The following is a 57,671-nucleotide window of genomic DNA, read 5'->3' on the forward strand; positions in this document are numbered from 1 at the left end:
TTGCGTTTCTCCTCGCCCAGTGAACAGGCGCTGACCTGGATCACCGGCATCTCCACCTACCGGGTGCACAAGGACTCCGTGCTGGGCACGCTGGTCGGTGCACCGACGCGTGGACTGGAGAGCTACGTGCTGGCCCCGCTGCAGGGTTCCGATGGCCAGGACTACAGCGCCTTCGGCACGCTCAGCTATACGCCGCCGGCGCTGCCCAAACTCACCGCCAGCCTCGGCCTGCGCTACGAGCAGGCGCGGCGCTCGACCCGCCAGAGCGCCGGTGAGCTCGACCTGGGTCCGGGCGGCAAGGTGTTCTATCGCGATGCCGCGCTGTCGCATACCTTCAACGCCACCCTGCCGCGCGTGTCCCTGCGTTACGACGCCTCGGACACGCTGTCGTTCTACGCCGCCTCGGCCAAGGGCTACATCCCCGGGGGCTTCAACCTGGCCGCCGCGCAGAGCGACGTGGTCAACGACAAGGTGCTGCGCTACGAATCGGAAATGATGTGGAGCCATGAGCTGGGCTTCAAGCAGAGCGTGCTCGGTGGCCGCGGGCATATCGGCGGTGCGGTGTTCCAGATCAACTCCAACAACTGGCAGGAGATCCAGGTGGCCACCGACGCCAACGGGCGGCCGATCTCCTCGGACTATGTCGGCTCGGATGCATCGATCCGCTCACGCGGCGTGGAGATCGAAGGGGCGCTGCAGGTGCTGCCCGGGCTGACCCTGACCGCCAATGCCGGTTACGTGGATGCCGAGTACCGCAAGCTGCTGGTCGGCAACAACCAGAGCCTGGCCGGCAACAAGGTCAAGCTGACCCCGCAGTACACCGGCTACCTGGCCGCACGCTATCAGCATCGCTCCGGGGTATTCGCGCGGGTGGAATCGGCGTTCAATGGCCGCATGGCACTGGATGAGCGCAACCGCGCATTCCAGCCAGCGGTGGCGATCATCGGTGTGCAGCTCGGCTACGAGCGCGGCCCGTGGACCACGCGCGTGTTCGTCGACAACCTCACCGACAAGCGCCGCATCAACGGGCTGATCTTCGACAACCTGGCCTTCGGCCGCGACGGCAACTACTACGGCCCGGTCGACCGGCCGCGGATCGTGGGCGCCGAGCTGGGCTATCGGTTCTGAGGGATCGAGCCTTCTTCTCTCCCGGCAGCAACGCCAAACGCCCGTGCGCGAGCAGTCAGCTCCCGCACGGGCGTTGAACGGGCCGGCGACTCAGTCCCTCAGCGCTGGTAGTCCTTCAGGAACAACCAGGTGATCAGGGTCGCATCGGGTCCCTTGGGATCGGTGAACGGCAACCCGGACTGGCTGCCGCTCCAGGCATGCCCCATGCCCTGCACCACGTAATGCTGGGCCAGTGTCCTGCCACCGTAGGTGTAGGTGTCGACCGTATAGGCGCGCCCGCCCGGTACCTGGCCGTTGAAGGTGCTGGTCGGCACGTACTTCACCGAGTCGTTGTCCAGGCCATCGTCGGCCAGGTCATTGGTCTGCAGGAACTGGCGCACCGCCTGCTGTCCGTTCACCGGGTTGACCGTGGCGTCGGCGCTGCCATGGAACACCAGCACCGGCATCGGCCGCGGCGACGGTGAGCCCGAGCACTGCCAGGCCAGGCGGCCGTTGCTGTCCGGCGAGTAGATGCTGCCGGCCAACAATGCGTAGGCGCTGCCGGAGATCGTGGTCGCGCCCTTGTACATGCCCCCGGAATGGATCGCGCCGGCGGCGAACACATCCGAATAGCAGGCCAGCATGATCGAGGTCATCGCACCGCCAGCGGAAATACCGGTGACGTAGACCCGGTGCGGATCGACGCTGTAACCCGCCTTCACCTTGTCCACGATCCCGGCCAGGATCGAAGCCTCGCCGCTGCCGCGCGCCTGGTTGATCGGCAACTGCCAGTTCCAGCAGCGCGCAGGGTTGGAGGTGACGTTCTGGCGCGGGTACACCACGATGAACCCTTCACTGTCGGCCACCTCATTGAAGCCCGAGGCCTCGCCCATCAGGTTGGGCCCGTTGACGCAGCCGTGCAGCACCAGCAGCAGGGGCAGCGGCTGCGTTTCCTCATAGCCGGCCGGCACCCATACCTGGTACTCGCGGGCGCCGAAGAGATTGCCGAATACCCCCACATCCCAATGTCCGGTGGGGCTTGCTGCAAAGGCACTGCCTGCCGTCGCCAGCCAGGTGCACAGCACCAGCATGGCCGTCTTGATCGAATCGATTCCAGATTTCATGACCAGATCCTCATGTGTGAGTCGTGGATGAAGGGATACCGGGAATCCTCGTGGACCAGCCTTCCAGAGGGTGCTGCGACGCCGCTGTCAAACCCAGCCGGTGGCGTAATAGATACCGATCACCACGAACACCGCGAGGGTCTTGATGATGGTCACTGCGAAAATGTCCTTGTAAGCCTGGCGATGGGTCAGGCCGGTCACCATCAGCAAGGTGATGACGGCACCGTTGTGCGGCAGGCTGTCCATGCCGCCGGAGGCCATCGCGGCAACGCGATGCAACACCTCCATCGGAATGCCGGCGACCTGCGCGTTGGCGATGAAGGTTTCCGACATCGCGGCCAGCGCGATGCTCATGCCGCCCGAGGCGGAGCCGGTGACGCCGGCCAGGCCGGTCACCGTGACCGCTTCATGCAGCAAAGGATTCTTGATCGAGCCCAGTGCATTGGCCACCACCATGAAACCCGGCAATGCGGCGATCACCGCACCAAAGCCGTATTCCGACGCGGTGTTCATGGCCGCCAGCACCGCACCGCTGATCGCCGTCCTGGTGCCCTCGGCGAACTGGGTGACCACCGGGCGCCAGGCCAGCACCAGGACCGACAGAATGCCGACCAGCAGCGCCCCCACCACGGCCCAGATCGCCCCAATCTTCGCCACGTCCTGTACCACGGGCGCGGCATTGCCCATGATCGACGGCACGAAACTGTGCGCGCTGCCATACCAGTGCGGCATGCCCAGCGTGAGCAGCTTGTTGGAGACGAACACCAGCAGCAGCGGCAGCACGGCAATGCCCGCGTGCGCCAGATGCGTGCCGGTGAACGGTACCGGCTCGTTGACCAGGGTGGCCGGGTCGCCGTAGCCCTCGCCGTTGCGCAGCGCAACGCGACGGCGCCACTCCAGGTACGACATGCCCACCGCCAGCACGAAGAGGCTGCCCAGCGTGCCCAGCACCGGCGCCGCCCAGGTATCGGTGCCGAAGAACGTGGTCGGGATGATGTTCTGGATCTGCGGCGTACCGGGCAACGCGTCCATGGTGAAGCTGAAGCCGCCCACCCCCAACGTGGCCGGAATCAAGCGCTTGGGGATGTCACTCTGGCGGAACATCTCGGCCGCGAACGGGTAGACCGCGAACACCACCACGAACAACGACACGCCGCCATAGGTGAGCAGGCCCGATACCAGCACGATCGACAGCATCGCCCGCTGCGGGCCGAACAGCCGGATCGCCGCACCGACGATGGAGCGGGAGAAGCCGGACAGTTCGATCAGCTTGCCGAACACCGCGCCCAGCAGGAACACCGGGAAGTAGAGCTTCAGGAAGCCGACCATCTTGTCCATGAACAAGCCGGTGAACATCGGTGCCACCAGCGAGGGATCGGTCAGCAGCACCGCGCCGAGGGCGGCGATGGGCGCGAACAGGATCACGCTGTAACCGCGGTAGGCCACCAGGATGAGAAAGCCCAGCGCTGCAAGTACGATCAGTAACGACATACGGCGCTTCCGGGTGAGGAGGCGCCCAGTATCCGGATCTGGCGGCCGCTGCCGACTGGACCTAGGTCCACTCGCCGGTGCTGCACGGCACCGCTAGCCTAGGCTCCATGGGTGGCATTGGGCCACCTGCAACGTCAATGCCTTGGGGGAGGACCGAATGAAGCGGAACTGTTTGAGCCTGATGATCGGCGCGCTGTTGGCCTCCGGGCCGGTACTGGCACAGCAGGCGCCACACACTGCACCGGCGGCAGGCAAGACCGCTTCGGCCACCAACCTGGACAGCATCACGGTCACCGCACGCAAGCGCGAGGAAACCCTGCAGGAGGTGCCAGTCGCCGTCACCGCCTTTACCTCTGAAGCCCTGGACAAAATGAACATCCAGGACATCAGTGACCTGGATGGACAGGTGCCCAACCTGACCATCTACGCCGCGCGCGGCGCCAGCAGCACGGTCACCGCCTATATCCGCGGCATTGGCCAGTCCGATCCCACCTGGGGGGCGGATCCGGGCGTGGGCATCTACCTGGACGATGTCTACATCGCACGCCCGCAGGGGGCGCTGCTGGACGTGTTCGACGTGTCGCGCATCGAGGTGCTGCGCGGTCCGCAGGGGACGCTGTATGGCAAGAACACCATCGGCGGTGCGATCAAGTACATATCGCGGGGCCTGCCCACCCAGACCGAGGGTTTCGCCCAGATCACCGTGGGCAACTACAGCCAGCTGGATGCCAAGGCGGCCATCGGTGGCCCGTTGGGCGGGCCCGACAGCGGCCTGCGCGCACGCGTCGCGGTGGCCAGCATGAACCGCGACGGTTTCGGCGAGAACACGCTCACCGGCCAGCCGGTCAGTGACAAGCAGATCAATGCGGCGCGGTTGAACCTGGGCGCGTACGCGGGCGACGATTTCGACGTGCAGTTCGCGCTGGACTGGATCGACGACCAATCCGGCATGCGCGGCTCGAAGATGCTGGCGCCCAATCCGTTCACCCCGGCCTATCCGCCGATGGATGACCGCTACGATATCCGCTCGGGCATGCGCAACCTCAACAGCGTGGAGACCAAGGGTGCTTCGGCAACGGTGAACTGGCGGCCCAACGAAGACGTTGCACTGAAATACGTGGTGGCCAAGCGCGAATCGGACAGCGACGCCAACATCGACTTCGACAGCACGCCGGTCAAGCTGGCCGACGTCGGCGGTTCCTACACCGACAACCAGGTCAGCAACGAGGTGCAGCTCAACTACGATGCCGGCGGCCGTGTGCGCGGCGTGGTCGGGCTGTACCAGTTCAGCGGTGAGGCCGGCGGACAGATCCGCAACAACTTCTTCAACCTGCAGTTCGGCGACACCCGCGGCAAGGTACTGACCGACAGTATCGCGCTGTATGCCGATTGGACCTTCGACCTGACCAACAAACTCAAGCTCGACGTCGGCGCCCGCTACACCGACGAGGACAAGCGCGCGATCGTATTGAACCGTTTCTACGCCGATGCGACGTTCAGCCGGCCGGTCGCGGTGGCTGCGGATTTCGACAAGACCACCAACTTCAAGAACGTTTCGCCGAAGGTGTCGCTGGACTACCAGCTCACCCCGGACATCATGGTGTACGGGTTGGCCACGCGGGGCTTCAAGTCGGGCGGCTACAACATCCGCGCCAACGCCGTGGCGGTGCCGCGCTCGGCCGAGCCGTTCGATGATGAAACCGTGGACAGCTTCGAAGTCGGTAGCAAGATGGCCTTCCTCGATCAACGCCTGTTCCTGAACCTGTCGGCCTTCCACAACAAGTACAAGGACATCCAGCTGTCGGTGTTCACCGGCATCGATACCAATGGCGATGGCGTCGATGACGCCTTCTTCGGCGACTTCACCAATGCCGGTTCCGGCACCGTCAACGGCCTGGAAATCGAGTACCAGTACCTGCCCAGCGCACACTGGCTGATCTCCGGCAACCTGGCCTGGCTGGACACCAAGTACGACGAGTACATGGACCGCGGCATCAACGTTGCCGACAAGATGAAGTTCACCAACGCACCGGACTTCTCGGGTGCGGTGAATGTCGAGTACCGCACCGAGCTGGCCAACGGCGGCAACCTCTCCGCCCGGGTGAGCTACAGCTACCAAAGCGAAGTGTGGCCGACCACCGACCTGAGCCCGGTGATCCGTCAGGATGGCTACGGACTGGTCAATGCCGGGGTGATCTGGAAACTCGACGATGCCTGGACCTTCTCGCTGCAGGGCACCAACCTGGCCGACAAGGAATACCGGACCACCGGCTACAACATTCCGGCGGTCGGCACGCTGATCGGTTTCTACGGCCCGCCGCGCCAATATAGTCTCAGCGTCCGTTACGATTTCTAGGAAGCACCGGCATGACGCAGTCTTACGATGATCTGTACTGGACCAGCAGCGATGGCCTGCGCCTGCACGCGCGCGACCATGCGCCCGACGCGGGGCAATCGCCCCGCGGCACGGTGGTCTGCATCCCGGGATTGACCCGCAATGGTGCCGACTTCGATGCCCTTGCCGGAACGCTGACCGCCGCCGGTTGGCGCGTGCTTGCCGTTGACCTGCGCGGGCGTGCAGGTTCCGCGCGGGCACCGGACCCGTCCGGTTACAACCCGCGCGCGTATGCCGATGACATGGTGGCGCTGCTGCGCTCGCAGGACATCGACAAAGCGGTGTTCATCGGCACCTCGCTGGGCGTGCTGGTCACCATCACCCTGGCCTCCCGCGCGCCCGGGCTGATCGCCGCGGCGGTGCTCAACGATGCCGGCCCCAAGGTGCCGCGCGAAGCCTTGGCGCGGATCGGCAAGTATGCCGGCAAGCCCGTGCCACCGATGGATCTGACCCAGGCCACGGCCTATGTGGAATCCATCGGCAAGGCTGCGTTTCCGCGCTTCACCACCGAGGACTGGCGGGCAATGGCCTCGCGCACGTTCCGCCAGCGCGACGATGGGCTGCTGGAGCTGGACTACGACCCCGCCGTCATCCGCACCACGCGGCCGTGGGTGTTGTGGCTGCTGCGTCCGGTGCTGTGGCGTGCAGTGCGTGCGTTGACGGCTCGCGTGCCGGTGCTGGTGGTTCGCGGGGCGTTGTCGGACATCCTGCCTGCCGATGTCGCACGGCAGATGGCCGCGACGTCGACCAATGCCCGTCTGGTCGAAGTGCCGGACGTAGGCCACGCGCCGAGCTTGTCCGAACACGAGGCGCGTGACGCCATCCTGGCCTTGCTGGAGGGCGTGCGATGAGCACTGCCGCCACGATCACCGAGCTGCCGGCCGCCCTGCAGGCCCTGCGGCAATGGGCGGAACGCGAGCGGCTGGGCGGCGGCACGCACCTCGCGCAGTCGCGCATCGATGCCTTCGCGGACGCCACCGGTGACCACAACTGGATCCATGTCGATCCGGCCCGGGCGCAGGCCGGGTTGCCCGGTGGGCACACCATCGCGCACGGTTTCCTGCTGCTCTCGCTCACCGTTGAAGATGATGTGGCCGCCCTGACCGGTTTCCCCGGCATCGCCCACGTATTGAACTACGGCTTGAACAAGGTCCGATTCCTGGCGCCGGTGCCCAGCGGTTCCGAGGTGCGGGTGCGCTCGCGCCTGGTGTCACTGGAAGCGCGCACCCCCGGGCAATGGCTGCTCACCCAGCACAAAGCCGTGGAAGTGGTGCCCGGTGGCGAGGTGGTGCTGGTCGCCGAACAGCTCTCGCTGATCGTGATCGCCGGCTAACGCCGGCCGGCTGCCCGCCGCCGGCGGTTCTCTCTACACTGGAGCGATGTTGACGCCCTCCATCGTCCTGTTCGCCTGCATCGCGTGGACCGTGCTGCTGTTCGGCGTCGCCCTGTGGGGGGAGCGTCAGGGGCACCGGCTTGCCAACGTGTGGCCAGCCATCTACGCGCTGTCACTGGGCGTGCACTGCACGGCCTGGACGTACTACGGGGCCGCCTCGCAGGGCGTGCAGTGGGGCTTCCCGATGCCGCCGACACTGATCGGCATGGCGCTGATCTTCGCCTTCGGCCTGCCGTTCCTGGCGCGGCTTGGGCGACTGGCCAAACAGCACAACAGCGCCACCATCGCCGATCTGGTGGTCGCCCGGCTGCATGCCGACCAAGGGCTGGGCATCACCATCACCCTGGTCGCCCTGTTCGGCATCATTCCCTACATCGCGCTGCAGCTCAAAGCGGTCAGCCAGGGACTTGGCGTCCTGCTTGGTGATCAATTCGCGCCGGTGGGCTGGCAGCTTGACGTGTCGTTCTGGTTTGCACTGACCATGGCGGCGTTCACCCTGCTGTTCGGTGCGCGCAAGGCCTCGGCCACCGAGCACAACCGCGGCATCGTGGTCGCGCTGGGGCTGGAATCGCTGTTGAAACTGGCCGCGCTGCTCGCCATCGGCCTGTATGCCGGGTTCTCGGTGCACCAGGCGGGCACGCCCCTGCTTGAGAAAATGGCGCACCTGCCGCCGCCGGCCGTCATCCCGGATTTCCTCACCATGGTGGCGCTCGGTGCGATGGCCGCGTTCACCCTGCCGCATCAGTTCCATGTGGGCGTGGTCGAACTACGCCAGCCCTCGGACCTGAAGACGGCGCGCTGGCTGTTCCCGCTGTATCTGTTGTTGATCGGGTTGCCGTCGGTGCCGATGGCGCTGTCCGGTGCTGCGCAGCTGCCGTCGTCGGTGACCCCCGACCTGTATGTGCTGGCCTTGCCGCAGGAACGCGGCCACCACGTGCTGGCGTTGCTGGCCTACCTGGGCAGCCTGAGCGCTGCCACCGGCATGATGATCCTGTCCGGGCTGACCCTGTCGATCATGCTCGGCAACCACGGCGTGGGCTCACGCCTGCTGAGCGGCGTCACGGGTTTCAACACCGGCGCCGATCTGCGCCCGCGCGTGCTGGCCTTCCGTCGCGCCGGCATTCTTGCCGTGTTCCTGATGTCGTGGCTGTACAGCCGCGCGATGAGCGGCACCGAGGCGCTCAGCGATTTCGGCCTGATGTCGTTCACCGCGCTCTCGCAGTTGGCGCCGGCGGTTCTGCTGGCGGTGTATCGCCCGCGCACGCCCTCACCGGCCATCATCGCCGGCATCGTGCTCGGCTCACTGGTCTGGCTGTGGCTGGTGTTGCTGCCGATGGTGATCCCGGCTCCGCCACCGTCGGCCAGCGCCGATGGTCTGCATTGGCTGGCAATGTTCTCGCTGCGCGTGCAACCGGGCCATATCGCCATCAGCATGGGCGCCAGCCTGGCGGTCAACCTGGTGACCGTGCTGCTGGTGTCGCGCGCGGTGCGCCCGTCGATCCCGCTGCGGCGGGACGCGGTGGCGGCGGCGTCGCTGCGCAAGACGGCCGGTCGTTTCCTCGGACCTGATCGCGCACGGCAACTGATGGACGGGCACGCCGGGCAGATGTTGGATGACGACCGGGTCACCGCCATCGAACGCGAACTGACCGCCGTGGTCGGTGCGGGTATGGCGCGGCTGCTGGTGGAGGCGGCACGCGATGGCGGTGCTGCGCCGCTGGACGCGGTCACCCGCGCCGTTGGCGAAGCCACCCAGGTGCTGCGCTTCAACCAGCGCCTGCTCGAAGCCGCACTGGAGAACATGAGCCAGGGCATCAGCGTGGTCGATGCCCAATTGCAGCTGGTGGCCTGGAACAGCCGCTATGCCGCGCTGTTCAAATTCCCCCCGGAGCTGCTGCAGGTGGGGCAGCCGGTGGTCAACCTCACGGCGTGGGCCGTGGGGCAACTGAAGATCGGCGATGTTCCCGGCGACACCCCGGGCAAGGCATTGCTGCGCCGCGTTGCGCACATGCGGCGTGGCACCCCGCATCTATCCGAGCGGATATTCCCGGACAACACCATCGTCGAAATTCGTGGCAACCCGATGCCGGGGGGCGGCTACGTGGCCACCTTCACCGATGTCACCGCCTTCCGCCGGGCCGAGGACGCACTCAAGCGCAGCAACGAAACCCTGGAGCGCCGCGTACAGGACCGTACCGCCCGGCTGGAACAGGCCGTGCACGAAGCCGAACGCGCCAACGTGGCGAAAACCCGCTTCCTGACGGCGGTCGGCCACGATCTGATCCAGCCCCTGCATGCGGCGCAGCTGCTCACAGATGCCATGTCGCAGCACATCGAATCAGCGTTCCTGGACAGCTTCCTGCGCCAGATCCGGGGCGCGCTGGACTCCACCGATGACCTGCTGTCGGGCCTGCTGGATATCTCGCGGCTGGAAGCCGGCGGACTGGTCGCCGATCCGCGCCCCTTCGCGCTGTCCAACGTGCTGGATCCGCTGGCACAGGAGTTCGCCGTGCTGGCCGCCGCGCGCGGCCTGCAGTTCCGCTATGTGCGGACCCGCGCCTGGGTGCACAGCGACCCGTTGCTGCTGCGCCGCGTGCTGCAGAACTTCCTGGCCAATGCCATCCGTTACACCCGCCAAGGCGGCGTACTGCTGGGCGTGCGCCGCCATGGCCACACGCTGTCGATCGGGGTACATGACAGTGGCCCCGGCATCGCACCGGAGCAGCAGGCGGTGGTGTTCGAGGAATTCCACCGCGGCGATCGCAGCAATGGCCAGGGCCTGGGCCTTGGCCTGACCATCGCACACCGGATTGCCGACCTGCTGCATGCACCACTGCACCTGCATAGCGTGCTCGATCGCGGCTCGGCCTTCTCCATTACCGTGGCGCGGGCAGCGCCGCCTGCGGCCCTGCGCACGGAACCATCCGGTGGCGGCAACAGCACCATCAAGGGCATCCGCGTGCTGGTGGTGGATAACGATCCGGACGCGCTGGAGGCGATGCGGCAGATGCTGCTTGCCTGGGGTTGCGAGGTCATCGCGGTGCGCGACGCCGCCAGCGCGATGGGGTGCTCTGCACACGAGGCGGCGCTGTGGTTGTTCGACTACCACCTGGACGATGGCGATACCGGTGTGGCGCTGTGGAAACGCCTGGTCGCCGTGCATGGGCCGCGGCCAACGGTGATGCTCAGCGCCGATACCGGCGCCGACACGCGCGAGGCGGTGCGCGGGGCGGGTCTATCGCTGCTCAACAAACCGTTCAAGCCGCTGGCGCTGCGCTGGGCGATCAACCATCTGCTGACAACGCCCGCCACGGCAGCGCCCTGACCGAGGATCAGGCGTCGTGCGACGCTTCGATCTGCCGCGATGGGTCGGTCAACCCCATTTCGTGCAGCACACGGATGGCCTGCGCGCGATTGCGTACACCCAGCCGGCCCATGATGCGGGTCATATGTGCCTTGACCGTGCGCAGCTGCACGCCCAGCCGGTCGGCGATCTGCTTGTTGAGCAGCCCTTCGGCCACCAGACTCAGCACCTTGTACTGATGCGCGGACAAGCTGGACAAGCGCGCGGCAAGGTCGGCGTCCTTGCTGAAGGGCGCCACCCGCGCCACGGGCTCGCGCAGCATCGCCGGGATCCAGCGCTCACCCTCCAACACGCTCTGCAGCGCGGACTGCAGGTCGGTCAGCCCTGAACTCTTGGGCAGATAGCCGGCAGCGCCCAGGTCGAGGGCACGGCGGATCACCTGCGGCTCTTCATTGGCCGAGACGATGATGATCGCCAGCCCCGGCTGCAAGGCACGGATGGTCGCCAACCCGGCAAGGCCGTGATTGCCCGGCATATGCAGGTCCAGCAGCATCAGGTCGATCGGCTGGCTCTCGATCGCTTCAAGCACGCTGTGCAGCGAATCGGCCTCGCTGATCTGCAGATCGGCGACCGCCTCCTCGGCCGCGCGATGCAGCGCCGCGCGGAACAGGGGGTGGTCATCAGCGATAAGCAGGGTCGGCATGTCCAGCCGAGGTTAGCAAATCGTCCGCAGCCCGGCACGGGTACCTAGGTACGCTGGCGCATCCCCGCTGGGTTGCTAGGGTGGCGCAATGAAGATCCGTCGCCCCGTGACTCTGCTGTGCGCCGCGCTGCCGCTGTTGTCAGGCTGCGCCTCCGTCGCCCACGTTGCCAAGCCCAGCGCCACCGCTGCAGCGCCTGTGTTCGAGCAGTGGCGGGAAACCCCGCATCGCGGCACCGATGACCTGCTGACCGCGGGGCTGGGAATCGACGCCCTGCGCGCGACTACCGCGCCCGCGTTCGCCCGCCCGGCCCAGCCGACGGCCGACGAGGCCCGGCGCCGCGCGATCTGGAGCAGCTGGCGCGGTATCGCCGACCTCACTCCCGGCGGTGGCTTCGGCACGGTCTACGGCAACCTGCAGGCGGTGCCCGGCCGCGAATTCTCGGCGTATGCGCGCGTCCCCGGCGCCCGCCACCCCCATCGCGTGCTGGTGCAGGTGCCCGATACCTTTGATGCCGCGCGACGCTGCCTCGTCGTCGCCGCCTCCTCCGGCTCGCGTGGCATCTATGGCGCCATTGCGGTGGCCGGCAGCTGGGGCCTGGCCCATGGCTGCGCCGTCGCCTATACCGACAAGGGCGCCGGCAGTGACTATTACGACCTCGACGCCGGAATCGGCTTCCTGGCCGACGGCACGCCCGCCAGCCAGGGGGCGCTGGCCTTCGTTCCCGTCGATGCAACCACTACCCACGGCGTCGCCTTCAAACACGCCCATTCCGGCGACAACCCGGAAGCGGAGTGGGGCCTGCACCTGCAGCAGGCGCTGCAGTTCGGCCTGCAGACACTGGACCGCGCCTACCCGGAAGCCGCTCCGTTCACGCCGGCCACGACCCGCACGTTGGGCGTGGGTGTTTCCAACGGCGGTGGCGCGGTGCTGCGCGCCGCGGAGATCGACGGCGACGGGTTCGATGCGATGGTGGCCGGCGAACCCAACGTCTCGGTCGCAGGCGCACCGCCGCTGTACGACTTCGTAACCCTGTCCGCGTTGCTGATGCCGTGCGCGCTGCTGGCCGTGGACGATCTGCCACAACCGCCCCTGCAGGCACAGGCCGCCTCGGCAGGCGCGCAGCGTTGCGCCACGCTGGCATCCGCCGGGCAGGTGCAGGGCGATGACACCGCGGCGCAGGCACAGTCGGCACGGCAGCAGCTTGCCGACGCTGGCCTGAGCGACGCTGCACTTCGCGCCGGCGCGTTCTCCACCGGGTTCGATCTATGGCGCGCCATCGCGGTGACGTATGCCTCGGCCTATGGGCGCTACGGCGCGGGCGGCCATCCTTGCGCGTACCGCTTCTCGGCCGTTGGCGCTGACGGCAAGCCCGGTCCGGCCGCCGCTGACGTGCGTGCCACCTGGTGGAGCGAAGGCAGTGGCATCCCGCCGGGCAGTGGCGTGGTGCTGGTGGACGGCAATGCAGCAACGTCGGCAGAGGATCCGCTGCACGGTCTGAACTGCCTGCGCGCACTCGGCAGGGGCGACAGCGCCGATGCCCGGCGAGTGCGTGCCGGCATCGCCGAGGCGACCGCCAAGGCACCGCGTCGCGGCCTCCCGATCGTGGTCATCCACGGCCTCGACGATGGGCTGGTGCCGATCAGCATGACCAGCGATCGCTACGTGCCACTGGCACGCAAGGCGGGTGCGCAGATCGCCTATTGGCGGGTGAACAACGCACAGCACTTCGATTCGCTGCTGGCCTTCCCGGATTACCGCAAGCGCTATGTGCCGCTGCTGCCCTACCTGTTCGCGGCGATGGACCACGTGTGGGATCACCTTGAGGATCCCACCCGTGCGCTGCCGCAGGATGCACTCATCCAGCCCACACCACGTGCGGATGCGCCGTTGCGGGCCGAGCAGCTTTCGATTCCCGCCGCTTCCGGGCGCTGACGCGCTGCCCACCAGGACAACCCGATGTCACATGCCACCGCCACAGATTCGTCCGCCACCGAGGCCCATGCCTATCCGCTGCTGATCAAGCAGTTGCTGCATACCTCACTGGCGGTGTGTCCGGATCAGGAAATCGTCTACGGCGACACCGTCCGCCTCGACTACCGCAGCTTGCAGGCGCGCATCGGCCAGTTGGCCGGGCTGCTGACCGCACTGGGGGTGAAACACGGCGATACCGTGGCGGTGATGGACTGGGACAGCAACCGCTACCTGGAGAGCTACTTCGCGGTACCGATGATCGGTGCGGTGCTGATGATGGTGAACATCCGCCTGGCCCCTGAGCAGATCGCCTATACCCTCAATCACAGCGGCGCGCGGGTGATCCTGGCCAACCGTGAGTTCCTGCCGGTGCTGGAAGGCCTCGCCGAACAGCTGCCGGATCTGCACACGCGGATCCTGCTGGATGATGCCGGTGGCGCGCTGCCGGCGGGCTTCGTCACCGAGTATGAAGCCGGCCTGGCCAAGGCCACGCCCATCCACCGCTTCCCGGACTTCGACGAGAACAGCCGTGCCACGGTGTTCTACACCACCGGCACCACGGGCCTGCCCAAAGGCGTCTACTTCAGCCATCGGCAACTGGTACTGCATTCCCTGGCGGCGATGGCGGCTCTGGGCAGCGCGCCCAGTCAGGGGCGCCTGCATCGCGACGATGTCTACATGCCGATCACGCCGATGTTCCATGTCCACGCCTGGGGCCTGCCCTATGTGGCCACGCTGATGGGCATCAAACAGGTCTACCCCGGTCGCTATCTGCCGGAGCGGCTGCTGGCGTTGATCGCCCGCGAGAAGGTGACCTTCTCGCACTGCGTGCCGACCATCCTGCATATGCTGCTCGGCCATCCCACTGCGGCGGAAACCGATCTGCGCGGCTGGAAAGTCATCATCGGCGGCGCGGCACTGCCGCGGGCACTGGCGCAGCAGGCACTGGCCCATGGCATCGACATTTTCGGCGGCTACGGCATGTCCGAGACCTGCCCCTTGCTCACCCTCGCCCAGATCGATGTCACCGCCCTGGCCGGTTCGGATGATGAGGCGCTGTCGCTGCGGACCAAGGCCGGCATTCCGGTGCCACTGGTGGATCTGCGCATCGTCGACGTGGAGATGCACGATGTCGCCCACGATGGCAGCGCCACCGGCGAAGTGGTGGTGCGCGCGCCCTGGCTCACCCAGGGCTATCTGCACGACCCGGACGCTTCGGCCGCGTTGTGGGCCGGCGGGTACCTGCATACCGGGGACATCGGCAACATCGATGCCTGCGGCTACCTGCGCGTGACCGACCGCATCAAGGATGTGATCAAGACCGGTGGCGAGTGGATCTCCTCGCTCGCGCTGGAAGACATCATCGCCCTGCATCCGGCGGTCAACGAGGTTGCCGTGATCGGCATCACCGACGCGAAATGGGGCGAGCGGCCGCTGCCCCTGGTGGTCAAGCGTGATGGCAGCGATGTGACCGAGGCCGAGATCATTGAACTGGTCGCCGCGCGCAGCCGCTCAGGCGATATCTCCCGCTACGCGATCCCGGACCGGGTCAGCTTCGTGGATGCGATAGAACGCACCAGCGTGGGCAAGATCAACAAGAAGAAGCTGCGCAGCCTGCATGATCGCAGCGCCGCCGCGGAGCGCTAGCCCTCATTGCCGCGCGTGGACACCAGCCGCAGGAAGGTCTCGTGCTGGTAGCGGCTCATGCGCAATTGCTGGCCGGTGTCCATGGTCACCACATGGTGACCGTTGAACCAGGGATGGATCGCCTGGACCCGGCGCACGTTGATGATCGCCGAGCGGTGCACGCGGGCGAAGTGGCGTGGGTCCAGCCGTGCCGCCAAGGCGGTCATGGTCTCGCGTAGCTCGTGCACGCGGCCGGCCACGTGCAGCTGCACGGTGTTGCGGCTGGCCCGGATCCACACGATGTCATCCACCGCGACGAACACCACATGCTCGTCCTCGCGCACCGGAATGCGGTCCAGGTACCCGTCGCGCTGGCGCAATGCATCCAGCGCCTGCAGGATCCGCGCCGACGCCTGCGGCGCCAGTGCTTCGGCCGCGGCCAGGCGCGCCTTGCCCCGCTGCAAGGTGGCGGCGAAACGTTCACGACTGAACGGTTTGACCAGGTAATCCACCGCGTTGGCCTCGAACGCCTTCACCGCGTACTGCTCGTAGGCGGTGACGAAGATCGTGGCCGGCATCCGCTCCGCGCCGATGGTGGCCACCACGTCCATGCCGTTGATGGCCGGCATCTGGATGTCCAGGAACACCAGGTCCGGCGACTGGTTGCGGATCGCCGCCACCGCCGAGACCCCATCGCCGCATTCGCCCAGCAGCTCGATGTCCGGATCGTCGCGCAGCAACCGCACGATCGCGTGCCGCGCGATCGGCTCGTCATCCACCACCAGCACGCCGATGCTCATGCCACGGCCCGCGCCGGGTCGAACTCCGGCGCCTCGTCGGGCCCTTCCAGGTCGCGGAACGGCACCCGGATGCGGCAGGACACGCCTTCGGGCAGGATCATGTCCAGGCGTACATCGGCCGCCTCGCCATACAGTTCCTTCAGGCGCAGGCGGGTGTTGGACATGCCGATGCCATAGCCGGCGCGCTCACCCGGTGCCGCGCTCAGGGTGCTGTTGCGGTTGCGCACTTCGATGCACAGCGCATCGCCCTCGCGCCTGCTCTCGATCTCGATGGTATCGGCGCCCACGCGCTGGCCGATGCCATGGCGGATCGCATTCTCCACGATCGGCTGCAGGATCAGGCTCGGCACCGCACAGTCCAGCGTTTCCGGCGCGATGTAGATACGCGTGGTCAGGCGGTCCTTGAAGCGGGTGCGCTGGATGCCCAGGTACAGCTCGATCAGCTCCAGCTCCTGGCGCAGGGTGATCTCCTGCCCGTCGTAGTCTTCCAGGAACGCGCGCAGCAGTTCGCTCAGGCGCAGCAGCATGTCCTCGGCCGAGACCTTGTCCTCGTCGAGCAGGGTGATGATGGCGTGCAGCGTGTTGAACAGGAAATGCGGCTGCAGCTGCGACTTGAGCGCCAGCAAGCGCGATTGCGCCAGCTCGGTGGCCAGCTGGCTGGCCTCCAGCTCGCGCCGCGCCTTCTCGGCGTGGAAATGGATGGCCTGCTGGGTGGCGAACAGCAGCCAGTAGGTCAGCAGGCCGATGGCGAAATGCTGCTCCAGGAAATAGCCCAGCTGTTCACCGAAACCGCTGGGCTCGAACAGCGTGGACACCAGCGCGCCGATCACCATCGCCGCGAAGGTCATGCACAAGCTGGCCACCACTTGCCTGCCCAGCCCGTGGAAGCGCAGCGTGCCGCCTACCGGGTAGCGTTCGGCCAGGCGGAACACGGCCGGGGCCAGGGCCGCCCAGGTGTACCACTGGATCATCGACCAGCGCAGCAGGGTCCACAGCGGCCAGTCGCTGCGCGGCAGGCCGCCGTTGAGCGTGTTCTGCAGGGCGAACACCACCGCCACCACCGTCCACAGGGCCACATAGCGGAACAGGCCGATCTCGGTGCTGCCAAGGCGGATCTTCATTGCGGGCATCCAGGCGCCCGGACCGGGCTGGGCTCATCTTAGGCGGGTGCAACGGGGCCGAGAAGCGCGGTGATCAGCGCGCTACGTCTGGTCACGGCCGGGCGACGATTGGTCCCGAAAGAGCCGCAAACAATAATCATTTACAATTTGGACTCTTGCGCCCTTGCCGTCCCCGGATGACCCCGCCCCCGCCCGCCCCGGAGCCCTCCGCCCCGCTGCTGTCCTCGCTGCTCCGTCATTACGAAGAGCTGGTGGACTACGTGCGTCGCCGGTTTGCCGCGCCCGGCCTGGCCCGCGAAGTGGTCCACGACGTCTGCCTGCGCCTGCTCGAACGCCCGTCGCCGCGTGAGGTCCGCGAGCCGATCGCGCTGCTGCGGCGGATTGCCCGGGACACGGCGGTGGACCGCTGCCGCGCCGAAGCGCTGCGCCAGCACTGGGTGGAACCGCGTGCGGTGTTGCCCGAGCCGGCCTGCCCGGTTCCCGGCCACGCGCAGCGGCTGGACGGCGAGCAGGACCTTGCGCGCCTGGTCGCCAGCATCGAAGCAATGCCACGGCGGCGGCGCCAGGTGTTCATCCTGCACAAGATCCATGAGCTGCCGCAGTCCGACGTGGCACGCCGCATGGGCATCGGGCTGAAGGCCGTGGAGCGCCACCTGCGCCTGGCCATGGCCGCCTGCCGCCACGATCTGGACCGGGACAGCGCGCGATGAGCCCCCGCCCCGAGCCGCCCACCTCCGCATGCGCCGCCCCACGCGAGCGCAGCGCCGGCGTTCGCCCCGACCCCCTGCTGGCGCGCCATCGCGACGTACTCAAGCAGCGTTTCCCGCTGCCCGACGCCGACGCACTGCGCCCGGCGCGTACCGCGCGCACGGTCGCCACCGCGTTGGCGCTGGTGGGCGTGCTGCTGGGTGGCCTCTACCTGGGCGATCCGGGCTGGCAGCAGGCCGACTATCACACCGGCAGCGGTGGCCGCCGCAGCATCACCCTGAGCGATGGCAGCCGGCTCACCCTGGATGCCTCCAGCCAGGTCCGCGTGCATACCCATCTGCGTTCGCGGCGGGTGGAACTGCTGGCCGGCCGCGCGCGTTTCGAGGTCACCCACTCGCGCTGGCGCGTGTTCCAGGTCGATGCCGGGCCGGTGCAGGTGCGCAACTACGGCACCGTGTTCGACGTCGCCCGCCAGGGCACGTCCAGCGCGGTTGCGTTGTGGCAGGGCCAGGTGGGCGTGACGGTGGCGGGCGTGGACGGCGAGCGCCGGCTGCGTCCGGGCCAGCAGCTGCTGGCCGGGCCCGGCCAGCTGCCCGTCCCGCGCGCGACCACGGCCGGCCAGGCTACATGGACGCAGGGCCAACTCAGCTTCGTGCGCGCGCCCTTGGACGAGGTCGTGCGCGAACTGCAGCGCTATCACCGTGGCCGCATCGTGCTGGCCGATCCCGGCCTGGCCGCGTTGCAGGTCTCGGGCGTGTTCGACAGCGCGCGCAGCGACGCGGTGCTGGCCCTGCTGCCGGACATCCTGCCGGTGCAGGTGCTGCCCCAGAACGACGGCAGCGTCCGCATCCACGCCCGCTAGACCGATCACGAGGGTGGGTTGGCGCCCGCCTCATCCGGCAACTGCTGGAACCCCCTGTAGGAATCCGCATGACCCGTTCCGCTCCGCGCAGTGCCCTGCGCCACGCAACGCCCACCCTGCTGGCCCTGGCCCTGTGCGCGGCCAGCCCAGCCTGGGCACAGACCGCAGCCGCCCCGGTCGAGATCCACCTCGGCGCCGGCCCGCTGGACCAGTCCCTCAACAGCCTGGCCCGGCAGACCGGCCTGCAGTTGCTGTTCGCCGCCGACGTCACCGCCGGCCGCCAGGCGCCCGCCCTCGACGGCAGCTACCGCCCGCAGCAGGCGCTGCAACGGCTGCTGGCCGGCCAGGGCCTGGAGGTGGACGAGCGCAGCCCCGGCATCTTCGTGATCCGCAAGGCCAGCACCGCGCGCGCACCGACACCGGCACCGGCCAGTGCCGCCGCACCGGCCGCCCCCACCACCTCGCTGGGCCGGGTCACCGTATCGGCCTCCACCGCGCGCCAGCCGCAGGGCGAGACCGCGATGCCGAACACCATCACGGTGATCACCCGCGAGGACATCGAACAGCAGATGGCGCTGGGCTCGGACGTTTCGCGGCTGCTGTCGGCCCAGGTGCCGGCCTTCGCCCCGGCCCGCGAAAAGATGTCCAACTACGGCGAGACCATGCGCGGCCGCGGCATCCTGTACATGGTCGACGGCATCCCGCAGTCCACCCCGCTGCGCGATGGCTCGCGCGATTCGCACACCATCGACCCGGCCATGATCGAGCGCATCGAGATCATCCACGGCGCCAACGCGCTGCAGGGTATCGGTGGCACCGGCGGCATCGTCAACATCATCACCAAGGGCGCCCCGACCGAACCCAACAGCGTGATGTTCGAAAGCAACCTGTCCACCGCGATGGCCAGCCCCGGCCAAAGCGATGACGACAGCCAGCGCGCCTCGGCCCTGATCGGCGTGCGCGCCAACCAGTTCGACCTGGTCGCCGGCCTGGCCTACGAGCGGCAGGGCCTGTACTACGACGGCAAGGGCCGCTCGATCGGTACTACCGCGCAGGGCGAGCTGATGGACTCCACCACCTCCAACGTGTTCGCCAAGGTGGGCTGGAACTTCGACAACGGCCATCGCCTGCAGGTCATGGCCAACCGCTTCGAGCTGCGCGGGCTGGACACCTACATGGCGCTCAACGGCGATTACCTCACCGGCCGCCCGACCATCGCCGTGCCCGGCGACACGCCGCTGGAGCCGCCGATGAACCGCTCCAGTTCGCTGACCGTGGATTACACCGCACCGGGGCTGTTCGGCGGCACCTTCCAGGCGCAGGCCTTCGCGGTCGATTTCGAAGGCCGCTACGGCGCCAGCCAGTGGGACCCGTGGGGCAATACCGGCGCCAACGCCGCCTGGGACCAGACCCAGAACGAATCGGACAAGCGCGGCTTCAAGCTCACCCAGTCCTGGCGCCGCATCGGCGACACCGCGCTGGACATCACCCTGGGTCTGGACGGCCTGCGCGACCAGACCCGCCAGGTACTCCTGGCCAGCGGCCTGAGCTGGGTGCCCGAGACCACCTACCAGAGCATCTCGCCGTTGCTGCAGGCGCATTGGTGGCCGAGTTCGCAGGTGATGCTGTCGGCCGGCCTGCGCTATGAAAAGGGCGAGCTGAAGGTGGACGACTACGCCACCCTGCCCCGCTACGGCGCGCGCCAGGTGGCCGGCGGCAAGCCGAAGATGAGCGAGACCCTGCCCAACTTCGGCGCGGTCTGGTACATCAACGACCGCCTCAATGCCTACGCCTCGTACTCGGAAGGCTACACCGTGGCCGACGTCGGCCGTGTGCTGCGCGCGATCAGCATCGATGGCCAGCGCGTGGACAAACTGGTGGACCTGTCGCCGGTGGTGTCGGACAACCGCGAGATCGGCCTGGAGTACGACGACGGTCGTTTCAGCGGCGACATCGCCTACTACATCTCCAAGTCCGAGCACGGCTCCATCCTGGTCTACGACCGCGGCATCGATGCCTACAACGTGCAGCGCCAGGCCACCCAGGTGGAAGGCATCGAGAGCAACCTCGCCGTGCGCCTGGGCGAGAGCCGCCTGGGCCTGGGCTACGCGCGGGCCAACGGCCGCTTCGATGGCGACCTCGATGGCCGCCTGGACAGCGACCTCGCCGGCGTCAACATCGCACCGAACCGGATGACCGCGTTCTGGGAACAGCGCTGGACGCCGGCGTTCAGCACCCGCCTGCAGGGCAGCCATGCGTTCGACCGCGACTTCAGCGCGCGCGGCCGCGAAGTCGCCCGCTTCGAGGGCTACACCACGTTCGACCTCGTCGCACGCTACGCGCTGGACAACCACGTGTTCACGCTGGGCGTGCAGAACCTGGCCAACAAGCAGTACATCAGCTACTACGCGCAGACCACCCCCTCCAACGCGAACTACTTCGCCGGCCGTGGACGCGTGCTGAAACTGAGCTGGCAGTACCGCTACTGAAACCGTTGAGGGACGCGCACCGGGGCCCCGCCCCCGGTGCGCCGACCACACCGGGCTACGGTTGGACCTGTCGCAGCGACGATTGGTCCCACCCTCGTTGCCCGGCCCGCAGCGCTCCGGTTGGATGCACGCACCGACCGGAGATCTCCGCCATGCACCCGACCCGCCTCGCCCTCCTCGCGACCGTGCTTGCAACCGTTGCCGCCCTGCCGGCCCACGCCGCAGACACCACCCGTTACCTGGACCTGCGCAACCGCGCCCACGACAGCGTGGTGGCCGTGGCGATCGCGCCCGCCGGCAGCGACACCTACCAGCCCCGCCCCATCACCGCATTGACCGGCGGCGGCGACGCCACCACCCTCGCCCTGGCCGGCGACACCTGCCGCTACGACCTGCGGCTGACCTTCAAGGACGGGCGCACCGCGCGCTACACCGACGTGGACGTCTGCCGCGGCCGCACGCTGGTGATCGCCCCACTGCCGGCCGGCGCAGCGCAAGCGCAGCGCCCCGTGGCCAACGCGGCGGTCCCACACCCGCGCTGAAGCCACGCGACAGCGCCGTGATGCGCCGTCAATACCAACGGGTGCATGCTGGAAGGCCGAGCAGGAGAACCGTCCGTGCCGTCCCCCGCCGCCCCGACTACGAACACCGCACAGCAGGCCTGGATCACCCTGCCGCGCGCCTTCTACCAGCGCCACCCCACCGAGGTGGCGCCGGCGCTGTTGAACAAGATCCTGGTGCGCGATGACGGTCGCGCCGGCCGCATCGTCGAGGTGGAGGCGTACGCCGGCGCGCAGGATCCGGCCGCGCATTCGTTCAAGGGCATGACCCCGCGCACCACCACCATGTTCGGCGAGGCCGGTCACCTGTATGTCTATTTCACCTATGGCATGCACTGGGGCGCCAACGCGGTGTGCGGCGAAGTCGGCCAGGGCTGGGGCGTGCTGCTGCGCGCACTGGCGCCGCTGGCGGGGCTGGACCTCATCCGCCAGGCCCGTCCCGCCATCCGCCGCGACCGCGACCTGAGCAGCGGCCCCGGCCGGCTGTCGCAGGCGATGGGCATCACCGGCGCCCTGGATGGCGCCGACCTGGTCGGCAACGACCGCGGCATCCGCATCGTCTCCGACGGCATGGCCCCCAGCAGCGCCCCCGTGGTGGGGCCGCGCATCGGGATCAGCCGCGCCAAGGAATTCCCGTGGCGCTGGCATGTGCCCGACGAGATGAATGTGTCGGTGCGGCCGCGGCGGGGTGCACCACGCATCCCGTGATGCTTCGCCAGCGACGCACCGGATGGACTACTTCAGCACCGCCTGTGCATCCACGATATCCACCCCTGACATCTGCCCCAGCCAGCCATCGAACCAGGGTTTGTGCGAAGCGCCCACGATGTTCAACACGCGCGAGCCGGGATGGTCACGGACGACCTGGAGGATGTTGCCGACCATGCGCAGGTTGCGCAGCTCCCAACCGTTTACCCAGATCTGCGGATAGTGCTGCGGCGATGCTGCGGCGAGTGCAGCGCGCACATTGTTGTCGGCAAGAACCCTCAATGCGTTCGGGCGGTTGACCGCACGATAGAGCGGCAGCAGATCCTCGCGCTGCACCAGCACACGCTGCTCCCGTTCCAGTGCAGCAACGCCGGAACGATCGGCCTTCCAGGCAAGCTCCACGGCCTGGCCGAACGCCTTGCGGTCAGCCAGCCGATGCGCGTCACCGGTATGGTCATCAACGGCATGCACGCGCTGCAGGCCCAACCGTGCGGCGAGCACCGCGGCGATCTGCAGGACCTCGTTGTTGTGCGTTTCCATCTTGCGCAGCTGTTCGACCAGCGCCTCCTCCAGCCCATCGCCACTGCGGCGCGCGTCGGAAGACAACTGCAACCATTGTGTGTAGGCCGAAGCAGGTTCGCCGGCAGCCAGGAACAGCGCGGCCAGATGCCGGCGCTGTGCGGGCGTCGGTTCGGCTGGCCACGCGGCCAGTACCTTGTCGACCGCTGCGATCGCCGCCGGCACATCCAGGCCTGTCGCCAAGCGTGCCGGCTCGGTGCTTGCACAGTAGTCTTCACCATAAATTTCAGCATGGCGCGTGGCCAGATCGCACTGCTCACCGCTGATGGATTCCACGGTGATATAGCCCGGCTTGAATGCTTCCAGCTTGTCCAGCAGCGGGCCCCACGCCTTGGCATTGAACCCTGTGTGCTGCGACAGGTGCACGCTGCCCAGGGTCAGCATTTCGGTACGCGGTCCGGTCATACCTTCATCCAGCGCGTCCAGATCGATCCCGGCATGTGCGGCAGCGGGCATCATCAACAGTGCTCCAGCGAGCAACCTCCCTGCATGCTTCATGTATCACCAGTCATCCGTGGGCGTGATGCCATTGGTAGCAGGAAGCGCTGCGCGGGGGCAATGTGAACAAGGTCAGGGATGCGTCAAGTCAGCACCGGACTCTAAACCCGCTCACTACTCAGGCCGGGGGGACGTCGGCTCAAACCTATGATGGCAGTTGCCAAGAGTGTGAATGCTGTTGAGCAGTCAGGGTGGATATCGCGCACCATCGCTGCTTGGGCAAGCATCTTGGTCGTTCCAACACCGGGCGCACCCTCACTCCTGGCCAGCTCGTTGGCCCACTTGATCCAGCGCCGCCGGTCTTAGCCGCATGGAGGCTAAAGGGGCCTGCATATTCGGGCCTCGGTGAAGCGTGGGAGGTGACCTGGCGATGTCAGCTTCTGGCCCCAGAACGCCATGGGACCCGAAGCGGTCGGTTACTGTCACCGGTTGTTGAACAAATTCACTGCGATCCATCGCTACCCGCGCTCATGCTGCCCACTTCCTGCCGCGCAGTGCGTACTCAACGGCAAGGTCATAGACGTTGTCGCACTTCTGCTTGAAGGTGGTACGGTCATAGCTTTCCGGCAAGTCCGCATCAAGCACGCGTTCGATTTCCGCGCGCACCTGCTTCTGCGTCTGCGCGCTCTGGTGCCAGTTCTGAATCAGTACCTTGGGCTGCTCCTCCACCAGGCGCTTCAGCAGGTGCTTGGCGGCCAGCTTAACGCGCTGGGTCTCTTCCTGCGTCAGTGACTCCTTATTCAGCAGATCGAACAGCTCCAACTCGTCCTCCGTCAGGCCTTCGCGGATGTGTCGCTCGGCCTCTTCCTTCAGCTCCTGGGCATACGCGGTCAGCTCGTCGTAGTAGTTCTCGGTGGACGTGGCGCCGGAGTTGTAGGCGTCGATCACATTCTGCAGCCGCTGGATGAAGCCCACCCGCGTGCTGTTCTGCGCCAGCATCTCGGCCAGCTTTCGCTGCAGAAAGGCCTGCAGGTCGGCGATCTGGATGTTCTTGAAAGGCGCCTGCTGGAACTCCTCGCGCAGCTTCTCAACGTTCACCTTGCTGAGGTCCCAGGCCTTGCCGCGCTGCACGATCTTGTACTGCGCCTCGAACTCCTTGGTGGAAAGGGCCTCGGCCTTGTCCACCACCACGCTGGCGTCCAGCAGCGCCTCGATGCGCTGCACCGCGCTGTCAATGTCGACCTGCTCGACGATGCTGTCCATCACCCCGCGCAGGTACTGGAAGGCCGACACCACGCGGCTCAGCTTGCGACCCAGCACCTCAGGCTTGCAGGCCTCGTACAGCGAGGAGATCGTGTTCTCGTAGACGTTGAAGGACTTGCGCTGCTCGTCGCTGGCCAGCAGCGTGTCGGCAAAGCCGTTGAACTGGCCCAGCTTGGTGAACACGTCGCCGCGGTCCAGCGCCTCGTGCAGCGGCACATCCTGGCTTTGGCAGTAGGCCAGGCCCTGCTCCATGGCCTCGTCCAGCAGCGTGAACAAATGACTCTTGTCCCGCACCGGCAGCTCGTCGTCCTCGGGGCCGGCGGCGTAGTCCTTTAGCGCCTTCTTCATGCGGCGGAAGACGTTGTAGTAGTCCACGATCTCGCCGTGGCGCTTGGCCACGCCCAGGATCTCATGGCCGCTCACCCGGTTGGCCCGTGCGATGGTCTGCATCAGCGTGTGGCCCTGCATGGGCTTGTCCAGGTAGAGCGTGCTCACCGTGGGCGCGTCGAAGCCCGTCAGCCACATCGCGCAGACGAACACCAGTTGCAACGGGTGCTCCGGGTCCTTGAAGTTGAATTCAATATCGTGGCCGTGCTCATCCAGCGCGTTCATGCGCTGGCGGTGCGGCTTGATGTCCAGCCCCTTCTTCGCGAACTTCTCTTCCTCGCCCGCCTCCTCGCTGATGATCACCGCCATCTGCACCGCGCCCATCCAGGCCTTGAGCTGCTTCAGGCGCTGGCGCTCCACGTCGTTGGTCGTCGCGGTGATGCGGCCGTTCAGCGCCTTGATCTCGGCCTTCCACAGAGCCTGCACCTTGTAGAACATCGTCACGGCGGTGAACTTGTCCACCGAGATGACGATGCCCTTGCCCAGGTAGCCGCGGCGGGGGAAGTGGTAGACGATGTCCCGCGCAATCGTGTCCAGTCGGTCCTCGCGCTTGACGACCTCCATCTCCTGCGCGAAGCGCTTCTCCAGCTTCTCCTGCGCCTCGCCGTCGAGGTTCTCGTCTTCCAGGATCGCAGCGAACTCGTCGCTCAGGTCGTCGTTCTGGATCAGCACCTCCGGCACACGCTTCTCGTAGAAAAGCGGCACCGTGGCGCCGTCTTCCACGCTCTGCTGGAAGTTGTACTCGGACACGTAGTCGCCGAACCAGACGTTGGTCTTGCGCTCCTGGCCCAACAGCGGCGTGCCGGTGAAGGCCAGGAAGTTGGCGCGGGGCAGGCCCACACGCATGTTCTCGGCCAGGCCCGCGTACTGCGTACGGTGCGCCTCGTCCACGATGACGACTATGTCGTCGCGGTCGGACAGCAGCGGGTAGTCCTTGCCCTTCTCGAACCGGAACTTCTGGATCAGCGTGAACACCACTCGCTTGTTCTTCCCCAGCATCTCGCGCAGTTGCGCGCTGCCCTTGGGCCGCACGTCGTCCTTGGGCGCCACCACGCCGGTGTGCAGGAAGTTGCGGTAGATCTGCCCATCCAGGTCGTCTCGGTCCGTCACCACCACGAAGGTGAAGCTGCCGGTGAGCTTGCGGAAGATCTTGCGCGTGTAAAACACCATCGAGAAGCTCTTGCCCGAGCCCTGGGTGTGCCAGAACACGCCCAGCCTGCCGCCCAGCTCACGCCGACGCCTGAACTGCTCGAAGGCGTTGTTGACGCCGATGAACTGGTGGTTCTGCGCGATGACCTTCTGCGTCTCGCGGTAGAACACGCAGAAGTTCTCCACATAGTCCAGCAGCCGCTCGGGCGTCAGCAGGCCCAACACGGCGCGCTCCACGCTCAGGCCCTGCGCGGCAATGGCAGGGCGGTCCAGCTGTTCCTTCTCGTCATCCACCCGCAGCCAGGTGAAGAAGTGCTCCCACTGCGCGGTGATGCTGCCCAGCCGGGTCTCGATGCCGTTGCTCAGTAGGCACAACGCATTGGCGGTGAAGAGCTGCGGGATCTCGGCCTTGTAGGTAGTCAGGTTGTCGTCGAAGGCTGCGCGCAGCTTCACGCTGCTGTTCTTCAGCTCGATGAACACCAACGGCAGGCCGTTCACGTACAGCAGCAAGTCGGGCCGGCGGTAGCCATGTTCGCCGCGCACCCAGAGCTGGCTCACCGCCAGGTAGTGGTTGCGGCCGGTGCGCGGATCATGCGCGTCGAAGTCGATGACCTTTAGCCGCTCGGTCACGGTCTGCCCCGCCTGCGGCCCGGCCTCGGGCTTGTAGGTCACCGGCACGCCGTCGCGTATCAATCCGTCCATCTCCCGGTTGGCCGCGACCAGGCTCATTGCCGTGCGCGGCTGCACCAGTTGCGCCAGAGCCTGGCCCACCGCGTGGGCCGGGGCCTGCGGGTTAAGCCGCTCCAGCGCGGTGCGCAGCCGGTCGGCCAGGATGACCTCACGCTTGTCGGCGCGGCCGGAGCCGTCGTTCAGGTCATCGGGCTGGGCCGTGAAGCAATTCAGCGCATCAAAGCCGCACAGGTGCTGCAGCCGCTGCAGCAGGGCCTGCTCGATGTCGTCCTCGCTGATGAAATTCTTCGCGGCTGCCACGGCACCTCCCTGGTGTTGCTGCTTGTGGAGTAGAAAGAAGACCTGCTAACGGGCTATCGCCTCCTCACGCTGCGCGGCCTCTGCGGGCGGCGGCTGCATGCTGGGCGGGAACTGGATGTCTAACGTCTCGACGCGGAGCTTGCCGGAGATCAGGCGGGGGAGCAGGGCGTCACGGGTGGAGACAAGCTTCGCGCAAGCCAAGCGCAGCGTCTGCGCCTGCGCCAGAAGTGGCTCAACTAGTTCATCAAACTTAGCTTGGGAATCTGCCGGCGGGACGTGCACCTTGATGCTCTTCAGGTGATTCCGATTCAAGGTGGGCACGCCCGCACCGGCGTTGAAGTTTTCCAGGTGAAGGCCTCGAAGCGTGAAGTACACCAAGTTCGGCGAGTTGCCCTTGAAATCCTTGACCCAGAGCGACGTGTTCAGCGGCCATGCTGGCTCCCTCACATACAAGACGGTGCCCAGCGAGCCCGACCGGCCAGTGGTGATCACGGGCGGCTCCACCCTCGCGACGTTGTGGAACCCTTTGATGGAGGTGGACGCAATCACAGGCACCAAGCCGGGCTGCATGTCTCTGTCCGGCAAATCGAATCCACGTTGAAGCTCACAGAGGCTGTCGAAGGGCTGCAGCCGCTTGGGCGACCTGTTTGCTTCGGCATCGACCGGGCAACGCATCCGCACAAACCACTCGCGGTAGATCTCTTCGGCCGTGGAATCCAGCAACGCGATGCGGCGCCGGTTGTTGGCGATCAGGTCGTCGTAGGCGGTGAGCAGCGCAGCAATCTTCTGCTGCAGCTCGTAGGCGGGGAACCAGAACCTCAATTTCAACAGCTTGTCCATGCTGAGGTTGTCCTGCGTCGTGCCTTTGGAGATTTGCTCCATGTGCCCTCTGAACGCGTCAAGACAGTACTTCGTGTAGCGAACGTCAGCTTGGTGCGGATGAGGTGTGAACCCCAAGATGCTGTCTGGAAAGCACGCAGGAATCGCAAGGATTGCCGTATCTGCAATGTTGGCCGCAATCGTGATGCACAGCGTCCCCTCCGGCCAAAGCTTGCTCTGCGCAAGGCCCTTCGCGTTGTATGTCTGGGTGTACTCCGTCAGATAGAACGGTGCGTGCTTCACGTCGCCCGTTTGGACGAACGGATACTCGCCACCGTAGAGGTCGGGGTCATTGCGCGGTCGGTGCCTGGACTTTCCTCTGCCCAAGGTACCGACTTCCGTGAGCGTTTTGTATTCGAACTCGCGGGAGGCCATGGTCACTCCACCAAGGCGGCCAAGTTCTTCGCGATCACGTCTTGAAGAACCCCCGCCGACTTGGTCAGTTGGAACAGCTCGTCGTGAGCCGACAGCAGCTCTTCGGCGAACTCTTCCTCCGTCTTCCCATCCTCCTCAATCACCACACCCACATACCGCCCCGGGTTCAGCGACCAATCTTGCTCAGCAATTTCCTCGCGGCTGGCCAGCTTGCACAGGCCGGTGACATCTTCGTAGGCGGCGTTGGGGAAACGCTCCTGCAGCCAGCTCACATGCTGGTAGTTCAGCTCGGCGGCCTTCAGCTCGTCGTGCAGGGCCTGCACCGCCGCCTTCACGCCCTTGGTCTGGCGGTTTGCGGTGGCGCGCTTGCCCTCAAGCTTTGCGGCCTCGGCCTTGCGCTTGTCCATCTCGCGGATGGCCTTGTCCAGCGCCTTCACCGCTGCGTGCTGGCCGGTGAAGAAGGGCGCGAACTGGGCGCGCAGCAGGTGCTGCGCTTGGTTGCGCTCCTCCACGCTGTGCTTCTGGCCACGGGTGCGTTCGTGCTGGTCCTGCGCCAGCGCGAGCGCGACGAGCTGGCCCCACTGGGCCTGCAGCGCGGCAACGGCTTCGCGCGCAGCTTGGCTGGTTTGGGTATCGGCCGCTTCTTCAGCCAGCACAGCCAGCAGGCGGTCGCTCAAGGCGGGCAGGTGCTCGGCGGCTTCCTTGAGCTGCGCCATGCCTTGGTGCAGGTAGCGGTCCACCTGGTCCACGAACTCTTGGCGGCGGCCCTTGTGCAGGCGGGGTATGAGGGCGATGTTCTGGATCTGCGCGTCGCTCAGTTCGCGGTGGGCGCGGTCCACCTGCGTGAAGATGTTGCGGGCGTCGATGAACAACACCTTGTCATCGGTCTTGCCCTTGTCGAAGAACCACAAGGTTGCCGGCAAGGTGACGGTGTAGAACAGGTTGGACGGCAGCGTGAGCATGCCGTAGATGAGGTTCTGCTCGATCAGAGTGCGGCGGATGTCGGCCTCGGAGTGGCGGGCATCGCTGGCCGAGTTGGCCATCACCAGCGCGGCGCGGCCGCCGGGTTTGAGCGAGGTAGCGAAGAGGTTGATCCAGAGATAATTTCCGTTCGGTACGGTCTCGACGGCTTTCTCCTTGCCGTCTTTCCTGCCCGCCGCCTTTGCCTTGGTCTTGTTGCGGGGTACGCCGTAGGTGTTGAAGCGGCGGTCTTTCTCCACGGCGTCCAGCGTCACGTCGTCCACGTTGAACGGCGGGTTGGCCATCACGTAGTCGAAGGCGCCGAAGGCGTTGAAGGGGTCCTCGTAGTAGGTGTTGGCCTGCTTGATGTCGCCGCGCAGGTTGTTCACAGCAAGGTTCATCTTGGCGAGCTTGACGGTCTCCAGCGTCTTCTCGGTGCCGCAGACGAACACGTCCAGGTCTGCCGCCTTGTCGGCCTGGTGCTGGAGGATGAAGTCCGCCGACTGCACAAACATGCCGCCGGAGCCGCAGGCGGGGTCGAACACCTTGCCTCCATGGGGCTCGATGATCTCGGCCATCAGCTTGACGACCGAGCGTGGCGTGAAGAACTCGCCGCCGCCCTGGCCCTCGCTGAGCGCAAAGTTCGCGAGGAAGTACTCGTAGATCTGGCCGAACACGTCGCCGGTAGCGTCCACCGGGATGTCGGAGAACAGCTTGAGCAAGTCCTTGGGAATGTGCTGGTTCTTGGGGCTGCGGGTGAATCGGTCGTACTCCTCCTGCGGCAACACGCCCAGCAGCTCGGGCTTGGTGTTCTCGATGCTGGCCATCGCGGCGCGGATGGCCTTGGCGATGTTTTCCTTCTCGGGCAGGTTCAGCAGGTAGTCGTAGCGGGCCTTCGCATCGAGGTAGAAGCCACACTTCTCGATGGCAATCTCTTCCAAGGTACGCTCACGGCGCGTGCCCTGGAGCTTCTTGAATTCCTGCTCGATTGCCGCTTGGTGCTGCCGGTACTTGTTGTCCGCGAATTTCAGGAAGATCAGACCGAGCACTGGGGTGCTGTACTCGCTGGCCTTGAGATCGGAGTTGGCGCGGAGCTTGTCGGCTGCTGACCACAGGTCATTTTCGAGTTTTTTGAGCTGGTCGCGATTCATTCTATTGATCGTAAAGGGGTTTGACCTGTTCCTGTCTTGCCGCCAATGAACATGTTCTGACGCACAGACTCGGTCATGGCGCCCCATGGAGTTTCGATAGGCGTCTTGACGTTCGTAAACAAATCTTGAGTTGACAATCAAAGATGATACTAGCCGGAAGGCTGCTTGTGGCCGTCGGGCGTCATACGACCCATAGCGGCCATTGGAGCGGCCGCCGATCCTGCCACTGGTTCCATTTGTACGCTGCCTTGTTAGCCGGCCCCTGCCGCCCTAAGATCGAGTAGCATCAAGGCGAAGCGCGCAGATCGGTGCTTTGTGGGCGAGTCGCATAACCGGACCCACGGGTCCGTCTACTTGGTAGTTGGGCGCCACTACAGTTATTGCTGTGAGTTCCGTAGCTATGTCGGTCGAGTCCGATATCTGTGACCCATGACTCAACGATTCGCGCGTACTGGCGGGTGGAGAGATGGCCCGCAGCCCGCCCAGGGAACAAGTAGGATGCAGATGCTAGCTGGGCTTGACGGGACCAGTCAGCAATGGCGGACCTTGTCATCTCCGTTAGCTCAAATTGAACTGGCCTACCTGTTTTCCGCTGCAGTACGATCGTCCTCCTGGCGATGGTAGAGCCGTGAGATACATCTTTTAGCCGAAGGCTGACTAGATCGCACCCCCGTAGCTTTGAATCAATCGCTAGATTGAACATCGCCAAATCTCGAGCTTGCCCGGCCAGCTGTAGGCGCACCCGAATGGACCAAATGTCACTGAGTCTGAGCGGCGCCTTTTGGCCGACCAGCTTTCCTTTGTTCCACGGCGTGAGGTGAGATGGCATATGAGGCTCCCGGGTTGGAGCCTCTACCCTGCCTGCCTTACGTGACCTCCACTGGACTCGATCTTAGGCCGAAAGCGGATACCAAGCCGATGGGGGTGCGCGTATGCGATCAAGCGCCATTGGGTGCAGCACACTTGGGCCTGTCGATAAGCTGACCGATAGACACCACCATCACTTGGAGTCCTTCGGGCGTAGTTGTCGCCTAGCCGATGCTGAGGCACTTCAGCATAAGTTGGCCGCAGCCGGCAAAATTACCATTTACGGCTCATAAGTGATTGAATCGCCTAGGGCGGCAAGCTTCCTGAGGCCTCAAACCGGCCAACTTGTGCTTTAGGCTTTAGTACAAGTTGGCCGAAACGGCCAACTTATGCTTTCGCCCACAAGAAGAAAGTCGGCTAGGCCGACATTGCTGGACGTCGCCGGACATCAATATGGTGGGCCCACCAGGACTCGAACCTGGAACCAAAGGATTATGAGTCCTCTGCTCTAACCATTGAGCTATAGGCCCTTGCGGCCGCACAGTGTAGTGGAGGCCCGCGACCGGTTTCCACTGCCGGAAGCGCCTTACCGCTCCAACAACCGCATCAACCGCTCCACCCGCGCGCGGTTTTCATAGACACCGCGCAGGCCACCCATCGCCGCCCCGCACTGCCCGTTGTCGCTGACCACCAGGTAGGTGGTCCCCTGCAGCGACACCCGCGTCTCGCAGGTGCCCTCGCTCAGATGCAGGTTGCCGCTGATCTCGTCCGGCACCGCGCTGCCGATCACGGTCGGCGCTGCGTCGGCACCCACGCCCGGCGTGCTCAGCTCGAAACCAGCTCCCCGCGCCACGATATCCAGGGCGCGGCCGGCGCCGCCTTCCCAGTGCGCCACCCAGTCAGTCGGGCTGTTCTCGGCGTAGTTGGCGGTCTTCATCACACGCTGCGCCGGCGCCCAGCCCACCACCTGCTTGCCCGGGGGAAGTACCTGCACGCAGTAGTGCTCGTTCCAGCGGTCGCCGATGATCAGGCCGCTGCCCGGCTCCACCGCATCGCCGCTGCGGCAGCCGGCGTGTTCCTCGTCCAGGCAACCAATCTCTTCGCCCAGCAGCAGCACTTGTCCGGGCTCCACCACGCGGCCCTGGGCGTACTCGAACTGGGTACTGAAGAAGTCCGCCGTGTTGCACGCCGGCGGCTGCGGCGTGTCGGCCGAGGCGGTGAGCGGCAACAGGGCGAACAACAGAGCCACTGATTTCATCGGCATTCCTTTGACCACGTTTGAAAAGCGACGCGCATGCTAACCCGTTGCCACCGCATCGCCCAGCCGCGCATACGCCAGAAACAACAAACCCCGCTTACGCGGGGTTTGTGTTTACGCATCGCTAACTGGCTGGATCGATCAATCGATATCCAGGAAGCTGCGCAGCTGCTCGGACCGGCTCGGGTGACGCAGCTTGCGCAGCGCCTTCGCTTCGATCTGGCGGATGCGCTCGCGGGTGACGTCGAACTGCTTGCCGACTTCCTCAAGGGTGTGGTCGGTATTCATGTCGATGCCGAAGCGCATGCGCAGCACCTTGGCTTCACGCGGGGTGAGGCCGGCCAGCACGTCACGCACGGTTTCAGACAAGTTGATGTTGGTGGTGTTCTCGATCGGGGACTCCACGTTGGTGTCCTCGATGAAGTCGCCCAGATGGGAATCCTCGTCGTCGCCGATCGGGGTTTCCATCGAGATCGGCTCCTTGGCGATCTTCATCACCTTGCGGATCTTGTCTTCCGGCATGTCCATTTCCTTGGCCAGCTCCTCCGGCGTGGCCTCGCGGCCGTACTGCTGGAGCATCTGGCGGGAAATGCGGTTCAACTTGTTGATCGTTTCGATCATGTGCACCGGAATACGGATGGTGCGCGCCTGATCGGCGATCGAACGGGTGATGGCCTGGCGGATCCACCAGGTCGCATACGTGGAGAACTTGTAGCCGCGGCGGTACTCGAACTTGTCCACGGCCTTCATCAGGCCGATGTTGCCTTCCTGGATCAGGTCGAGGAACTGCAGGCCGCGGTTGGTGTACTTCTTGGCAATGGAGATCACCAGGCGCAGGTTGGCTTCGACCATTTCCTTCTTGGCCTTGCGCGCCTTGGCTTCGCCGTAGGCCATGGCCCGGCTGATTTCCTTCAGCTCTTCCAGTTCCAGCCAGGTGGTCTTCTCGATGTCGAGCGTGGCCTGCTGCTCGGCAATGATCTGGTCCTTGACGTCACGCAGGGCCGAAGACCACTTCTGCTTGCGCTTGAGGGCGTCTTCCACCCATTCCAGGTTGGTCTGGTTGCCTTCCCAGGAACGGATGAAGTCCTTGCGCGGCATGCGCGCGGTCACAGTCGCCAGGTTCAGCACGCGGCGCTCGTGGGACTTGATGTCGGCCATGACGTCGCGCAGCTGCTTGACCAGCACGTCGGTCAGCGGCAACGGCAGCTTCAGGGTCACGAACACGGCGGCCATGTCGTCGCGCAGCTTGCCCAACGGCTTGCGGTCGCCCTTGGCGGCCGCCTTCTTGAACGCGGTGTAGGCATCGGCCAGCGCCTGCATGCGGCGGGCGACTTCTTCCGGGTCCGGACCGGTCGGGCCGGCTTCTTCTTCAACGTCGTCGGCGTCGTCTTCTTCTTCGTCGGCGTCGTCATCGTCATCGCTGGTGTCTTCGGCCACGGCCGGAGCCGGGACTTCTTCCGCCAGGTCGTTGAAGCCGACGATCACTTCGGCCAGGCGCTTCTTGCCTTCCTTGTGCGCGTCGTAATCGGCCAGCAGCGATTCCACCGACACCGGGAAGGTGCCGAGTGCAGCCTGGACCTGGCCCAGACCTTCTTCGATGCGCTTGGCGATGGCGATTTCGCCTTCGCGGGTCAGCAGCTCGACGGTACCCATTTCGCGCATGTACATGCGCACCGGGTCGGTGGTACGACCACCTTCGGTGTCGAGCGCGCTCAGCGCGGCGGCGGCTTCTTCGGCGGCGGTATCGTCAACTTCGCGGTTGCCGGTGTTGCCGTCGTTGAGCAACAGGGTTTCTGCATCGGGAGCAACTTCATGGACATCAATGCCCATGCCGTTGATCATTCCGATGATATCTTCGATCTGCTCCGGGTCGACGATGTCGTCGGGCAGATGGTCATTGACTTCGGCGTAGGTCAGGTAGCCCTGTTCCAGGCCCTTGCTGATCAGAAGCTTGATGTCGTTTTGCTGGGCAGGACGTTCGTTGGCCATGTAGTGCTCGCGCCACCGGCTGGGAGAGGGAATAGAACCTAGCATTATACCAGCCCGGCGCCCCGCGTCCCCGGGCGGTGGTCCCGGGCGCTAAGGTCTGAGCAGGAAGGTCACTGGACCATCGTTGACCAGGCTGACAACCATATGGGCACCAAACTGCCCGGTTTCCACCCCCGAAGCGTGCTTTTGCCTGCAGATGTCGACCAGGCGGTTGAATCCGCGTTCAGCCTCCACCGGCGGTGCCGCCGTGCTGAAACCCGGCCGCATGCCGCTGGACGTATCGGCGGCCAGGGTGAACTGGCTCACCAGCAGCAGCCCGCCCCCGGTATCGGCCAGCGACCGGTTCATTTTCCCGCCCTCATCTGCAAAGACACGGTAACCCAGCAGGCGATCGGCCATCCGGGCGATCTGGGCCTCGCTGTCGCCCGGCTCCATGCCCACCAGGGCCAGCAATCCCGGGCCGATCCGGCCCACCACGGCGTCCTCGACGCTGACACTGGCTTGGGTGACACGCTGGATCAGGACAAGCATCGATACGGCCCGGTGGGTGAAGGCAGGCCACCTTAGCAGCGGCCCCGCGCCCACGGCCAACGCCGTCACCGGCTAGACTTTGCCCCGATGAAACCGCAAACCACCGCCCGCCTGGCCTATCGCGCCGCTGCCCTGTTCACCCGCCTGCCCTGGTCCTGGCTGCGTGCCTTTGCCGCCGTACTGGCCTGGCTGTGGATCCGCCTGAATGCCCGCGAGAGCCGGGTCACCCGGCGCAACCTGGAGCTGGCCTACCCCGAACTGGCCCCGGCCGAGCGGGCCCGCCTGCACCGTGAGGTGCTGCGCTCCACCGCGTTGCAGGCGGTGGAAACCCTGCGCCTGTGGACCCAGCCGCGTGAGCGCAACCTGGGCTGCCTGGTCGAGCGCCATGGCGAAGCCCTGTATGACGCCGCGCTGGCCGCCGGCAAGGGCGTGATCGTGGCCGCCCCGCACCATGGCAACTGGGAGCTGCTGAATCAGTGGCTGGCCTCGCGCGGGCCGATCGCGATCGTCTACAAGGCGCCCGACGAGGCGGTCGGCGATGAATTCCTGCAGCTGGTCCGCGGCGGCGACAACGTGCGCCAGGTGCGCGCCGAAGGCCCGGCGGTGCGGCAGCTGTTCAAGGTGCTCAAGGACGGCGGCGCCACCGGCATCCTGCCCGACCAGCAGCCCAAGGCCGGCGACGGGGTGTTCGCGCCGTTCTTCGGCATCGAGGCGCTGACCATGACCCTGGTCAACCGGCTGGCTGAACGCACCGGGGCCACCGTGCTGTATGGCTGGTGCGAGCGGGTCGGGCCGGGCATGCAGTTCGCCCTGCATATCGAACCGTCCGCGCCGGCGGTGGCCGACCCGGACCCGCGCATCGCCGCCAGCGCGCTCAATGCGGGCATCGAACGGATTGCCCGCCGCGACCCGGCGCAGTATCAGTGGACCTATAAGCGCTACACGCTGCGCCCGCCGGAAAGTGATGAAGTGGACCCCTACGCCACCGAGGAACATCCGCACTGAATGCGACGCTTGGTCGCGCCCGCAGCGCGATTGAATCGGCGCCATCCGTCCCCACTGTGAAACCACGATGTCCCCCACGGCCCCTGCCATGTCCCCAGCTGCTTCTTCCCCGTTCGGCGATCCGGCCGCGATCCGCTGCGAACGCGCGGTCGCCGAACTGCGTGCCGGCCGCCCGGTACTGATCGACGACGGCCAGGGCCAGCGGCTGGCCTTCATCGCGCTGGACAGCAGCACCCGCAGCAGCTTCAACGCCTTCGCCGAGGTCGCCGCGGGGCAGCACTACCTGTTCCTCACCGCCACCCGCGCGCGGGTGCTGGGCGTGACCGCCGAACGCGGCGCACGCGTACCGCTGGCCGGCATCGACTTCGATGCCCTGCCCTCGCTGAGCTATCTGCGCGAGCCGGAAACCATGCCGGCCGGCTGGAGCGCCGGCCAAGCGCTGGATGACGGCGCGGTGGAAATCGCCCGGCTCGGGCTGCTGCTGCCGGCCATGGTCGGGGTGCTGCTGGACCCGGCCGACCGCCGCTTCGACAGCTGCGCGCAGGTCTCGCTGTGCGACCTGCACCAGGGCGCCGAACAGGCCGCGCACGCCTACGAACTGGTGGCACGCTCGCCGGTGCCGCTGCGCGAGGTGGGCATGACCGAATTTGCGGTGTTCCGCGGTGGCGTGGCCCAGCGTGACCAGGTCGCGGTGATCGTCGGCACGCCGGACCTGTCCGGCGTGGTCCCGGTGCGGGTGCATTCTTCGTGCCTGACCGGCGACCTGTTCGGCTCGCTCAAGTGCGACTGCGGCGATCAGCTGCGGCGCGGCCTGCGCAAGCTCAAGGAACTCGGCGGCGGCGTGCTGCTGTACCTGGACCAGGAAGGCCGCGGCACCGGCATCGCCGCCAAGATGCGCGCCTACGGCTACCAGCACGACGGCTTGGACACCATCGATGCCGACGAACAGCTCGGCTTCGGTGCCGATGAGCGTCGTTACGGCAGTGCGGTGGCGATGCTGCAGGGCCTGGGCGTGCGTCGCGTGCAGCTGCTCAGCAACAACCCGACCAAGGCGCAGCGGTTGCGCAATGCCGGCATCGACGTGGTCGACTGCGTGCCGGTGACCGGCGATATCACCGCCGAGAACGAGCATTACCTGCGCACCAAGGCCGAACGCGCCGGCCATCTGCTCGACGTCGATGCGCTGATCCAGGCCGCGCAATAGCGCGCGGCAACCTGCTACCGTCAGCGCCACGGGCGCACGTCGCCCGGCATGCTTCCTCCTGCCGAGCGCCCCGCCTTGCCCGACGCCATCGACACCCTGCCGATTCCCACCCCACCGCCCCTGCCGGCCAGCCCAGACTGGCAGCCGCTGCCGCTGCGCGCCGCCTCGATTGCCGCCGCCGGCGGCGCGATCACCGGTGCGCTCCTGTTCGGCGGCGTGTTCGGCACGGCCTGGGTCATGCTGGACCTGCCGCAGCGCTGGTTCGGCGCGGTCGGCATGCTGGTGCTGGGCGCACTGATCGGCGCGGCCTTCGGCTTCCGCCGCCAGCGCCGCACCTTCTGGCGGCTGGATGAGCAAGGCCTGGGCGTGCGCCGCGACCTGATGTGGCAGCTGGAAACCCGGGTGCCGGTCTCGCGTGTGCAGCACCTGGACCTGCGCCGTGGCCCGATCGAACGCAGCGCGCGACTGGCTACGCTGGTGGTGCACACCGCCGGCAGCCGTTTCAGCGCGGTGACCCTGAGCGGGCTGGATGGCGCCGATGCCGAGCGCCTGCGCGATACCCTCGCGCACCAGCTGGACCAGGACGACGACGCCCTGTGAGTGTCCCGCCACCGGTCGACGCCAGCGTGATCGATGCGGCAGCCGAGCAGCGGCTGCACCCGTGGTCGTGGTTGTTCGTGCTGCTGATGCAGCTGCGCCAGTTCCTGCTGCCACTGGTGGCGCTGGTGGTGTTCGGCAATCGCGGCGACCGCGACGAGATGTGGTCCTACGGCGCGGCGGTGGTGGTCATCGCGGTGCTGGTCGGCATTTCCATCCTGCAGTACCTCACCTACCGCTACCGGATCGGTCGCGACGGCATCAGCGTGCGCAGCGGGGTGATATCGCGCAACCGGCGCGAGATTCCGTTCGCGCGCATCCACAACGTGGTGGTGCACCAGAACCCGTTGCACCGCCTGTTCGGCGTGGCCGAACTGCGCCTGGAGTCAGCCGGTGGCAATCGCCCGGAAGCGGAAATGCGCGTATTGAAGCTGGACCAGGCGCTGGCGCTGGAACAGCTGGTGCGTCATCGCGGGCAGGATGCCCCGCTGCGTACGGCTGACACTGACACTGACACCCCTGCCGCCGCAGCGGTGGCCGACGACACTGTGTTGTTGAAGCTGAGCACCTGGGACGTGGTGCGCATCGGCCTGCTCTCCAACCGCGGCTGGGTGGCGGTGGTCGCCGCACTGGGTGCGATGTTCCAGCTGTTCCCGCGCGGCACGGTGACCGGTGCGATCGAACAGGGCGGGCGCCAGGCCTTCGGTTATGCCAGCCACCTGCATCCGGCCACCTGGGTGTGGGCCGTGGCGGTGATCGTGGCCGTCGGTGGCTTCTGGCTGCTGCTGCGGGCGCTGTCGGTGGCCCTGGCACTGCTGCGCTATTACGGCTTCCAGCTGAGCGAACACGAGCGCCGCCTGACCGTGGTCAGCGGCCTGCTGACCCGCCTGCGCAGCAGCGTCGCGCGGCGTCGCATCCAGGCCTGGACGCTGCGCGAAAGCACCCTGCAGCGCTGGGTCGGGCAGCGTCACCTGCGCATTGATATCGCCGCGGGCGCTGCGGTGGAAAACGAACGCCGCGACCTGCGCGAACTGGCACCGCTGGCCACGCCGGCCGCCTGCGATGCGCTGGTGCAACACCTGCTGCCGCAGCTGCAATGGCCGCCGGCGCAGTGGCAGCCGGTGCAGCAACGCGGCTGGTGGCGGTTGTGCTTGGGCAGCCTGCTGTGGCTGCCCATCGTCGCCGCCGTGGCGGTGTGGAACGGCTACACCTGGAGCGCATTGATCCTGCTGTGGCTGCCCTGGTCGGCGTTCCGTGCGCACCGCCAGATGGCGCGCATCGGCTACCACCTCGACAACCACTACGTCGCCGTGCGCGGCGGCTGGTGGCAGCGCTGGTGGCGCTTCGCCGAACTGGACAAGCTGCAGTCGCTGCGCCTGTCGCGCTCACCGCTGGACCGCGCATTGGGCACCGCCAGCGTGTGGCTGGATACCGCCGGCGCCAGTGGCAGCATCGCGCTGTGCCTGCGTTACCTGCCCGAGGCCGAGGCACGCCGCGTGTACGAACAGCTGGCGCGCGCGTTGGCCAAACGCCGCCTGCATTGGTAAAGGAGCAGCCACGCATGGCGTGGCTCTACCCTCCCCCGCCACCCTGCGCGGGTGCGCGATCACCGCTTCGCCGGCCCCCAATACCCCAATTCCCGGCGGATCTGCAGCCCGCGCGTCCACGCCCCGAACGGCTTGCGCTTGAGCGTGCCCAGTTCACCGGCCAGGAAATCCTCGGTAGCCGCGATCACCCGCTCGCTGGAGTACCCATCGCGATAGGGGTGGATGGTGTCGGCATAGCGGATGATCTCGGCCTGCAACGCGGGCGTCGGATCGAGCGCCTGCGCCAGCATCGCCGGCAGCTGCGTTGCCTCTTCGAAATCGAGCATGTGCGGCTGCGGCACCCGGTTGCGGAAGGTCACCACCGGTTTGTGCTGGACCACGAACTCGGACACGATCGAGGACGTATCGGAGACCAGCACGTCGGCGGCGCGCTGCGCGGCCATCACCTGCTCGGGCTCGATGAAGGCCGCGTTCGGCCCGGCCAGCGCGCGGTAGCGCTCGAACAGCTCCGGTGCGCACTTGGGGTGCAGGGTCAGCAACCAGTAGCGCTCCCCGCCGGCGATGTCGGCGGCGATCTGCGCGTACAGGTGCGGTGCGGCGCTCAGGCGTTCGGTAAAGGTCGACCCGAACAGGATCACCGGCCGTCCCTGCGCCGGCACGCGCAACGCCGCGCTCAGGCCGCCGTCGTCGCGGAACAGCGGGTCCAGCTTGGGCCAGCCGGTCTGTGCCACGGCGAAGTGACCTTCGCGCGCGGCCAGCTCGCGGAACGGCTGCGTGGTGGCCGGGCCCTGGGTGCAGTACAGATCGAACAGGCCGCGCACGCGGAAGTGACCGCGCGCGCTGTCGCGCTTTTGTACGTTGAAGCCGTGGAAGACCTGCACCTTGGCCCCGGCGATGAACGGCGGCACCCAGTTGGCGGCACTGAACACCGCCCGTGGGCGCAGCGCCAACGCCTGCTGCAGGCCGACATCGGGCACCCCCGGCAGCGAAGATCCGGCCGCGCCGTCGGTGAACCAGGCCGACACCGATTGACCGGACGCGTGCAACGCCTGTGCCAGAGGGGCGAGAATAGGCAACGCATAGCGCTCCGTCGCAAACAGCAGGTACTCGGCCATCATGTCCTCCACGACCGCTCCCACTGAACGGCCTCGCATCTCGGCCTGCATTATCGCGTTCAATGAAGCCGACCGCATCGGCGATTGCCTGGCCTCGCTGGCCTTCTGCGACGAGATCATCGTCGTGGACTCCTATTCCACCGATGCCACGGTGGCCATCGCCAGCGCCGCCGGGGCCCGCGTGCTGCAGCGCCCGTTCGACGGCTTCCGCAGCCAGAAGGCCTTCTGCGTCGAACAGGCCAGCCACGACTGGGTGCTGTGCCTGGACGCCGATGAACGTATCAGCGATGACCTGCACACCGCGGTCCAGGCCGCCCAGGCCACCGGCTTCGACGGCCACCACGGCTACCGCTTCGCCCGCCTGTCGGAGTATTTCGGCAAGTTCCTGCGCCACGGCAATGCCTACCCGGACCGGGTGCTGCGCCTGTTCGACCGCCGCCACGGCGGCTGGCGCGGCAAGCGCGAGATCCACGAAGCGGCCAGCGTCGATGGCGCGGTGGGTACCCTGCGCGGCGACCTGATCCATTACCCGTACCGCTCGCTGGAGCAGCAGCTGAGCAAGACCCAGCGCTATGCACGGATGATGGCCGAGCACGAGTTCGCCCGCGGCAAACGCGCCACGCTGGCCAAGCTGGTGCTGGCCCCGGCCTGGCGGTTCTGGCGCGGGCTGCTGTTCCGCGGTGGCTTCCGCGATGGCTGGCACGGGCTGGTCTACGCCTATGTGCGCGCCAACTACGTGCGGCAGAAGACCATCATGCTGTGGATGCTCCAGCACGGGCAGCCGGTCAGCGACCCGCCGCGTCACAGCGACGCCGCCTGAACATCGCTGTGGCAGACTTTGCGGGCGTTTTACCGAAGACCCCCATGAAGATCCTCTACACCAATTTCCATTCCGGCGACGGTGGCGGCCATACCACCTACCTGGTCTCACTGGCGCGCGCGCTGTCCACCCGCCACCAGTTGTTCATGGCCGCCCCCGAGGACAGCCGCGTACTGCGTGTGGTCCGCGAGGAAGGCCTGGCCGAGACGCTGCCGGTGGCCTTCAGCAGTGGCCTGCCCACCCTGGGCCAGCAATGGGCCGACCTGCGCGCGCTGCGCCGGCTGGTCCAGCAGCACGGCATCGACATCGTCCACGCCAACGGCGCGCGCGACCATCGGGTGATGATGGAAGCCGTTGCTGGGCTGCCGCGTCCCCCCAAGCTGGTGTTCACCAAGCACAACAGCAAGCCCAGCAACACCTTCGGCAATGCCCTGCGCGCGCGCTGGGGCACCGACCGGGTCATCGCGGTCTCCGCGCATACCCGCCAGATGCTGCTGGACAGCCCGTACCGGCGCTGCCCGATCGATGTGATCCGCAATGGCGTGGACCTGCAGAAATTCGCACCGCTCGGCGCCGGCGCCGGCGCCGCGCTGCGGGCGCGCTGGACAACCGATCCCGAGGCGCTGGTGCTGGTCAGCAACGCCGGCACCGATGGGCACAAGGGCTGGATCGACCTGGTCGAGGCCATCGCCACCCTGCCTGAAGCGATCCGCTCGCATCTGCACATCGCCATCGCCGGGCGCGATCCGGACCCGCGCCTGCTCGAACAGGTCGCGCGCCTGGGCCTGGCCGATCAGGTGCATTTCCCGGGGTTGCTGGAGGACATCCGCCCGTTCATCGCCAGTGGCGATGCCGGCTTCGTGCTGTCCTACGACGTGGAGACCATCTCCTTCGCCTGCCGCGAGATGATGGCGATGGGCCTGCCGGTGCTGGTCAGCGACTACGCCGGGCTGCCGGAGAATATCGAGCACGGCCACACCGGCTGGATCGTGCCGGTACGCAACGTGCCGGCCATCGCGGCCCAGGTACTGGCGCTGTACCAGCAGCGCAGCCACCTGGCTGCGGTGGGTGCGGCGGCCCGCCAGCATGCGTTGCAGGCGTTCGGCCTGGACACCTTCACCGGGCAGACCGAAGCCAGCTACCACGCCGCCCTGCAGGGCGGCTGAGCACGGCTCAGCGCAGACGGTCCGGCCGACGCGGCCGGGCCGGGTCGGACAACGCCAGGAACAGCGCGATCCAGGTCGCGTAGAACGAGGCGGTGCGCATGTCGCGGAACATCATCTCGGTGAAGCCGAACACAAGGAAGCCCACGCAGATGCTCAACCCGGCCCCGGCGAACAGGCGCGAGGCCTCGTCGTCCAGGCGCAGGCGGCGTGCGAACACCCACATCGGCGCCGCATACATCAGCAGCAGGCCCAGCCCGCCCAGCACCCCGTAGGTGGCCAGGAAATACAGCAGGTCGTTGTGGGTCTCGCCAAAATCACGCGCCACCATCGGTGAAACCTGCTTGGCCTCGGCCAGCGCGCGCAGTTCTTCGCGGAAGCGGTCACCACCACCGATGCCGAACACCGGCTCGCTCTGGATCATGTGCCCGGCCGCGCTCCACAACTGCAGCCGGATGCACACCGAGGTATCGGCCAGGTGGGTCACCTGGCATTCGCCGAACTCGCTCACGCCCAGATGGATGCGATCGCGCATGGTGCTGTCGCTGACCACGATCAGCCCGAGCAGGCCCACCAGCACCACCGCCAGCAACGCGCGGTAGCGGTTCAGCCGACGCCCGTACAACAGCAGCGCGATGAAGATGAAGAACGGGATCGCCAGCAGCCCGCCGCGGGTCTGGGTGGCCAGGAAGCCGCCCAGGCCGGCGATGCCGGTGAGCAGCTTGAAGGCGAACTCGGTGCGGTGGAAACGGGTGATGCGATAGCCCAGCAACAGGAAGACCAGCACCGAAAACAGCAGGGTCAGGTCGCCATAGGTCACGGCGTTGAACTGGCGGGTGGCCGGGCGGGTGCCGGTGCTCAGCGCCAGCCAGCTGATGTTGATCACCGCAAACCAGATGCCCGGCAGCAGGCCGAACAGCGCATGGGACAGCACCGCGCGCGGGATCCGCAGCGCCGCAGCCGCGATCAGCAGCACGGTCAGGAAGCGGACCGCCTTCTCCACCTCCGACCCCTTCCACAGGCCATGGAACGCCTGGCTGGCCAGCACCCCGACCAGCATCACCGCCATGCCCATGCCCAGCCACAGGTACTGGCGCGGCTGCGCGCACCACCGCTGGCCGGGGGCCGGGCGGCGCATCACCGCCAGCACGATGAAGCTGAGCAGGATCAACAGGTAATAGCCCGCGCTGCCGCCATCCATGGTCGACATCAGCAGCACCGGCGACAGGCCGAGCGCGATGGTGAACGCCCAGGCCAGGAACAGGCGGGCGTTGGTGGGGCGGGAAAGGTCTTCGGTCACGGTCTAGGCGATGCGGGCGGACGACGGGCGGAAAGGAAGGACAGCGCCCGGCGCGGCGGCCGGGAGGCGCTGGCCAACGCAGGGGCAGGCGGCATCGACACCTGCACCAGTGACAACGGCGCGGGCACTGCGATGGCCTCGATCCCGTGTCAGGCGAGCAGGCGGGATTGTCGCCGATCGCTTTGTAATGATCCATGAGCCACTGCTCACTCGTCCTCCTCCACGCCCTGTTCGCGCGCGATCCGGGCCAGCTCTTCCGCGCTGGCCCGGCACGGCGCCACGAAGGCCTGTGCCGGCACCAGCCACCAGCCGCGGCGGTTGGCCGTACCCACCCGTTCGGCGCGACGGCGGTCCACACACGCCAGCAAGGCCGCCTCCTGCACCAGCAGCCAGCGCTGCTGCGGCGCCTGCGCCTGCCAGCTCGCCGCGTCCTGCAGCTGTTTGTACCAACGCCGCTTGAAGCCGAACGTGGCCACCGGGCGGTCGGCCATCAACAGGTTCTGCTCCTTCCAGGCCACCAGGCCCAGTTCAGCCTCGGGCCCGATCCGCTGGCCGACCTGCTGCATCAGGCCCCGCGCGGAACTGGAGTCGTTCAGCAACGGATACCCCACCAGCCCGTAGGTGACCCACACCATTGCCAGGGTCGACACCACGGCCAGGTGGAAGCGCCGCCGTCCCGCCACCAGCAGGCTGAGCACGCCCCAACTGCCCATCATCACGCCGGCCCAGCCCAGCGCGGTCGTCACCCCCTGGGCGACCCCGCGCTCGCCCACCAGCCGGCGCTCGAAGCCGGGCTCGCCGACCAGCATGCCGATCCCGGCGACCAGCAGCGCCAGCGCCAACAAGGCAGCGAAACCGCCCAGCAGCCACTGCACGTCACGCCGCCGCAGCAGGCCCGGCAGCAATGGCGCCAGCGCCAGGCAGAACATCGGCAGCGAGGGCAGGATGTAGACATCGCGCTTGCCGTGCGGAATCGAGAAGAACAGCACGATCAGCAGCCACCAGCCCAGCAGCACCAGGTAGCGCGGATCGCGCCGGCGCAGGCGTCGCCACCAGGCCGGGATCGCCCACGGCAGCACCAGCAGCGTGGGCACCCACATCGAGGGCATGGTGGCCAGGAAGTACCACCACGGCTGGTGGTGGTCCCACGATTGCGCATAGCGCTTGGCGGTCTGCCGGAACAGGATGTCGTCCATGTACACGCGGTACTCGGCCGACCCGCTGGACAGCGCGGTCAGCACCATCGGCAGCAGCCACAGGGTGATGGCCAGTACGAAGGCCAGCGGCCCCAGCCAGAACCGCACGTCGCGCACATGCAGGCGCACCCGCGACCAGCCCAGCAGCGAGGCGAGCGCGGCCGGCACCAGGGTCAGCAGCGCGATCACCCCCACGCCCTTGGTGATCACCCCGAGCCCGGCGGCGAACCAGCCCAGCCACCACCAGCGCCACGCCGGCCCGCACAGCAGGTGGCGCAGCAGGCCGTAGTTGGCCAGGGTGATGAAGAACACCACCAGCGGATCGATCTGCGCTTTCTTGGCCTGGAAGGTGAAGTGCACCGCGAACAACAGGGCCCACGCCGCGTACAGGCCCACCTGGCGGGTCCACAGCCGGCGGCCCAGGTCGTACACACAGGCCAGGGTGCCCAGCGCGGCCAGCAGCGAGGGCAGCAGGAATGCCACCCGCCAGTTGCCGAGCACGCTGTAGAACGCCGCCTGCAACCACATCAGCAGCGGCGGCTTGTCCGAGTACAGCTCGGTGCCGCGATGCGGGAACAACCAGTCCCCGCTGAGCACCATCTGCTTGGCGACCAGCGCGAAACGCGGCTCATCCGACGGCCAGGGATCACGCATGCCCAGGCCCGCGCCAAGCACCAGCAGGGCCATCAACGCAAGCAACCAGAATTCTCGTGACGCACGGGTTTTCAGCATGGGGCGCGATTCTAACGGGGTTGGATCAGCCCTTCTTTAGCAGACGCGCATAGAAGAAACCGTCACCGCCGTCTTCACCGGGCAAACGCTGGCGACCGGCCCACGAATCGTGCCCGAACGCGTCACCCAGTGGCAGGAATCCCGCATCGCGGGTGCGCTGCAGGAACGCTTCGACCTGGAACTGATTTTCTTCGCGCAGGATCGAGCATGTCGCATACAGCAGCGTGCCGCCCTTGGCCAACATGCCCCAGCTCGCATCCAGCAGGCGTGCCTGCAGGGCCACCAGCGTCTCGATATCGGTGGCGCGACGGTGCTGCAGCACGTCGGGCTGGCGGCGGATGATCCCGGTGGCCGAGCACGGTGCATCCAGCAGAATCACATCGAACGGCTGGCCATCCCACCAGGCGGCCGGATCGGTGGCATCGCCGGCCAGCACCTGGGCGTGTTCACCCACTCCGGTGCGCAGGAAGGTTTCGCTGATCCGCTTGAGCCGGCGCGGATCCACGTCCAGCGCCAACAGGCGCAGGCTGGGATCGCGCTCCAGCAGGTGCGCGGCCTTGCCGCCGGGTGCGGCGCAGGCATCGAGCACGCGTGCGCCCACCGGCAGCATCAACGCATCGGCCACCTGCTGTGCGGACAGGTCCTGCACCGACAACGCACCGTCGGCAAAGCCCGGCAGTGCCGACACCGGCACCGGTACCGGCAGGCAGATCGCATCGGCCGCCAGCGGCGAGGCCTCGGCGGCAATCCCGGCCGCTTCCAGCTGCGCCAGCATCGCCTCGCGGCTGCTCTTCTGCCGGTTCACCCGCAGCCACAGCGGCGCGGCCTGCAGGCTGGCGTTGAACACCGCATCGGCCTGCTCGGGCCAATCCTGCTCGATCATCTCGGCCAGCCACAGCGGGAAGGCCTCGCGCGCCGGCAGGGCCGGAATGCCCTCGCGCTGCGCACGGCGCAGCAACGCGTTGACCATGCCCGCCTGGCGCTCGCGGCCCATCGCACGCGCCGCATCCACGGTGGCCGACAGCGCGGCATGCGCGGGCAGCTGCAGCGCATCGAGCTGGGCGAAACCAACCAGCAGCAGCGCGCGCAGTTCGTCCTCGCGCACGCCCAGCGGGCGCGGCATCCATTGCGCCAGCGCGGCGTTATAGGCCGCGCGGCGACGCAGCACCGCAAAGCACAGGGCTTCCAGCAGGGCGCGGTCGCGGCTGTCCGCCAGAGTCGGCAACGCCTTGGTCAGTTCAGCCTTGAGCGAGCGGCCGCGACCGATCACCTGGGCCAGCACCTTGGCGGCGAGCACGCGGGTGGGGACGCCGGGCGCCAGATTGGCGGGCGGTGGGGTCTGCTTGTCCTGCCGGGGCTGCACCATCTCAGTTCCCCACGATCAGGTCGCGGCGGGCATTGAGGTAGTCCGCGGCGGTGATCGCCTTGCCCCCTTCGCGCTGCAGCACGCGCAGGCGCAGCGCGCCCTGCCCGCAGGCGATGTCGATGCCCTCGCGGCCCGCCGCCAGCAGCGTGCCCGGTGCCTGGCCCTGGTTGTCGGCCAGCGCCACCGCGCCGTGGATGCGCACGCGCTCACCGGCCAGGGTGGCCTCGGCGATCGGCCAGGGGTTGAAGGCGCGCACGCTGCGCTCCAGCTCGGCGGCGTCGTGCGCCCAGTCCAGGCGGGCTTCGGCCTTGTCCAGCTTGTGCGCGTAGGTCACCCCGGCTTCGGGCTGCGGCTGGGCGATCGGCTTGATCCCCGCCCGCAGCAGGCCCAGGCCGTCGGACAGCACCTGCGCGCCCAGTTCGGCCAGGCGGTCGTGCAGCTGCCCGCCCAGCTCGGCCGGCTGGATCGGGGTGTGCTGGCGCAGCAGCACCGGGCCGGTGTCCAGCCCGGCTTCCATCTGCATCAGGCACACGCCGGTTTCGGTATCGCCGGCCTGGATCGCGCGCTGGATCGGCGCGGCGCCACGCCAGCGCGGCAGCAGCGAGGCATGCACGTTCCAGCAGCCGTGGGTCGGGATCGCCAGCACCGCCTTGGGCAGGATCAGGCCATAGGCCACCACCACCATCAGGTCCGGCTGCAGGTCCAGCAGCTGCTGCTGTGCTTCGGGGGTCTTCAGGGTTTCCGGCTGGAACACCGGGATGCCACGTGCGATCGCCTCCAGCTTCACCGGCGACGGGGCCAGCCCGCGGCCGCGCCCGGCCGGGCGGTCCGGCTGCGTGTAGACCGCCACGACTTCATGGTGACGGGCTGCGACGCGCAGCGAGGACACGGCGAACTCCGGCGTACCGGCAAACACAATCTTCATGGCGACCCCACTAACAGAAAGTAAAACGGCGCCGTTGACCGGCGCCGCAGCGCAACGCCCGGCGCACGGTCACCCCGTGCGGCCAGGCCTGCATCCACCTCAGGCATCGTGCTTGCGCTGCTTGGCCAGCTTCTTGCGGACCATCTCGCGCTTGAGCGGCGACAGGTAATCGATGAACAGCTTGCCGTCCAGGTGGTCCATTTCATGCTGGATGCAGGTGGCCAGCAGGCCCTCGGCGTCCATCTGCTGGACCTGGCCGGCACGGTCCAGGAAGCGCACGGTGATGGTGTCGGCGCGGCTGACGTCGGCAAAGATGCCCGGCACCGACAGGCAGCCTTCCTGGTACACCCGGCCGCCATCGTGGGCGAGGATTTCGGGGTTGATGAACACCTGCGGGGTGTTCTTCTCTTCACTGACGTCGATCACCATGAAGCGCTGGTGGACGTCGACCTGGGTCGCGGCCAGGCCGATGCCCGGTGCCTCGTACATGGTCTGGAACATGTCATCGACCAGCGTCTGGAACGCCGGCGTGGTCACTTCGGTGGCATCGATCAACGCGGCCTTGGTGCGCAGGCGCGGATCGGGGAACTCGAGAATAGGCAGGAGAGCCATGGCAAATACCGGTAAGGGGCGCCGGTCAAAACGGCGTACCAGGCAATTCTATCGCCAACGCTTGCCCTGCGCCCCGGTTTCTGGACTATAGTGCGCGAACCTGTTGGGGAATCAGGCACCACACCTATGTTTGAACGTACTCGTACGGTCGTCGCCGTGGCGATGTTGACCGTCGCCACCTATGCTACCGCCGTTGAAATGAATGGCGGGCACCCGGATACCTACGTCGTCCAGAAGGGCGATACCTTGTGGGACATCTCCGCGCGCTTCCTGAAAAAGCCGTGGTTGTGGCCGGAGATCTGGCAAGCCAATCCGCAGGTCAAGAATCCGCACCTGATCTACCCGGGTGACGTACTGAGCCTGGCCTACCTGGACCGCGTCGTGGCCCAGCCCGGCCCGCGCCAGGACGCCCCGCTCAACGCGATCCCGCTGGACCAGGTGGAACCCTTCCTGAAGCAGCTCAGCGTGGTCGACGAGATCAAGTCGCTGCCCTATGTGGTGAGCCTGGAAGACAACCGCCTGCGCGCCACCACCGGCCAGACCGCCTATGTGCGTGGGCTGGACACGGCCGCCGTGGGCCAGCGCTGGGCCGTGGTCCGCCCGACCGTGCGCTACGCGCTGCCCAAGCCGACCGAGGACCTGACCGCCAACGGCGATGTCACCCCCGGCAGCGGCAACCTCTGGAAGAACTACGTCGCACCCAGCAAGCGCAACCAGACGCTGGGCTACGAACTGGCCCAGATCAACGTCGGCACCGTGACCAAGCTGGCCACCGGCAATGTCGAGGTGACCACGATCGCACTGCAGGGCCAGGTCGACGGCCGTGAAGTGCGCGCGGGCGACCGCCTGATCCCGGTCGAGGCCAACCCCTACGACCTGCAGTTCTTCCCGCACGTTCCGGCCGCGCAGACCGAGAGCCTGGATATGCGGGTGCTGGCCGTCACCGACATGTTCACCGCCGGGGGGCCGCGCGATGTGGTTGCCATTTCCGCCGGCAGCGCCGACGGCATCGACAACGGCACCGTGGTCTCGCTGTGGCGCCAGGGCCGCCATGTCGCGCACAAGATGAAGTTCCCGAACTCGTCGCGGATCGACGATTCGCTGACCACCGGCGCCGGCCGGGTGACCCTGCCGGATGAGTATGCCGCCCATGCGATGGTGTTCCGCACCTTCGACAAGGTCAGTTACGCGCTGGTGATGCAGGGCGTGAAGCCGGTCCTGGTCGGCTACTCGGCCAAGCATCCCGACGCGCAGTAGGTACCCACCGCGGGTCACTACGCGGGACACTCCTACGCAATACTCCGACGGCGCCCCAGGGCGCCGTCGTCGTGTGCGGCCTAGCCTGAGAGGATGCCCAACCATCACCCCGACGCCCGCGCTGCGCTGCTGCGGCTGATCCTGGCCGGCGGCCCCCTGCCGCCGCGCCGCCTGCTGCTGGACCATCACGGCACCGCCGAGGCCGCGCTGCGCGCCGGGCCGGCGGCCTGGCGCGCGGCCGGCTGCAGTGCCGAGCAGTGCGCGCGACTGGGCCACCCCGATGCCGCCGCGCTGGACCAGGCCCGGCGCTGGCTGGACACGCCGGGCCAGCACCTGCTGGCACTCACCAGCGCCGACTATCCGGTGCTGCTGCGGCACCACCGGCAGGCCCCGCTGGGCCTGTTCGTCCAAGGCGAACCGAGCCTGCTGTGGCACCCTGGAGTGGCCGTGGTCGGTAGCCGCACCCCCTCGCCGAGCGGGGCCGAACTGGCCGCCGAGTTCGCCACGGCCTTCGCCCGCAGCGGGCTGTGCGTGATCAGCGGGCTGGCGGCCGGGGTGGATGCGCGCGCCCACAGCGCCGCGCTGCATGTTCCCGGCGGGCTGACCGTGGCGGTGGTCGCCACCGGCCTGGACCGCACCTACCCACCCCGGCACGCCGGGCTGCAGACCCAGATCGCCGCGCGCGGTGCAGTGGTCAGCGAGTACCCGCCCGGTACCGCCGCCCGGCCGGGCCAGTTCCCGGCCCGCAACCGGCTGATCGCCGGGCTCAGCCTGGGCACGGTGGTGATCGAGGCGGCGATCCGCTCCGGGGCACTGATCACCGCCCGGCTGGCCGCCGAGGCCGGACGCGAGGTGTTCGCCCTGCCCGGCTCGGTACGTAACCCGCGCGCCCACGGCTGCCACCGGCTGATCCGCGACGGGGTCCAGCTGGTCGAGCACCCCGACGAGGTCATCGCCGGGCTGGCCATGCTCGGCGGCAGCCTGGGCCAGGCCTTGCGAACGCGTCTGGCCGCCCCCACTGAACAGGCACAGCCAGCGCCATCGAGCGCCCCTTCCTCCTCCGATCCGAACTACCAGCGCTTGTGGCAGGCACTGGATGACAACCCAACGGGTATGGATTCACTGATCCAGCGCAGCGGATTGACGACGGCACAGCTGTCGGCCATGCTGCTGGTCATGGAACTGGATGGAAAGGTGGTTGCCGCACATGGCCGCTACTGTCGAAAACCCTAGTTTCTTCACCTCCACAGCGTCGTTGACGCAGGCCGAGGGGCAATGAAAGAGAGCATTCTGGATGTCCTGCTGTACCTGTTCGAACACTATTTCAGCGAAGACGCGGATCTCGTCCGCGACCGCGACACCCTCCAGAACAGCCTGATCCAGGCCGGCTTCAGCCCCACCGAGATCAATAAAGCCTTCGACTGGCTCGACGCCCTCGCCGAGCAGCGCCCGGCCGTGACCCTGGCCCGGGTTGATGGCCCGGTGCGGATTTTCCATGGCCCGGAGCTGGACAAGCTCGACGTGGAAGGCCGCGGCTTCCTGATGTTCCTGGAGCAGCACGGCATCCTCGACGCCAACCAGCGCGAGCTGGTGCTGGACCGCGCCATGGCGCTGGACCAGGACGAGCTGGACCTGGACGACCTCAAATGGGTGGTGCTGATGGTGCTGTTCAACCAGCCCGGGGCCGAAGCGGCCTACGCCTGGATGGAGACCCAGATGTTCGTCGACGAGCCGGAACCCCTCCACTGACCGTACACTGGGCGCCTAGCGCATTCAGGAGCGGACCGTGGCCGAGTGGTTCTATGCAGAAGGAAACCGTCAGCAGCGTGGGCCGCTGACGTCTGAGGAGTTGATTGCGCTGTACCAGTCCAGCCGGATCGCGCTGGATACACTGGTCTGGCGCGACGGCATGGCGCAGTGGCAACCCCTGCGCGAGGTCACCGATGCGCTGGGCCTGGTGATCGCACCAGCGCCCGCAGCGGCCGAAGCCGACACCCCCGCCGAAATCGGCGCTGAACCGACGGCCGCTGAGCCGACGGTTGAACCGATCGTCGAACCGGTTGTGCCAGCGCCGCCGCAGATTCCCGGCTATAGCGCCGCCACGCCGGCAACCGCACAGACATTGCCCCCCTCTGCATCCGCAGCGGTCGCGCCACGCAAGGGTCTGTCCGGCTGCGCGATCGCCGCGATCGTGGCCGGTGCGGTGTTGCTGGTGCTGCTGGTGGTCGGCGGCATTCTGGCGGCCATCGCACTGCCGGCGTATCAGGAGTACACCCAGCGCGCCAAGGCACAGCAGGCGATCTCCTCGCTGGGCCCGCTCAAGTTGCAGGTCACCGAATTCGTGCAGACCCATGGCCGTTGCCCGGTCAATGACGACGAGGGCTTCCTGGCCGCCGACAGCTATGCCGACGGTCCGCTCAGCGCCGTGCGCATCGGCCGCTTCGACAACAGCCACTGCGGCATCGAAGCCGAACTCAGCACCCCCGGCAGCCGCGCGCTGGATGGCAAGCTGATCTGGCTGGACTACGACGGCGAGCAGCAGCACTGGACGTGCAGCGCCGAGCCGGATGACAAATACCTGCCTGCGGATTGCCGCGGCTGAGAACGGACGCGTGTCCATGGACGAATCCAAAGGGGATCCAAGCAATGAGTGAGTGGTATTACGCCGAAGGCCAGCAGCGCCAGGGGCCACTGGCCGCAGAAGAACTGCGTGCGCGTTTCCAGCGTGGCGAGATCAACCTGGCCACGCTGGTATGGCGCGAGGGCTTCCCCGAGTGGAAGCCGCTGTCGGACACCGTCGATGAGCTGCAGCTGCAGAACCTGACCAGCGCGGCCAGCAACCTGGGCACCGGCTTCGACCTGCGCGGCGATTACACCGCCATCGACAACGGCACCGCGCCGTTGCCGGGGACCGGCGGCGGCACCTATTCGCCGTACTCGGCGCCGACGGCAACCAGCCACGGCGGCACGGTGGTGAGCGGCGGCGACGTGGTCTACGCCGGCTTCTGGCGGCGCTTCGCCGGTTACTTCATCGACTCGCTGGTGGTCAGCGTGTTCAACGTGCCGGTCAGCATCGTGTTCAGCCTGATCGGCGAGAGCAGTGGCAGCGATGGCATGAAAATCGGCATGAGCCTGGTGGCGATGCTGATCAACATGGCCGCCGCGGTCCTCTACTTCGCCGGCTTCCATGCCTCGCGCGGTGGCGCCACGCTGGGCAAGATGGCCGTGGGCATCAAGGTGGTGCGTGGCAGCGGCGAGCGCATCAGCGTGGCGCGCGGCGTCGGCCGTTACTTCGGCTTCCTGCTCAGCAGCCTGACGCTGTGCATCGGCTTCATCATGGCCGCCTTCACCGAGCGCAAGCAGGCCCTGCACGACATGCTGTGCGACACCGTGGTGGTGGACAAGTGGGCGTTTACGGACAATCCGCAGATGCAGCAGCCCGGCCTGGGCACCGTGACCATCGTCATCCTGGTGTTCGCCGGGGTGTGTACGCTGGGTCTGATCGCGCTGTTCATCGCGATGATCGGGGTCATCGCCTCGTCGATGTCCTGAGCCGACCCTCACACCGGGCCGCTTGACACGGGCGGCCCCGGCGTGATTCCTCTAATACGCAAGAAAGCTGAACGCCCGGCGCATACCCGGGCGTTCAGTTTATGGATATCGCCCGCTGCCCTTCACTAATGCGGCCATTTGCTCCACCCTAGCGCCCTCCCCCGGGCTGCTGCCCACAGAAATCGATGCCATGCCCAAGCACCTGCTCATCGTCGAATCGCCCGCCAAGGCCAAGACGATCAACAAATACCTCGGTAAGGACTTCACCGTCCTGGCCTCGTATGGGCATGTGCGCGACCTGGTGCCGAAGGAAGGCGCGGTCGATCCCGACAACAACTTCGCGATGCGCTACGACCTCATCGAGAAGAACGAAAAGCACGTTGATGCCATCGTCAAGGCTGCCAAAGGCGCCGACGACATCTTCCTGGCCACCGATCCGGATCGCGAGGGTGAAGCGATCAGCTGGCATATCGCCGAGATCCTGAAGGAACGCGGGCTGGTCAAGGACAAGCCGATGCAGCGCGTGGTCTTCACCGAGATCACCCCGCGCGCCATCAAGGAAGCGATGAGCCAGCCGCGCGAGATCGCCGGCGACCTGGTGGATGCCCAGCAGGCGCGCCGCGCGCTGGACTACCTGGTCGGCTTCAACCTGTCCCCGGTGCTGTGGCGCAAGGTGCAGCGCGGGCTGTCCGCCGGCCGCGTGCAGAGCCCGGCGCTGCGCATGATCGTCGAGCGCGAGGAGGAGATTGAAGCCTTCATCGCCCGCGAGTACTGGAGCATCGATGCCGCCTGCGCGCATCCCTCGCAGCACTTCAATGCGCGCCTGATCAAGCTCGATGGCAAGAAGTTCGAGCAGTTCACCGTCACCGACGGCGACACCGCCGAAGCGGCGCGCATGCGCATCCAACAGGCCGCGCAGGGCGCCCTGCATGTCACCGACGTGGTCAGCAAGGAGCGCAAGCGCCGCCCGGCCCCGCCGTTCACCACCTCCACCCTGCAGCAGGAAGCCTCGCGCAAGCTCGGTTTCACCACGCGCAAGACCATGCAGGTCGCGCAGAAGCTGTACGAAGGCATGGCGATCGGTGAGGAAGAAGGCACCGTCGGCCTGATCTCGTACATGCGTACCGACTCGGTCAATCTGTCCCAGGACGCGCTGGCCGAAATCCGCGACGTGATCGCCCGCGACTACGGCATCGCCGCGCTCCCGGACAAGCCGAACACCTACCAGACCAAATCCAAGAATGCCCAGGAAGCGCACGAAGCCGTGCGTCCGACCTCGGCATTGCGCACCCCGGCCCAGGTGGCCCGCTTCCTGACCGACGACGAGCGCAAGCTGTACGAGTTGATCTGGAAGCGCGCGGTGGCCTGCCAGATGATTCCGGCCACGCTCAACACCGTCAGTGTGGACCTCTCGGCCGGCAGCGAACATGTGTTCCGCGCCAGCGGCACCACCGTGGTGGTGCCCGGCTTCCTGGCCGTGTACGAGGAAGGCAAGGACAACAAGAGTGCCGAGGACGACGATGAAGGCCGCAAGCTGCCGGCGATGAAGCCCGGCGAGCGCGTGCCGCTCGAGCGCATCGTGGCCGAACAGCACTTCACCCAGCCGCCGCCGCGCTTCACCGAAGCGGCGCTGGTCAAGGCGCTGGAAGAGTACGGCATCGGCCGTCCGTCCACGTATGCCTCGATCATCCAGACCCTGCTGTTCCGCAAGTACGTGGAGATGGAAGGCCGCAGCTTCCGCCCGTCCGATGTTGGCCGCGCGGTGTCCAAGTTCCTGTCCAGCCACTTTACCCAGTACGTGGACTACGACTTCACCGCCAAGCTTGAAGACGAGCTCGATGCGGTCTCGCGTGGCGAGGAAGACTGGATTCCGTTGATGGCCCGCTTCTGGGAACCGTTCAACAAGCTGGTCGAGGAAAAGAACGAATCGGTGGATCGCGCCGAGGCCAGTGGCGCGCGCGAGCTCGGCACCGACCCCAAGACCGGCAAGCCGGTCAGCGTGCGGCTGGGCCGCTTCGGGCCGTACGCGGCGATCGGCAGCACCGCCGAGGACGCCGAGGACAAGCCCAAGTTCGCCTCGCTGCGCCCGGGCCAGTCGATGCACACCATTTCCCTGGAAGACGCGCTGGAGCTGTTCCTGATGCCGCGCGCGCTGGGCCAGGACAAGGACGAGGACGTCAGCGTCGGCATCGGCCGCTTCGGCCCGTTCGCCAAGCGCGGCAGCACCTATGCCTCGCTGAAGAAGGAAGATGACCCGTACACCATCGACCTGGCCCGCGCCGTGTTCCTGATCGAAGAGAAGGAAGAGATCGCGCGCAACCGGATCATCAAGGAATTCGAGGGCAGCGAAATCCAGGTGCTGAACGGCCGGTTCGGCCCGTACATCAGCGATGGCAAGATGAACGGCAAGATCCCCAAGGATCGCGAGCCGGCCTCGCTGACCCTGGCCGAAGTGCAGCAGCTGATGGAAGAAACCGGCAAGCCGGTGCGCAAGGGCTTTGGCAAGAAGGCGACCAAGAAAGTGGCCGCCAAGAAGGCCCCGGCCAAGAAAGCAGCCGCTGAGACGGTCAAGAAGACTGCCACCAAGAAAGCCGCGGTGAAGAAGGTGGCCAAGAAGGCCACCGCCAAGAAAGCCACCAAAAAGGTCGCCAAAAAGGCGGTCAAGAAAGTGGTGAAGAAGGCCGCTTCCTGATCCACGCGCAGCGTCGACATTGACCCCTGCCGCCTGCGCGGGGGGATAATGCCGGTATTGCAGCGGGCCGCAGCGTGCGGCCCTGCGTTGCCGGTGCACTGAGATGAACCTGTTGACCCTGGATTCGGCCCTGCCCGCGCTACGCGCCGGCGGTGTGATCGCCTACCCGACCGAAGCCGTCTGGGGCCTGGGCTGCGACCCTGCCCACCGGGCGGCGGTGATGAAGCTGCTGCAGCTCAAACAGCGCCCGGTCGAGAAGGGCATGATCCTGGTCGCTGCCGACCTGGCGCAGCTGGAGGGCTGGGTGCAGCTGCAGGCACTGCCGCCGCCGCGCCAGGCCGAGGTGCTGGCCAGCTGGCCCGGCGCGCACACCTGGATCCTGCCGGCCGGACCGCGCACACCGCGCTGGATCACCGGCGAACACAGCGGCATCGCCGTGCGCATCAGCGCCCATCCCCTGGTGGCCGCGCTGTGCCGCGCCTGGGGCGGCCCACTGGTTTCCACCAGCGCCAACCTGGCCGGCAAGCCGCCCGCGCGTACCCGGGCCGAGCTGGACCCGGCCCTGCTGACGCTGCTGGACGGCGTGATCGACGGCCAGACCGGCGGCCTGGCCCAACCCACCCCGATCCGCGATGCCCTCAGCGGCCAGATCCTGCGCACCTGAGCGCGCTTTTGCGCGCGTGCCGGCAAAGTCGCACACTGTGCCCATGCGCCGATCCCCTGCCCTGTGCCTGTCCGTGTTGCTGCTGTGGAGCGGCGCGGCCCTGGCTGTCCAGGATGCCGGCAGCGTGCGCATCTACCGCTGCGTAGGCAGCAACGGTGCCGTGGCGCTGCAGGACGCCCCGTGCCGCGATGGCCGCCAGGAAGTGCGCGACATGCAGCGCCCGCGCGATCCGCCACGGCGCGTGGTGCGCAGCGACCGCGATCCGGCCACGCCACCGCCCACGGTGGTGGAGCGCGAGGTGCGCCACGTCTATGTTCAGCCGCCACAACCGATGTACGAATGCATCCGCGATGACGGCAGCCGCTATACCAGCGAAAGCAACGAGGGCAATCCGCGCTGGGTGCCGATCTGGACCAGCGTGTATCCGTCCTACCCCGGCTACCCGCGGCCGCCGCATGGCGGTGGCGGCGGTGGCGGGCACCGCCCGCTGCCGCCGATCATGCCGATGGGCAGCGGCGCGGTGACGTCCAGCGGTGGAACGCTCTCGGTCTCCGGTGGGGGTTCCAGGGGGGGCGGCAGCGTCAGCATCGGCAGTGGCAGCACGCAGTGGCAGGGCGGCGGCCATGCCTACCCCGGCAGCTATTCGGACGTGGTGGTCCCGGCCGGCAACGTGCTGGTCCGCGACACCTGCAACCCGCTGCCGGCCAACGAAGTCTGCGCGCGCCTGCGCGATCGCCGCTGGGAACTCGGCCGGCGCTACAACAGCGCCCTGCAGGGTGAGCGCGACGCACTCAATCGCGAACAG

General features: G+C 67.0%; 45 protein-coding genes and 1 tRNA gene (2 of these 46 cut by a window edge). 26 read left to right on the top strand and 20 right to left on the bottom strand.

Annotated features, from left to right (window positions below):
- Window positions 1-1,128: the 3' portion of a TonB-dependent receptor gene (locus tag AC3IPM_RS17010; protein ID WP_489301425.1), read on the top strand. Its footprint begins 1,074 nt before the window's first position; the window shows 1,128 of its 2,202 coding nt (coding positions 1,075-2,202); the start codon falls outside the window, past its left edge; its stop codon occupies window positions 1,126-1,128.
- Window positions 1,129-1,226: 98 nt separating this feature from the next.
- Here AC3IPM_RS17010 and AC3IPM_RS17015 read toward each other — a convergent pair whose 3' ends face one another.
- Both AC3IPM_RS17015 and AC3IPM_RS17020 read right to left on the bottom strand, forming a co-directional pair.
- Window positions 1,227-2,231, bottom strand: a complete 1,005-nt coding sequence (locus AC3IPM_RS17015; protein WP_489301426.1) for an extracellular catalytic domain type 1 short-chain-length polyhydroxyalkanoate depolymerase — start codon at window positions 2,229-2,231, stop codon at window positions 1,227-1,229.
- Between the two features lie 87 nt (window positions 2,232-2,318).
- Window positions 2,319-3,722: a GntP family permease gene (locus AC3IPM_RS17020; protein WP_489301427.1), complete on the bottom strand. Its 1,404-nt coding sequence runs from the start codon at window positions 3,720-3,722 to the stop codon at window positions 2,319-2,321.
- 157 nt (window positions 3,723-3,879) lie between these two features.
- Between AC3IPM_RS17020 and AC3IPM_RS17025 the strand changes: the two genes are divergently transcribed.
- From AC3IPM_RS17025 to AC3IPM_RS17040, 4 genes are read left to right on the top strand one after another with little or no spacing between them, the layout of a single operon-like run.
- Entirely contained in the window at window positions 3,880-6,078 is a 2,199-nt protein-coding gene (locus AC3IPM_RS17025; RefSeq protein ID WP_489301428.1) for a TonB-dependent receptor, read from the top strand.
- An 11-nt stretch (window positions 6,079-6,089) separates the two neighbouring features.
- The gene (locus AC3IPM_RS17030) at window positions 6,090-6,968 is read left to right on the top strand and encodes an alpha/beta fold hydrolase (RefSeq protein WP_489301429.1); all 879 of its coding nucleotides are present in this window, start codon (window positions 6,090-6,092) and stop codon (window positions 6,966-6,968) included.
- Complete coding sequence (locus AC3IPM_RS17035) at window positions 6,965-7,450, top strand: MaoC/PaaZ C-terminal domain-containing protein (RefSeq protein ID WP_489301430.1); 486 nt, start codon at window positions 6,965-6,967, stop codon at window positions 7,448-7,450. Before AC3IPM_RS17030 ends, AC3IPM_RS17035 begins: the two co-directional genes overlap by 4 nt.
- A gap of 46 nt (window positions 7,451-7,496) precedes the next feature.
- Window positions 7,497-10,835: a hybrid sensor histidine kinase/response regulator gene (locus tag AC3IPM_RS17040; RefSeq protein ID WP_489301431.1), complete on the top strand. Its 3,339-nt coding sequence runs from the start codon at window positions 7,497-7,499 to the stop codon at window positions 10,833-10,835.
- Between the two features lie 7 nt (window positions 10,836-10,842).
- Here the strand turns inward: AC3IPM_RS17040 and AC3IPM_RS17045 are convergent, their stop codons facing one another.
- Window positions 10,843-11,517, bottom strand: coding sequence for a response regulator transcription factor (locus AC3IPM_RS17045; protein WP_489301432.1), 675 nt, complete (start codon window positions 11,515-11,517; stop codon window positions 10,843-10,845).
- Between the two features lie 88 nt (window positions 11,518-11,605).
- On the opposite strand from AC3IPM_RS17045, the gene AC3IPM_RS17050 reads away from it, so the two are divergent.
- Window positions 11,606-13,450, top strand: a complete 1,845-nt coding sequence (locus tag AC3IPM_RS17050) for a 3-hydroxybutyrate oligomer hydrolase family protein (protein ID WP_489301433.1) — start codon at window positions 11,606-11,608, stop codon at window positions 13,448-13,450.
- A gap of 24 nt (window positions 13,451-13,474) precedes the next feature.
- A complete protein-coding gene (locus tag AC3IPM_RS17055) occupies window positions 13,475-15,136 on the top strand; it encodes a fatty acid--CoA ligase (RefSeq protein ID WP_489301434.1) in 1,662 nt (553 codons plus the stop codon).
- Here the strand turns inward: AC3IPM_RS17055 and AC3IPM_RS17060 are convergent.
- Both AC3IPM_RS17060 and AC3IPM_RS17065 read right to left on the bottom strand, forming a co-directional pair.
- A complete protein-coding gene (locus tag AC3IPM_RS17060) occupies window positions 15,133-15,915 on the bottom strand; it encodes a LytR/AlgR family response regulator transcription factor (protein WP_489301435.1) in 783 nt (260 codons plus the stop codon). The two genes, AC3IPM_RS17055 and AC3IPM_RS17060, sit on opposite strands and share 4 nt — an antisense overlap.
- The gene (locus AC3IPM_RS17065) at window positions 15,912-17,036 is read right to left on the bottom strand and encodes a sensor histidine kinase (RefSeq protein WP_489301436.1); all 1,125 of its coding nucleotides are present in this window, start codon (window positions 17,034-17,036) and stop codon (window positions 15,912-15,914) included. The genes AC3IPM_RS17060 and AC3IPM_RS17065 overlap by 4 nt, the downstream gene beginning before the upstream one ends.
- A 176-nt stretch (window positions 17,037-17,212) precedes the next feature.
- Here AC3IPM_RS17065 and AC3IPM_RS17070 point away from each other — a divergent pair, with 176 nt between their 5' ends.
- From AC3IPM_RS17070 to AC3IPM_RS17090, 5 genes are all read left to right on the top strand, one after another.
- Window positions 17,213-17,746: an RNA polymerase sigma factor gene (locus AC3IPM_RS17070; RefSeq protein ID WP_489301437.1), complete on the top strand. Its 534-nt coding sequence runs from the start codon at window positions 17,213-17,215 to the stop codon at window positions 17,744-17,746.
- Window positions 17,743-18,606: a FecR family protein gene (locus tag AC3IPM_RS17075; RefSeq protein WP_489301438.1), complete on the top strand. Its 864-nt coding sequence runs from the start codon at window positions 17,743-17,745 to the stop codon at window positions 18,604-18,606. The genes AC3IPM_RS17070 and AC3IPM_RS17075 overlap by 4 nt, the downstream gene beginning before the upstream one ends.
- Window positions 18,607-18,674: 68 nt before the next feature.
- On the top strand, window positions 18,675-21,095 hold the full coding sequence (locus AC3IPM_RS17080; RefSeq protein ID WP_489301439.1) for a TonB-dependent receptor: 2,421 nt from the start codon (window positions 18,675-18,677) through the stop codon (window positions 21,093-21,095).
- A gap of 152 nt (window positions 21,096-21,247) precedes the next feature.
- Window positions 21,248-21,637 carry a hypothetical protein gene (locus tag AC3IPM_RS17085; protein WP_489301440.1) on the top strand — a complete coding sequence of 130 codons (390 nt, stop codon included), beginning with the start codon at window positions 21,248-21,250 and terminating at the stop codon, window positions 21,635-21,637.
- A gap of 75 nt (window positions 21,638-21,712) precedes the next feature.
- Window positions 21,713-22,363, top strand: coding sequence for a DNA-3-methyladenine glycosylase (locus AC3IPM_RS17090; protein ID WP_489301441.1), 651 nt, complete (start codon window positions 21,713-21,715; stop codon window positions 22,361-22,363).
- A gap of 27 nt (window positions 22,364-22,390) precedes the next feature.
- On the opposite strand, the gene AC3IPM_RS17095 is transcribed toward AC3IPM_RS17090, so the two are convergent.
- The 9 genes from AC3IPM_RS17095 to dtd all read right to left on the bottom strand — a co-directional run bounded on the left by AC3IPM_RS17095 (window position 22,391) and on the right by dtd (window position 35,119).
- Complete coding sequence (locus tag AC3IPM_RS17095) at window positions 22,391-23,422, bottom strand: DUF5694 domain-containing protein (protein ID WP_489301442.1); 1,032 nt, start codon at window positions 23,420-23,422, stop codon at window positions 22,391-22,393.
- 486 nt (window positions 23,423-23,908) lie between these two features.
- A complete protein-coding gene (locus AC3IPM_RS17100) occupies window positions 23,909-27,169 on the bottom strand; it encodes a type I restriction endonuclease subunit R (protein ID WP_489301443.1) in 3,261 nt (1,086 codons plus the stop codon).
- 45 nt (window positions 27,170-27,214) lie between these two features.
- Window positions 27,215-28,423: a restriction endonuclease subunit S gene (locus AC3IPM_RS17105; protein ID WP_489301444.1), complete on the bottom strand. Its 1,209-nt coding sequence runs from the start codon at window positions 28,421-28,423 to the stop codon at window positions 27,215-27,217.
- Window positions 28,424-28,425: 2 nt separating this feature from the next.
- Entirely contained in the window at window positions 28,426-30,534 is a 2,109-nt protein-coding gene (locus AC3IPM_RS17110) for a type I restriction-modification system subunit M (protein WP_489301445.1), read from the bottom strand.
- Between the two features lie 286 nt (window positions 30,535-30,820).
- Window positions 30,821-31,363 (bottom strand): tyrosine-type recombinase/integrase, encoded by a 543-nt coding sequence (locus AC3IPM_RS17115; protein ID WP_489301446.1) that lies wholly within the window; start codon window positions 31,361-31,363, stop codon window positions 30,821-30,823.
- A gap of 432 nt (window positions 31,364-31,795) precedes the next feature.
- Window positions 31,796-31,871: transfer RNA gene (locus tag AC3IPM_RS17120), tRNA-Ile, on the bottom strand.
- 56 nt (window positions 31,872-31,927) lie between these two features.
- Window positions 31,928-32,599: a hypothetical protein gene (locus AC3IPM_RS17125; RefSeq protein ID WP_489301447.1), complete on the bottom strand. Its 672-nt coding sequence runs from the start codon at window positions 32,597-32,599 to the stop codon at window positions 31,928-31,930.
- A gap of 141 nt (window positions 32,600-32,740) precedes the next feature.
- Window positions 32,741-34,588, bottom strand: a complete 1,848-nt coding sequence (gene rpoD / locus AC3IPM_RS17130; RefSeq protein ID WP_489301448.1) for an RNA polymerase sigma factor RpoD — start codon at window positions 34,586-34,588, stop codon at window positions 32,741-32,743.
- A 90-nt stretch (window positions 34,589-34,678) separates the two neighbouring features.
- On the bottom strand, window positions 34,679-35,119 hold the full coding sequence (gene dtd / locus AC3IPM_RS17135) for a D-aminoacyl-tRNA deacylase (RefSeq protein WP_489301449.1): 441 nt from the start codon (window positions 35,117-35,119) through the stop codon (window positions 34,679-34,681).
- A gap of 87 nt (window positions 35,120-35,206) precedes the next feature.
- On the opposite strand from dtd, the gene AC3IPM_RS17140 reads away from it, so the two are divergent.
- From AC3IPM_RS17140 to AC3IPM_RS17155, 4 genes are all read left to right on the top strand, one after another.
- Window positions 35,207-36,124 carry a lauroyl acyltransferase gene (locus AC3IPM_RS17140; RefSeq protein WP_489301450.1) on the top strand — a complete coding sequence of 306 codons (918 nt, stop codon included), beginning with the start codon at window positions 35,207-35,209 and terminating at the stop codon, window positions 36,122-36,124.
- Between the two features lie 67 nt (window positions 36,125-36,191).
- On the top strand, window positions 36,192-37,328 hold the full coding sequence (gene ribA / locus AC3IPM_RS17145) for a GTP cyclohydrolase II RibA (RefSeq protein WP_489301451.1): 1,137 nt from the start codon (window positions 36,192-36,194) through the stop codon (window positions 37,326-37,328).
- A 48-nt stretch (window positions 37,329-37,376) separates the two neighbouring features.
- Window positions 37,377-37,928 (top strand): PH domain-containing protein, encoded by a 552-nt coding sequence (locus AC3IPM_RS17150; protein WP_489301452.1) that lies wholly within the window; start codon window positions 37,377-37,379, stop codon window positions 37,926-37,928.
- Entirely contained in the window at window positions 37,925-39,472 is a 1,548-nt protein-coding gene (locus tag AC3IPM_RS17155; RefSeq protein ID WP_489301453.1) for a PH domain-containing protein, read from the top strand. Before AC3IPM_RS17150 ends, AC3IPM_RS17155 begins: the two co-directional genes overlap by 4 nt.
- Window positions 39,473-39,531: 59 nt before the next feature.
- Here the strand turns inward: AC3IPM_RS17155 and AC3IPM_RS17160 are convergent, their stop codons facing one another.
- Window positions 39,532-40,590: a CDP-glycerol glycerophosphotransferase family protein gene (locus tag AC3IPM_RS17160; protein ID WP_489304193.1), complete on the bottom strand. Its 1,059-nt coding sequence runs from the start codon at window positions 40,588-40,590 to the stop codon at window positions 39,532-39,534.
- On the opposite strand from AC3IPM_RS17160, the gene AC3IPM_RS17165 reads away from it, so the two are divergent.
- Window positions 40,589-41,407: a glycosyltransferase family 2 protein gene (locus AC3IPM_RS17165; RefSeq protein WP_489301454.1), complete on the top strand. Its 819-nt coding sequence runs from the start codon at window positions 40,589-40,591 to the stop codon at window positions 41,405-41,407. The two genes, AC3IPM_RS17160 and AC3IPM_RS17165, sit on opposite strands and share 2 nt — an antisense overlap.
- Window positions 41,408-41,451: 44 nt before the next feature.
- A complete protein-coding gene (locus tag AC3IPM_RS17170) occupies window positions 41,452-42,573 on the top strand; it encodes a glycosyltransferase (RefSeq protein WP_489301455.1) in 1,122 nt (373 codons plus the stop codon).
- Between the two features lie 7 nt (window positions 42,574-42,580).
- Here the strand turns inward: AC3IPM_RS17170 and AC3IPM_RS17175 are convergent, their stop codons facing one another.
- From AC3IPM_RS17175 to def, 5 genes are all read right to left on the bottom strand, one after another.
- Window positions 42,581-43,870: an O-antigen ligase family protein gene (locus AC3IPM_RS17175; RefSeq protein ID WP_489301456.1), complete on the bottom strand. Its 1,290-nt coding sequence runs from the start codon at window positions 43,868-43,870 to the stop codon at window positions 42,581-42,583.
- Between the two features lie 206 nt (window positions 43,871-44,076).
- A complete protein-coding gene (locus tag AC3IPM_RS17180) occupies window positions 44,077-45,798 on the bottom strand; it encodes an ArnT family glycosyltransferase (RefSeq protein WP_489301457.1) in 1,722 nt (573 codons plus the stop codon).
- A gap of 25 nt (window positions 45,799-45,823) precedes the next feature.
- Window positions 45,824-47,164 (bottom strand): 16S rRNA (cytosine(967)-C(5))-methyltransferase RsmB, encoded by a 1,341-nt coding sequence (rsmB, locus tag AC3IPM_RS17185; RefSeq protein ID WP_489301458.1) that lies wholly within the window; start codon window positions 47,162-47,164, stop codon window positions 45,824-45,826.
- Window position 47,165: 1 nt separating this feature from the next.
- Window positions 47,166-48,089, bottom strand: a complete 924-nt coding sequence (gene fmt, locus AC3IPM_RS17190) for a methionyl-tRNA formyltransferase (RefSeq protein ID WP_489301459.1) — start codon at window positions 48,087-48,089, stop codon at window positions 47,166-47,168.
- Between the two features lie 99 nt (window positions 48,090-48,188).
- Entirely contained in the window at window positions 48,189-48,701 is a 513-nt protein-coding gene (def, locus tag AC3IPM_RS17195; RefSeq protein ID WP_489301460.1) for a peptide deformylase, read from the bottom strand.
- A gap of 126 nt (window positions 48,702-48,827) precedes the next feature.
- Between def and AC3IPM_RS17200 the strand changes: the two genes are divergently transcribed.
- The 8 genes from AC3IPM_RS17200 to AC3IPM_RS17235 form a co-directional block, all read left to right on the top strand.
- Window positions 48,828-49,958, top strand: a complete 1,131-nt coding sequence (locus AC3IPM_RS17200; RefSeq protein ID WP_489301461.1) for a LysM peptidoglycan-binding domain-containing protein — start codon at window positions 48,828-48,830, stop codon at window positions 49,956-49,958.
- A gap of 93 nt (window positions 49,959-50,051) precedes the next feature.
- A complete protein-coding gene (gene dprA, locus AC3IPM_RS17205; RefSeq protein WP_489301462.1) occupies window positions 50,052-51,191 on the top strand; it encodes a DNA-processing protein DprA in 1,140 nt (379 codons plus the stop codon).
- Window positions 51,192-51,233: 42 nt separating this feature from the next.
- A complete protein-coding gene (locus tag AC3IPM_RS17210; protein WP_228886001.1) occupies window positions 51,234-51,707 on the top strand; it encodes a DUF494 family protein in 474 nt (157 codons plus the stop codon).
- 37 nt (window positions 51,708-51,744) lie between these two features.
- Window positions 51,745-52,560: a GYF domain-containing protein gene (locus AC3IPM_RS17215; protein ID WP_489301463.1), complete on the top strand. Its 816-nt coding sequence runs from the start codon at window positions 51,745-51,747 to the stop codon at window positions 52,558-52,560.
- 44 nt (window positions 52,561-52,604) lie between these two features.
- Complete coding sequence (locus tag AC3IPM_RS17220) at window positions 52,605-53,510, top strand: RDD family protein (protein WP_489301464.1); 906 nt, start codon at window positions 52,605-52,607, stop codon at window positions 53,508-53,510.
- Between the two features lie 190 nt (window positions 53,511-53,700).
- Window positions 53,701-56,202 (top strand): DNA topoisomerase I, encoded by a 2,502-nt coding sequence (locus tag AC3IPM_RS17225; protein WP_489301465.1) that lies wholly within the window; start codon window positions 53,701-53,703, stop codon window positions 56,200-56,202.
- A 103-nt stretch (window positions 56,203-56,305) separates the two neighbouring features.
- Window positions 56,306-56,866, top strand: coding sequence for an L-threonylcarbamoyladenylate synthase type 1 TsaC (tsaC, locus tag AC3IPM_RS17230; protein WP_489301466.1), 561 nt, complete (start codon window positions 56,306-56,308; stop codon window positions 56,864-56,866).
- Window positions 56,867-56,909: 43 nt separating this feature from the next.
- Window positions 56,910-57,671, top strand: partial view of a DUF4124 domain-containing protein gene (locus AC3IPM_RS17235; RefSeq protein ID WP_489301467.1) — the 5' portion only. The gene runs 42 nt beyond the window's last position; the window shows 762 of its 804 coding nt (coding positions 1-762); it begins with the start codon at window positions 56,910-56,912; its stop codon lies beyond the right edge, outside the window.

The organism is Stenotrophomonas sp. GL_111 (genome assembly GCF_057835245.1).

Bases quoted from the DNA above. Each gene is read 5' to 3' on its own strand.
- AC3IPM_RS17015 (WP_489301426.1), bottom strand. From the start codon at position 2,231: ATGAAATCTGGAATCGATTCGATCAAGACGGCCATGCTGGTGCTGTGC.
- AC3IPM_RS17020 (WP_489301427.1), bottom strand. From the start codon at position 3,722: ATGTCGTTACTGATCGTACTTGCAGCGCTGGGCTTTCTCATCCTGGTG.
- AC3IPM_RS17025 (WP_489301428.1), top strand. From the start codon at position 3,880: ATGAAGCGGAACTGTTTGAGCCTGATGATCGGCGCGCTGTTGGCCTCC.
- AC3IPM_RS17030 (WP_489301429.1), top strand. From the start codon at position 6,090: ATGACGCAGTCTTACGATGATCTGTACTGGACCAGCAGCGATGGCCTG.
- AC3IPM_RS17035 (WP_489301430.1), top strand. From the start codon at position 6,965: ATGAGCACTGCCGCCACGATCACCGAGCTGCCGGCCGCCCTGCAGGCC.
- AC3IPM_RS17040 (WP_489301431.1), top strand. From the start codon at position 7,497: ATGTTGACGCCCTCCATCGTCCTGTTCGCCTGCATCGCGTGGACCGTG.
- AC3IPM_RS17045 (WP_489301432.1), bottom strand. From the start codon at position 11,517: ATGCCGACCCTGCTTATCGCTGATGACCACCCCCTGTTCCGCGCGGCG.
- AC3IPM_RS17050 (WP_489301433.1), top strand. From the start codon at position 11,606: ATGAAGATCCGTCGCCCCGTGACTCTGCTGTGCGCCGCGCTGCCGCTG.
- AC3IPM_RS17055 (WP_489301434.1), top strand. From the start codon at position 13,475: ATGTCACATGCCACCGCCACAGATTCGTCCGCCACCGAGGCCCATGCC.
- AC3IPM_RS17060 (WP_489301435.1), bottom strand. From the start codon at position 15,915: ATGAGCATCGGCGTGCTGGTGGTGGATGACGAGCCGATCGCGCGGCAC.
- AC3IPM_RS17065 (WP_489301436.1), bottom strand. From the start codon at position 17,036: ATGAAGATCCGCCTTGGCAGCACCGAGATCGGCCTGTTCCGCTATGTG.
- AC3IPM_RS17070 (WP_489301437.1), top strand. From the start codon at position 17,213: ATGACCCCGCCCCCGCCCGCCCCGGAGCCCTCCGCCCCGCTGCTGTCC.
- AC3IPM_RS17075 (WP_489301438.1), top strand. From the start codon at position 17,743: ATGAGCCCCCGCCCCGAGCCGCCCACCTCCGCATGCGCCGCCCCACGC.
- AC3IPM_RS17080 (WP_489301439.1), top strand. From the start codon at position 18,675: ATGACCCGTTCCGCTCCGCGCAGTGCCCTGCGCCACGCAACGCCCACC.
- AC3IPM_RS17085 (WP_489301440.1), top strand. From the start codon at position 21,248: ATGCACCCGACCCGCCTCGCCCTCCTCGCGACCGTGCTTGCAACCGTT.
- AC3IPM_RS17105 (WP_489301444.1), bottom strand. From the start codon at position 28,423: ATGGCCTCCCGCGAGTTCGAATACAAAACGCTCACGGAAGTCGGTACC.
- AC3IPM_RS17110 (WP_489301445.1), bottom strand. From the start codon at position 30,534: ATGAATCGCGACCAGCTCAAAAAACTCGAAAATGACCTGTGGTCAGCA.
- AC3IPM_RS17115 (WP_489301446.1), bottom strand. From the start codon at position 31,363: ATGCCATCTCACCTCACGCCGTGGAACAAAGGAAAGCTGGTCGGCCAA.
- AC3IPM_RS17125 (WP_489301447.1), bottom strand. From the start codon at position 32,599: ATGAAATCAGTGGCTCTGTTGTTCGCCCTGTTGCCGCTCACCGCCTCG.
- rpoD (WP_489301448.1), bottom strand. From the start codon at position 34,588: ATGGCCAACGAACGTCCTGCCCAGCAAAACGACATCAAGCTTCTGATC.
- dtd (WP_489301449.1), bottom strand. From the start codon at position 35,119: ATGCTTGTCCTGATCCAGCGTGTCACCCAAGCCAGTGTCAGCGTCGAG.
- AC3IPM_RS17140 (WP_489301450.1), top strand. From the start codon at position 35,207: ATGAAACCGCAAACCACCGCCCGCCTGGCCTATCGCGCCGCTGCCCTG.
- ribA (WP_489301451.1), top strand. From the start codon at position 36,192: ATGTCCCCCACGGCCCCTGCCATGTCCCCAGCTGCTTCTTCCCCGTTC.
- AC3IPM_RS17150 (WP_489301452.1), top strand. From the start codon at position 37,377: ATGCTTCCTCCTGCCGAGCGCCCCGCCTTGCCCGACGCCATCGACACC.
- AC3IPM_RS17165 (WP_489301454.1), top strand. From the start codon at position 40,589: ATGTCCTCCACGACCGCTCCCACTGAACGGCCTCGCATCTCGGCCTGC.
- AC3IPM_RS17160 (WP_489304193.1), bottom strand. From the start codon at position 40,590: ATGATGGCCGAGTACCTGCTGTTTGCGACGGAGCGCTATGCGTTGCCT.
- AC3IPM_RS17170 (WP_489301455.1), top strand. From the start codon at position 41,452: ATGAAGATCCTCTACACCAATTTCCATTCCGGCGACGGTGGCGGCCAT.
- AC3IPM_RS17180 (WP_489301457.1), bottom strand. From the start codon at position 45,798: ATGCTGAAAACCCGTGCGTCACGAGAATTCTGGTTGCTTGCGTTGATG.
- rsmB (WP_489301458.1), bottom strand. From the start codon at position 47,164: ATGGTGCAGCCCCGGCAGGACAAGCAGACCCCACCGCCCGCCAATCTG.
- fmt (WP_489301459.1), bottom strand. From the start codon at position 48,089: ATGAAGATTGTGTTTGCCGGTACGCCGGAGTTCGCCGTGTCCTCGCTG.
- def (WP_489301460.1), bottom strand. From the start codon at position 48,701: ATGGCTCTCCTGCCTATTCTCGAGTTCCCCGATCCGCGCCTGCGCACC.
- AC3IPM_RS17200 (WP_489301461.1), top strand. From the start codon at position 48,828: ATGTTTGAACGTACTCGTACGGTCGTCGCCGTGGCGATGTTGACCGTC.
- dprA (WP_489301462.1), top strand. From the start codon at position 50,052: ATGCCCAACCATCACCCCGACGCCCGCGCTGCGCTGCTGCGGCTGATC.
- AC3IPM_RS17210 (WP_228886001.1), top strand. From the start codon at position 51,234: ATGAAAGAGAGCATTCTGGATGTCCTGCTGTACCTGTTCGAACACTAT.
- AC3IPM_RS17220 (WP_489301464.1), top strand. From the start codon at position 52,605: ATGAGTGAGTGGTATTACGCCGAAGGCCAGCAGCGCCAGGGGCCACTG.
- AC3IPM_RS17225 (WP_489301465.1), top strand. From the start codon at position 53,701: ATGCCCAAGCACCTGCTCATCGTCGAATCGCCCGCCAAGGCCAAGACG.
- tsaC (WP_489301466.1), top strand. From the start codon at position 56,306: ATGAACCTGTTGACCCTGGATTCGGCCCTGCCCGCGCTACGCGCCGGC.